The following is a 57,671-nucleotide window of genomic DNA, read 5'->3' as shown; positions in this document are numbered from 1 at the left end:
CCGGGAAAGCACCCAGAAGCATGGATAATGATAAGGCAATGGATAAGTTTCGTTTGAATTTCATGTTCAGATAGCTTCCTCTCTACATAGAATATTGTCGTCAGATTGATTGTGCTTTCAGGCAGTTAGACCCTGCTGCTTTCATTAATATGTATGCAGATGCTGCGGTATCTGCGGTTACGCGCTATGGGCAGGAATGCCGGCAGCATTCCGGATGTGCTTCTTTCTCAGCTCCCTTGCTCCATTTTGTATCATCGTATCATAGTCTAACACGCACACCGGAACGCCTCAATAGAACAGGAGCTGCAGCTTACAAAAATCGTACTTTCTGCGTAGTCATTTGTCGTTGCTTGCTGGCTAACTGGTACCAAACGACTAGTGCTAACAACCGGAAAGGGAACATTGAATTCGCTTTAATTGGTAACGGGCGCGAATCAGGTTATAATAGACAGTGGAAGAGCCGGAATATAAATGTGCAAAAAGGACGAATATTTTTCAATTCTCCTGCCAATTATTCTATGGTATGATAAGTTCTATAAGTTCTATTTAGGTTAATTTATTAATTGTTTTGAAAACTATTACATGAATACGATGGAGGAACATGCATGAGTTTTGATGTGAAAGATGCCATCCAGAGCGGTAAGACGGTACTTGGTATTGAACTTGGTTCTACCCGGATCAAAGCGGTTCTTATTGGTGAAGACCACACGGCAATCGCATCTGGCAGCCATGATTGGGAAAACAGCTATGTGAACAATATCTGGACCTACAGCCTTGAAGACATTTGGAAGGGTATTCAGGACAGCTATCAGAAGATGGCAAGCGACGTCAAACAGCAGTATGGCGTAACGCTTCAGTCCATCGGAGCGATCGGCTTCAGCGGCATGATGCATGGCTATATGGCCTTTGACAAGGCCGGTGAACTGCTGGTTCCTTTCCGTACATGGAGAAACAACATCACCGAGCAAGCTTCTGAAGCATTGACAGAGCTGTTCAACTACCATATCCCTCAGCGCTGGAGCATTGCGCATCTCTACCAGGCGATCCTGAACGGGGAAGAGCATGTAGCGAATATCAGCTTCCAGACGACGCTGGCAGGATACATACACTGGAAGCTGACCGGCCAGAAGGTGCTGGGCGTTGGCGAAGCATCCGGCGTATTCCCGATCGACATTAATACCAGAACCTATAATGCTGCAATGATTAATCAGTTCAACGAGCTGACTGCTTCGAAGAATCTCCCGTGGAAGCTGGAGGATATTCTTCCTGCCGTTCTGTCCGCGGGTGAAAACGCTGGCAGCCTGACGGAAGAGGGAGCCAAGCTGCTGGACGTAACCGGAGAGCTGAAGGCCGGCATCCCGCTTTGCCCGCCGGAAGGCGATGCCGGAACAGGCATGGTTGCTACGAACAGTGTTGCGAAGCGTACCGGTAACGTTTCGGCCGGCACCTCCGTATTTGCAATGGTTGTTCTCGAGAAGGAATTGTCCAAGGCCTATGGCGAGATCGACCTCGTGACAACGCCTACTGGCAACCTGGTAGCCATGGCACATTCCAATAACTGCTCCTCTGATCTGAACGCATGGGTTGGCCTGTTCGAGGAATTTGGCAAGGCGATGGGCCTGAATGTGGATATGAACACGCTGTACGGCACGCTGTACAACCTGGCGCTGCAGGGCGATCCGGATTGCGGCGGCCTGCTGGCATACGGCTATCTCTCAGGCGAGCATATGACCCATTTCGAAGAAGGACGTCCGCTGTTTGTGCGTTCCTCCGACAGCAATTTCAACCTGCCGAATTTCATGCGTGTCCATCTGTCCACCGCACTTGGCGCCCTGAAGATCGGCATGGATATTCTGCTCAAGCAGGAGAATGTCAAGCTGGATGAGATTCTCGGCCACGGCGGCTTGTTCAAGACGAAGGGTGTAGGACAGCGCATCATGGCTGCTGCGCTTAATGTTCCGGTTTCCGTTATGGAAACGGCTGGAGAGGGCGGTGCATGGGGGATTGCTCTGCTGGCATCCTATATGATCAACAAGTCGGACAATCAGACGCTGGAAGAGTATTTGAACGAGAAGGTATTTGCGGGCCAGAGCGGTGAAACCATCTCTCCTGATCCAAAGGATGTAGAAGGCTTCGAGATGTTCATGGAGCGCTACAAGAGCGGACTTGCGATCGAGAGAGCAGCAGTCGATCATCTGAAATAAGAATAACATTCTCATAGGCTGGACAGTAAGAATGGCGCCATAGGGTCTTATCCCTGTGGCGCCATTTGTTGTATGGAATGTCTGCTTGTACCATTCGAATGCGTGTTATTTTGAATGAGCCCCAAAACCGCCTATTCAGGGAAAATCTCGACAATGCCGGCATCCATAAAGGAGGGGAGATGTTCCCCTTCGCTGGCACCGATTAGAGCCTCGATTAGATATTCACCCCACAGATCCTCATTCTGCGAAATCAAACTCGTGACATGGCCGTCCTGCATAGCTTCCTTCGTAATCGGAGTCAGACCAAGGTATACAGCGTCCCGGTTAAGTCCTTTGGCCTTCCAGATCAGCGTTCCAGCTGTCCCGGAGATGAAATCCAGGCCGACAATAGCATCGAAATGAGGGTGCTTGTCGATCATTTGCTCGATGTCGGACATGGCTTTTTCTTCAATTCCCTCATGGAACTGGACCTCCAGCACTTCAATTTCGGTTTTACGGGTGAGATAATCCATCAGGCCTTGGAGTCTCTGGTTTATGCCTAGTGTGCTCGACATGCCATTCTCGACAAGGATCATCCCCTTGTTATCAAGCAGCCGGCTGACCGATATTGCGATTTGCTGCCCGGCAGCATAATTGTCAGCACCTACGAAAGCGTGGCGGCGGCTGCCCGGCGCATCCGATTCGAAGCAGACGACCGGAATACCCGCCTCCACAGCCTTGTTAATGACAGGTGTGAGAGCATCGGAATCAACGGGGGAAATGGCAATTCCATCAACCTGATCCTTGATCATCGTGTCCACAATACGGATCTGCTGTTCAATGCTCGGCGTGTCCGGCGCCTTAATAACCAGCTTCACGTTGTGCCTGGCAGCGTACTCACCAGCGATGGTTGTCAGATTCTCATAAGCGGGATAAGCCATAGGATAGATAATGCCGAATGTCTTGGACGGTGCCCGAAGCACTGCCGGGGGTGACGTCTCCGGCTCTTGTCTTACGCTGTAATTGCCGAGCCCGGATGAACAGCCGGAGACGACCATGACCAGGAGTGCCAGCAGCAGACATGAAGGCCGCATGCTTATCATCATTCGGTCATCCCCTGACAATTCCGCTGTTTGCGGTATTCGGTCGGCGTCATGCCTGTATGCTTCTTGAACAGATTGGAGAAATAGTGGTGGTCGCTGTACCCGGATTCATAAGCAATCTCAAAGGTTTTACTGCTTGTGCCGGCCAGCAGCTCCTTCGCTTTCTTCATTCGGGTCTGGGTCAGGTATTCGGTCAGGGTCTGGCCCGTTTCCTGGCTGTATATCTTGCTCAGATGGCTTGGGCTGAGCCGGACATGCACAGCCATGTCCTTGAGTCCAAGCTGGTCATTATGATAATTCTTATGGATATAGTCTCTGACCCCTTCGATAATCTCGCTGTATCTGCCGGAGGATTCGGTGCGCCACCTCCATACATGATCGAGCAGCTCGGACAAATACGCCTTGCAGCTCTCCCATGACGTTACCTCGCCCAGGCGGATTTGAAGGCGGGTAATCATTGGGGCTGTATCTTGGGCAGGACGAAAGGTTTGCTTCGCTGTCCGAATCGCATCTAGTGTCAGATCGTTCAAGACGCAGCAGCCGTATGATGAAGATTCCCAATTCATCTTCGCAAGGTCCAAGCTGAATTGCTCCAGGAAGGTCTCCTTATTGGCGGGTGTTCCAAGCTTGACGAACGCAAGGAACTGTTCCCGGTCAAGCAGGACCTGCTCCGGAAGGAATCGGCTGCTCTGCAGCTTATCAGAATAGCGGCTTCTTAAGCGGTTATTCGTCTTGTCCTCATCGGCTTCCAGGTATGAGACGTGGATGCCCTGCAGCCGTTCCTGCACGCTGCCGATTCCGACATGCAGACAGCAGCAGGAGTCGTTCTCCGCGATGGCCCGCATGTCCTCAGCCGCTGCCTGTGCTGCGCGCGTGACGGCTTCTTCCGAGTTCCCCTTTAAGATGCACACCAGCTCTGTCCGGCTTCTCGTATAGAACAGAAATTGCGGGTTGTCCTGCAGATAGCTTCGAACGGCAGCTTGAAGCGGCTCCTCAAAGGCCGGCTGCGCATTCGGTTCGTCCTGGGTGATCCGGAGATCGGTAACGATCACGGCATAATAGCGGGCTGTTATCGGAACCGACAGCCTTGCGGCAATCTCTATTGCCTCAGGCGTACCGATTAAGCCGCCGCACAAGTCGGCAAGCAATTTATCCTCTGTATATTGGAACTGCTGCTTTTGTTCATACTCCTTATCGATCTTATCGCTTATTTTGTTAAGCATCGCAATGAGATCATCGGCGCTTACGGGCTTTAGGCAGTAGTCTTCCACGCCCAGCCGCAGTGCGTTCTGGGCAAATGCGAATTCATCATGTCCGCTCATAATGATAACCTTCATTTCGGGAAACTGGCTGCGGACCACCGAAGTGAGCTCCAGTCCGTCCATGAACGGCATTTTAATATCGGTAATCAGGATGTCGGGCATCCATTCTTCAATAAGCGGCAGGGCAACCTCTCCGTCTGAAGCGTCGCCGCAGTAGATGAATTGCTCTTTGTCCCAATCGACACATTTACGAATGTTCTCGCGGACTAGTACTTCGTCGTCGACGAGCATAACCTTCTTCATGATCTTAAGGCCTCCTTATCGCTTGGGCAATCGAATTGTGATTTGGGTGGATATACCTTCCTTGCTGGAGATCTCGATTCCATAGGATGGACCGAAATAAAGCCGGATGCGATGATGGACATTAAGCAGCCCGAAGCCGCCCTCCTTGTCATCTTCCGCATCATCTGTCCCGAGCGGCTGTTCTAGTGAAGCTCTAAGCTCCTCCAGCTTGCGTGCTGGAATCCCGGCTCCATTGTCTTCAACGATCAGAAGAAGGTCGCTGCCCTGCAGATGGCCCAGGATCGTCACCTTGCCCATGCCGCGCTTGTTCTTGACCCCATGATAGATGGCATTTTCAACGAGCGGCTGCAGCGTCATCTTCAGGATCGGATAGACCCGAAGCTCCGGGTCGACAAGAATCTCATATTCGAGGATATCCCGGTATCGCATTTGCTGGATAATGAGGTAGCTCTGAGCATGCTCCAGCTCCGTATGGATCGATACCCAGTCACGGCCTTTATTAAGGCTGAGCCTGAAGAATCGCGACAGGGCCTTCACAAGCTGAATGACGCTCTGCTTATTCTCCGCTTCCGCCATCCAGATGATGGAGTCCAGTGTATTGTATAGAAAATGCGGGTTGATCTGCGCCTGAAGTGTCCGCAGCTCCGCCTTCTTGATGTGCTCCTGTTCACGGATGCTCTTCTCCATCAGCGTCTTGATATTATCCAGCATGATATTGAAGCTCCTGCCGAGATCCGCTATCTCGTCTTTGCCGCTCAGGCTTACTTTGGTGTCCAGGTAGCCCTGCGTCGCTTTGCGCATCTTGTTCATCAGGATCTGAAGGGGGAGCGTGATTCGCTGTGTCAGGAAATAATAGAGCGTAATGGCAAAGACAGCACTTAATAAAACGCTTACAATTATAAGCCGTCTGATACTGTTGGCTTCTGCTACTATCTCCTCCAGGGGAGCGGCGCCAATAATCTTCCAGCCGGTCCGGACAGACGTAGAGTAGGCAACGAAAAGCGGCGTTCCGTTCACCGAATGGATATAACTGTCTCTCTGCTGCCGCATCTGACCAGCGAGCGTGGCGTAATCGACACTCCCGGTGCTGAAGATCGGCGTGCCATCCTGCGTCAGAATATCGAAGACTCCCGACTGCCCAATACTGGCCTGCTGCCTGAACGTCTCAATAGACGATACATCAATATCAATGACAGTAAAGCCGATTACTTCATGCGTAATTCTCTGTTTGACCGTTGAGATAATCGAGATAACATCCCGGTCCGGATAGGCGAATCCGTCAAGCCGGTCATAGGCTGTGCTGTTCCCCGGCGGTATCCGTAATATGACATCCGGGTACTGCGTCAAATATACGAAATGGAGATTGCGGAGCGGGTTGTAATCGAGCTGGAAGACCCCCTTGCGCTCGCTAATTCCTTTGCCATACCTGTTCACCATCGTGATGTTAAGAAGGTCAGAGCTGTTGTATGTATCACGGTATAGCTGTATGGTCTGCAGGATTGATTTTGCATCTTCATAGGTTTCTGATTGCGAATAGAGAAAGTTCAAGACCTGCGGACTCTTGCCAAGCTCCAGCAGACGCTCGGTATCTTCAATCATAACGTCGATATTGCGTGCCAGCTGGTCCGCTGCCAGCAAGGTCGCGGCTTTGCTGTGGTCGGAGACGGTGACATAGGATTTGTGATAGGAGACAAGTCCGACAATAAGCAGCGGCACAGCCGTCAGAATAACAAACAAGGCCAATAGCTTGAGACGCAGGCTCGAAGAAAGATAGGAGATTAGCTTCATCGCGGGATCCTTTCGTAAGCTTAACGGATGGGTAGCTATATTATACAGCAGACCATTCGGATAATTATATTGAAAACAAAAAAATGAAACGTTTTCATAAAAAAACACAACATCGCTCAGGATGGCGGGTAATTCCCGCAAAAAATGTTAAACAATGAATAAATGCGTCAATATTCATCACCCTTCAAGCCGCTGTATAGTTAAACCACGCCGATGAAATGGTGAAACCAGAAGGGGAGGATACAGACGCATGAAAAAAAGATTTTCAGCAGCCGCATTTGCCTTAACGCTTGCAGCCTTACTTGTAAGCGCTTGCGGAAATGGAGGGACAGCCGTAAATAACGGAGGCTCGGAGAAGCCTGCCGGTCAAGACTCGGCGAACACAGGAGCAGCCGGGGGCGGCACGATCACGATGGGCTTCTCCCAGGTGGGAGCGGAGAGCGGCTGGCGTTCAGCCAATACGAAATCCATTCAGGAATCCGCTAAGGATGCGGGTATTGATCTCAAGTTCTCGGATGCCCAGCAGAAGCAGGAAAATCAGATTAAAGCCATTCGTTCGTTCATCCAGCAGAAGGTAGATGTTATTGCATTCTCGCCGGTTGTTGAATCCGGCTGGGACACGGTGCTGAAGGAAGCCAAGGATGCGGGAATCCCGGTTATATTGACTGACCGTGCTGTCGATTCGGCTGACAAATCGCTGTACCGCACGTTTATCGGATCGGACTTCGTAGAAGAAGGACGTAAAGCGGGCCGCTGGCTTGTCGAGCAGTACAAGGATGCGGCAGAAGATATTAATATTGTAGAGCTCCAGGGCACCACTGGTTCCGCTCCGGCCAATGACCGCAAGGCCGGCTTCGAGGAAATCATCGCCGAGAATCCCAAGCTGAAGGTCATTGCTTCCCAGACTGGCGATTTCACCAGAGCAAAAGGCAAGGAAGTCATGCAGGCATTCCTCAAGGCTCATAAGGACATTGACGTTCTCTATGCGCATAACGATGATATGGCGCTAGGTGCGATTCAGGCCATCGAAGCGGCTGGACTGAAACCTGGCGAGGATATCGTCATCATATCCGTAGACGCGGTCAAGGATGGCATGCAGGCTGCCGCTGACGGCAAGATCAACTTTATCGTGGAATGCAATCCTCTGCTTGGGCCGCAGCTGATGGAAGCTGTTAAAGCTGTTGTGGAGGGCAAGGAGGTTGAGCCCCGCATTGTAACGAATGAAACGACTTTCACATCCGAGGAAGCAAAGGCGGCACTGCCGACGCGGGAATACTAATAAATTTACAGGATTGAGAGGGGGAAGTCACTCCACCGCGGTTCATAGGCCGCCGGGTGGCTTTTTCCTTTCTTTAAAGGAGAGGAAGGCTGTGTCTAATCGCAAGCCGGTTCTGGAAATGAAGGGGATTACCAAGAGTTTCCCCGGCGTCAAGGCTTTAACGGATGTCCGCTTCCGGCTGTTCCCTGGTGAAGTCCACGCGCTGATGGGGGAGAATGGAGCGGGGAAGTCAACCTTGATCAAAGTGTTGACAGGAGTTTATTCAATTGATAGCGGCACCATCTCGCTTGATGGCCGGGAGGTCGCCATCAGCGGACCGCTCGAAGCTCAGAAGGCGGGAATCAGTACGGTCTACCAAGAGGTCAATCTGTGCCCCAATCTGACGGTTGCCGAAAACATCTATATTGGACGGGAGCCCCGCAGGCTTGGGAGAATTATATGGAAGCAGATGAACAAGGACGCAGAAGCGCTGCTGAAGGAACGGCTGAACCTGCAGATCGATGTGACGCTGCCGCTGTCCCATTATCCGGTAGCGATTCAGCAGCTGGTTGCGATCGCCCGGGCACTGAGCATCTCCGCGAAGGTTCTCATTCTGGACGAACCAACCTCCAGCCTGGACAGGAACGAGGTCCAGCAGCTGTTCAGCATCATGCGGAAGCTGAAGAGCGAGGGGCTCGCGATCTTGTTCGTCACCCATTTTCTTGACCAGGTCTACGAAATGTCCGACCGCTTGACCGTACTGCGCAGCGGCGAGTACATCGGCGAATACATGGCAGCCGAGCTGCCAAGGTTCGAGCTCGTGCTCAAGATGATCGGCAAAGAGTTAAATCTGCTCGAAGAGCTTCCGGCGCTGTCTGAGGAGACAAAAGAGGCTTCGGGCAGTGTCATGATAAGCTCCGAAGGACTTGGAAGGAAGGGGGCAATCGAGCCTTTGGATTTGCAAATCCGCAAAGGAGAGGTGCTTGGACTTGCCGGGCTGCTTGGGTCAGGCCGTACGGAGACGGCCAGGCTATTCTTTGGCGCGGACCGTGCCGATAAGGGCAGGCTTGTCGTCGCAGATACCGGGCAGGGTGTGAGCTCCCCGCGAAGCGCGATCAGTCAAGGCATCGCATTCTGCTCCGAGAACCGCAAGTCTGAAGGCATCATCGATGACCTGACCATCCGCGAGAATATTATTCTGGCGCTGCAGGCATCGCGCGGCTGGTTCAGGCCGATATCAAGAAGACGGCAGGACGAGATTGCGGATGAGTACATGAGACTGCTGAACATTAACCCGAAGAACCCGGAGCATATTATCAAAAATTTAAGCGGCGGCAACCAGCAGAAGGTGCTGCTCGCGCGCTGGCTTCTTACTCAGCCTAAGCTGCTTATCCTGGATGAACCGACCCGCGGCATTGATATCGGCGCCAAGGCGGAAATTCAGAAGCTGGTGCTTTCCCTGTCGAGACAGGGAATGGCCGTGCTCTTCATTTCGTCCGAAATAGAAGAAGTGATAAGGGTCAGCGACCGGATCGCCGTGCTTCGCGACCGCGTGAAGGTGAAGGAGCTCGGCAGGGAGCAGATGAACCAGCATGATATTATGCAAGCGATGGCAGGAGGTTGACTATGGCAAACAAGCTGATCAAGCACCATCTGTTCTGGCCGCTGTCCGTGCTGGCGGCGCTCCTTCTCTTTAACCTGCTGTACTCTCCAGACTTCTTCAGGATTGTTGTCCGTGACGGCAATCTGTATGGCAGTCTGATCGATATCCTGAACTTCGGCGCCCCGCTGATCCTGGTCTCCATCGGCATGACGCTGGTTATAGCGACCAAAGGCATTGATCTGTCCGTGGGCTCGGTTGTTGCTATATCCGGGGCGGTCGCTTGTCTCATCGTAAGCCAAGCCTCTGACCAGAGCGCAATGGGCGTGATCTGGACGGCAATTGCAAGCAGCCTGCTGCTTGCGGTACTGCTGGGCGTCTGGAATGGAGTGCTTGTATCTGCCGCAAGGATACAGCCTATTATTGCTACCCTGATTCTAATGGTTGCAGGCCGCGGTATTGCGCAGCTTATCACGAGCGGGCAGATTATCACGGTATCCAGCGCACCGTATCAGTTCATCGGAGCGGGATCGTTCCTGTCACTGCCGTTCTCGATCTTTATTGTAGGAGCGGTGCTGCTCATCGCCGCGCTTCTGGCAAGGAAGACTGCACTGGGCTTGTTCATCGAGTCGGTTGGCAGCAATCCACGGGCCAGCCGGCTGGCTGGTCTGCGCTCGGGTACGGTTATCCTGTCGGTATACATGTTCTGCAGCCTGTGTGCGGGTATAGCCGGCATCATCCTATCCTCCAATGTTTCCAGTGCGGACGGGAATAATGCCGGACTGTGGTATGAGCTGGATGCGATACTCGCTGTCGTAATCGGCGGAACCTCGCTGAACGGAGGCCGGTTTTACTTAATGGGAACCGTTGTGGGCGCTCTGATAATCCAGACACTCACGACCACGATTTATATGATTGGCGTCCCGCCCGAAATCACGCTGGTCGTCAAGGCCTTCGTCGTGCTTGCCGTTTGCCTGATTCAGTCCGAGGCATTCCGCAAGTCCATTATGCACCGCTGGAAGAAGCGGAAATACCCGGCCGAACAGGAGGTTGCCACTCATGCTTCTTAACCGCAAATATATCCCGGTGCTCGTGACATTTGGCTTGTTCCTGGCCATGTTCGCGGCAGGGTCCTTCCGGTATACGGGATTTTTCTCGAGCCAGGTGCTGCTGAATTTGTTCATTGATAATGCGTTCCTGATTATAACGGCGGTAGGCATGACCTTCGTCATCGTCTCAGGAGGGATTGACCTGTCAGTAGGCTCGGTCATCGCCTTGACGACAATGGTCAGTGCGGCGCTGGTTCAGCAGCAGGGATGGCCGCCGTCCGTTGTTATTCCGCTGGTTCTTATTATGGGGGCCGTATTTGGCTCGATTATGGGGGCCATTATTCACTATTTCAACATCCAGCCGTTCATCGTTACACTGGCAGGCATGTTTCTGGCAAGAGGTCTATGTTATGTAATCAGCATTAATACCATCACAATTGATAATGCATTCTATACTTCGGCCGCTCAAACGAAGATCAGCCTGCCGGGCGGAAGCTATATCTCCGTCAGTGTCGTCATTGCGCTTGCCGTCGTCCTCTTCGCCATCTATATGGCGCACTATACACGCACCGGGCGCAATGTATATGCGATTGGGGGCAGTGAGCAGTCTGCTGTTCTTATGGGTCTGCCGGTCGCCCGGACGAAGATTCTAGTCTATACGTTCAGCGGATTCTGTTCCGCTCTGGCCGGCGTCGTCTTTACGTTCTATATGCTGTCAGGCTATGGGCTGCATGCGGTGGGCCTGGAGCTGGATACGATCGCCGCTGTCGTCATAGGGGGAACACTGCTGACCGGGGGAGTCGGCTATATTGCCGGTACGGTGATTGGCGTATTGATTCAAGGGGTTATCCAAACTATAATCAGTTTTGAAGGGACGCTCAGCTCCTGGTGGACGAAGATTGTCATCGGACTGCTGTTGTTCGTATTCATTTTACTGCAAAGGGTTCTGAGCGAGAGACGCTTGACATGATCGGCATGGCAGCCGGCTTAAGCAGTACTGCTTGCGTGTAATGGCTGCCCTTACACATCTATGGGGGGTAAGCCATGAAGAACGTGCTTGTCGGACTATTCGCAGTTATCGTGCTTCTCGCTCTGCCAAGCTGCTTAACATCCGATATGGAGCAGCAGCTGCCGCCGAACGAGGTGCTGGCACCATCCGCGCCCGGCTTCGATGAATGGGTATCCACGCACGCAAGGAGCAGTGAAGCGCCGATTACGCTGGGATTTTCGCAGCTCGGCAGTGAAAGTGCATGGAGGATGGCCAACACTGCTTCCATCGAGGAGGCTGCAGTTGAGTCCGGCATTACCTTGATGATGAAGAACGCGGAGCAATCCCAGGAAAAGCAGTTTGAAGTCATCCGTTCTTTCATCGAGATGAACGTTGATGTGATAGCGATTGCCCCTGTCGTCGAGACGGGCTGGGACGAGATCCTGGAGGAGGCTGCGCAGGCCGGAATTCCCGTCATCATTGTGGACCGCTCGGTTGATGTAAGGGATCCATCCCTATTCGTGACCACCATCGGCTCAGACTTCTATGAGGAAGGGGTCAAGGCCGGGAAATATCTGCTGGACAAAGTGTCCAATCGCCCGGGCCCGATCCGGGTCGTTGAGCTCCAGGGCACCGTCGGCTCAACCCCGTCCATCCAGCGGGGGCAGGGCTTTCTCGACACGATCAGCAGCAGAAGCGATATTACGGTGACGTACAGCGCTTTTGCTGATTTTACGGAGGCAAAAGGGAAAGCGATGATGCAGCAGATTCTGAAGCAATCGCCAGGCGAACCTCCACATGTCCTCTATGCTCATAATGACGACATGGCGCTTGGAGCTATTGAAGCGATTGAGGAGGCAGGCCTCGCGCCTGGAACCGATATTATCGTGATCTCTGTGGATGGAACGCGCAGAGCCTTAGAGAAATTAGCGGCAGGCAAGCTGAATGCCGTCGTCGAATGCAACCCGCTGCTTGGTCCGCAGGTCATGCAGGCCACGAAGGAAATCATGGCCGGACGCACGCTGCCCAAGCGCATGGTGCCCAAAGAGGATATATTCACCCAGGAACGGGCTAAGGAAGAGCTTCATAACCGGAAATTTTAAGATGAGATCACTGTCTGCGGACGGTGGTCTTATTTTTTTGTCAGCCGGGTTGCGGGCTTGTGCTTGTGCACGATGCTGCTCCTGTACATGAAAGTCAGAATTGTTCACTGCAGATAACACCGATTTGGTCAGGATTGACCTGCATGTTCACTATTCGCCTCGGCTGCGGTCTTCTATAGTTGGTTTCAAGAACCTGCAAGATAAAGGGGGACGTAACTATGAAGAAACAAGGGATTCTGCATGAGCTGTACACCAACAGAATCCTGTTCCTGATGCTTCTGCCTACACTTCTCTACTTCTTCATCAACAACTACCTGCCGATGATCGGGATTTACTACGGATTCGTCCAGTTCGATTTCAATACCAGCCTGTTCAATATGGAATTCGTGGGATTCAAGAATTTTGAGTTTCTATGGAAGTCCGGCAAGCTGATGGAGCTGACCTTGAATACGGTCGGGTATAATCTGGCTTTCATTGTACTGGGGAATGTGCTGTCCATTACGGTGGCGGTTCTGCTGAGTGAGGTGAAGGGCAGATGGTTCAAGAAGATCTCACAGTCCATCCTGTTCCTTCCCTACTTCGTATCCTTCGTCATTCTGAGCGTCATCGTGTTTAATCTCTTCAATTACGAGCAGGGCGTGCTGAACACCGTGCTGCAGCAGCTCGGCTTTGAACCGGTGGACGTGTACAGCAAGCCGAAGCTGTGGATTTTCTTCATCATCATCTTCTACCTGTGGAAGAACTTCGGCTACAGCATGGTCATTTATCTGGCGTCCATAACGGGCATTAGTGAAGATTATTACGAAGCGGCCAAAATCGACGGTGCCAACAGCTTCCAGAGGGCCTGGCATATCACCGTCCCGATGCTGAAGAATACCTTCGTGATCCTGCTGCTGTTCGCGCTCGGCAGCATTATGAAGGGGCAGTTTGACCTGTTCTACCAGATGGTGGGGAACAACGGGCTTCTGTACAGCACGACCGATATTCTTGATACGTATGTTTACCGCTCGCTGCGCGTAACGTTTGACATGGGCATGGCCACCGCGGCTGGCGTGTACCAGTCGCTGTTCGGCTTCACGCTTATTATCGTGGTGAATGCAGTCATCCGCAAAATCAATAAGGAGTATGCATTGTTCTAAAGGAGGGGGTTCCTGTGAAAATAAAGGAGGACAGCTCGACCATCTGGTTCCGCCTGATCGCCTATGCCGTTGTCATTACGGGCAGCATACTCTGCCTGCTGCCCTTCCTGCTGATTGTGTCGGCCTCGCTTACCAGCAATGAATCGATCCTGACCGAGGGCTACAGCATTATACCGGCTGACTTCTCCTGGGAGGGCTACCGAATCATCTTCCAGGTGCCGGGTGAAGTGCTGCAGGCTTACGGCGTCACGATATTCGTGACGGTCACGGGTACCGCGCTCGGACTGCTGCTGATGACGATGGCCGGGTATGTGCTGCAGCGCAAGGACTTCAAGTACCGCAACTATTTCTCCTTCTTCATCTACTTCACTACCCTGTTCGGGGGCGGGCTCGTTCCTTACTACATGCTGATTACCAACTACCTGAAGTTCACCGATACGATGTATGCCTTGATCTGGCCATCCCTCATGACACCGTTCCTGATTATTCTGATGCGCAGCTTTATTAACTCGGCGGTTCCCGATGAAGTCATCGAGTCTTCCAAGATCGACGGGGCGAACGACTTTGTCATCTACTACCGGATCGTGCTGCCGCTTGCTGTTCCGGGGCTGGCGACCATCGGCCTGTTCCTGGCGCTCCATTACTGGAATGACTGGTTCTCCTCGGCCCTGTTCATCAGCGACGTAACCAAATACCAGCTGCAGTTCTATCTGTACAACATCATCAATACCTCGGCGTTTCTGACCAATATTGGAGCGGGCGCAGGGGTGACCTTGTCCGAGGGAGTGCCTTCCGAATCGATGAAAATGGCCATGGCCATTGTCGTGACAGGGCCCATTCTGCTGCTGTATCCGTTTATCCAGCGGTATTTTGTCAAAGGCCTGACCGTAGGTGCTGTTAAAGGTTAGAACTGGACTGATTCTCCAGCTGACATACAGACTGATCGACAAGGGAGGATTCATATGACAGGCACAAAGAAGAAAGCTATAAGCCTTATGTTAACGGCCGTTATGTCACTCTCACTCTTCACGGCTTGCAGCGGCGGGGGGAATGGCGGCAGCGGAAACAGTGGCAATAACGGAGGCAGCGGCACACCCGCTAATACGCCGGCGGCAGCGGATGCAGCTAACGAGCAGGCGGGAATCGATACCTCGAAGAAGGTGGAGCTGCAGTTCTACATGCTGGGCAACGCGCCGAAGGATCTGCCCAAGATTCAGGAACAGATTAACAAGATGGCGCTGGAGGACCTGAATGCGACAGTCAAGTTCAACTATACAACCTGGACGGACTGGGATCAGAAGTATAAGCTGCTACTCTCGACAGGGCAGGCCGTGGACCTGATTTTTACGGCGGATTGGACACAGTACCAGCAGTACGCGAAGAAAGGCGCCTTTCTGGCGCTCGATGATCTGCTGCCCAAGGCAGCGCCGGAGCTGCAGGCATTCGTGCCGCAGGAGATGTGGGATGCGGTGCGCATTGACGGCAGCATCTACACCGTCCCTGCAACCTACAAGGAATATGTGACTGGCGGTTTTGTGTGGCGGGAGGATCTGCGGGAGAAATACGATCTGCCTGTACCCGTGGATATTCCGACGTTTGAAGCCTATCTGGAGGGCATTAAGCAGCATGAGCCGAAGCTCCAGCCTCTGGCGATCGGGGCAGCTGTGGATGCCGCCCTGCAGGATTCCTACCTGGATATCAAGCGCAGAGCAGTGGGCCCTATGCAGTACGGGGTGTTTGCTTCCTATGACGAGCCGGGTGAACCAGTGTCCTACTGGGGCTCGCCTGAGCATCTGGAGGATCTGAAGACGTACAAGAGCTGGGCGGACAAAGGCTATTTTTCCAAAAACGAGCTCAACGAAACCGAATCGAGCCAGGATAAACTGGTGAACGGCACGGCGGCGGCCATGCTGAACGACAATCCCGTGCGCTATAACCAAACCTCCAGCAGAATGAAATCGCTTCACCCGGATTGGGAGCTGGGGTACACGCCGTATGGCCTGACGAATGGCTACGCAACGCCTGTTCACCCGATTCATAACGGCTTTGCGATCCCGAAGAGCAGCAGGAATGCGGAGCGCGCGCTTGCATTTTATGAGAAGCTGGTGACGGATAAACGGTATAATCTGCTGACGCAGTATGGCGCCCTGGGCGTCAACTATACAGTGGAGGACGGCTACTACAAGATGCTGGGCGATGCGAACAGCAACGGCTTCCCGCGTGAAGGGATGAACGGCTGGGCGTGGCGCAACCCCGAGTTTATGCTGTTCGAACCGAGCTACGAGGGTGTACAAAAGATTTTCGACGAGCTGGATAAGATCCAGAAGCCGGATATATACACAGGGTTCGCCGAGGATTATACGGAGTATCAGGCGGAGAGAGCAGCTCTCGAGCAGGTGGAGAAGCAGTACCTGTTCCCGCTGATGGCCGGTCAGGTTGCCGATGTGGAAGCAGGGCTGAAGACGTTCATGGACAAAGCCAGACAGGCGGGGCTGGATAAAGTTCAGGAGGCGTACAAGAAGCAGTGGCTGGCCTATCTCACCGAGAAGGGCATTCAGTAAGCTGGGGGTGACGGAGGCTGAGTGCCTCCTCCCACACGATCAGCAGCGCCTATAGGACAGCGGGGTGTCCCACTAGTCATCAAGGATGACAGTGGGACACCCGTATTTAGTTTGGGTTATACACAGACAGCACGCACTTCGATTGTATAACGAAGAGATTCTAACGGCCGGCCTTACGGAATTCCGCGGGGGTGACGCCGTTGATTTTCTTGAATATGCGGTGAAAATAGGAGCTGTTCGAGTAGCCGGTCCGCTCGGCTATATCCGTAATCGGGAGCTCGCTGTCCGTCAGCAGCTCCTTGGCTTTCCCGATTCGGACGTAATTGATCCTGTCGACGATGGAGGTGAAGGCCTGCTGGCGGTAAACGCGGCTGACATGGCAGGTGGACAGCTTCAATTCATCCGCTATGCTGTTCAGACTGAGATTTGGATCGCTGTAACGAGTCATGATGATGTCATTAATTTTACGGACCAGCTCTCCCTGCTTACCGTTACGTCTGTCCGCAAGCTTCACCTTCAGGCGGTCAAAGAGGCCGTGGAAGGCTGTAATCATCTCAGCCAGGGTATCAAACTGCTCAATTCTCGGGATAATCAGATCGGTACCCAGACCAAGCTGCGGGGAGCCGTTTCGTTCAATCTCTGTGAGCATGTGCTCAAGCGTTACCGACAGATGCGCAGCCGCAGCACGTGCAGCTGGATAAGAGTAGGCCGCTGTCTCCTGCATGATGTCTTGGAGAAGCACCTTGGCGTCATCTGTTTTCCCCGTGGTCAAGGCTTCAATTAACCGCTTCTCCTTCCCCAGCGGGAACAAATACTTGTGGTCTGCGATAAGCGGGACAGCCTCCATTATCGCTCCCCTGCCCCTGAAGAATCGCTGGCTTGAAGCTTCCCTGGCAAGCTTGTACATGCGGTGAAGCTCATGCGGGTCAAGTGTTACTGGCGTTATGGTGATGGTCAGTTCAACACGGAGATATTCCATGCATGCCTTCTGAATATCCTGAAGCATTGACTGATGCCATTCGGCAGGGGCTTGCGCTTCTTCGCCGGTATTGATCAGCATTAGAATGCCGCCTTCATCAAGATCAACGGAGTCTACCGAATACTGCCTGGAGCAGATTTCTGTTGCGATATTCATGACAGCGAATTTGTAGGTTTGCAGGTCCTTGTTCACATCCTGTTTCATCGGGGATTCAATTAGCAGATAGGCCAGCCGGTAGGGCAGCGTGAGATCAAAGGCAATACCAAGCCGCTTCAGCTTGGCAGCCTGGACCGCTGGATCAAATCCTTGGATCTGAATCAGTTTGCGCATCGTGTTTTGCCGGACGGTATAGCTGCTGTTCCGCTTCTCTGTTTCGAGGTCTTTCATCTGTTTTTCGATTTTGTTAATGGGGGCGTAGAGAAATCTGGACACAAGCCACGCGAGCAGCAGCCCGACAGTCAAGACGACACCTACAGTAGTAAGCGTTTTCAAACGGAGGCTGCCCATTTTTTTCGTGATATCACTATAGGAAATGATACGTACATAATGCCAATCATACGGATCGGGCGCTGTGTAGGTAATCAATGATTTCTTATGGCCGAAATCTGCAATCCGGTAACCGGATTCCTTGCTCGCAGTGAGCTGTTGGATCATGCGGAGGTCCGCAGTATGCAGGGTCACCTGACTTAAATCATCCGCTGACAGAACCGTCTGGCGGTCATCAACGAACAGGGTGACACTGTTCTCGTCCTGCTGGCTGATGAGCTCCTGATTAATCCAGGAAGCCGCTATATTCACGATGACGGCCGAGTTAATCTCCCGGTTGAAGCCAATCGCTTCGTAGCAGAGATAGGTATAGACGCTGATATCTGCTTCCTGCTGAACAGGGGAAGGTATAATTCTCGGGATGGGGGTGAACGGCTTATATTGATCGTAGCTGCCCAAGATATCGGCGATGCTCTGGTCCTTGAGCTCATTTTCCTGAATTATTCCCTTCTGTCCGCTCTGGCCCGCTATATAATACCGCTGCGAGGCGGGATTGTACACATAGATCGAATGGATGAACGGCATGGTGGTCAGGTAATTATTCAAATCAATCATCGCAGCCTGAGTGTCGAATGGATGGGGATCGTTGTAATAGAGAAGCTTCGCTATGGCACTGTTCCGGTAAATCTGGAATGCCACCGCCTGGGCGCTTTCCGTTGTTTTGGCGACGGTTCTCCCGGTTTGCCTCAAGTTAGCGAGAGCTGATTCGTACGCTTCATGCTGTAGGATCTGTGTGAAGGTCATGTAATAAATCGAGGAGCTTGCGAGCACGGATAATACGATGCACAGCGTGATGCCAAGCAGCAGGTTTACATACAGCTTGCCGTTTCGTCTAATCCGGTTAAAACGCAATACGGGCCGCCTCCTTCTGTACGCCGGGTATCCGCCCGGCTGTTCGTGTGCATTACAGCTTGCAGGATATGATCTTGGCAGTGGTTTGTTTCGTATGGTATTCATTTGAGCCGGGATTTAGAAGCTGTGAGCATTCTCACGACAGCAGGTAGGTTCTGATTGTTAGTCCCTCAGACATGAACGATGTATGAACGATAGCGGGCGATAAAGGATTTTCTCGCAATTAATAGAAAATATTGGGATGTGACAAGGAAAGTATAAGGTGCTATGAGGTGAACCTATGCAGATTCAAATTGAACAGATCAGCAAGCAGTATAACAGGAAGAGCTATGCGCTGCAGAACATTACTCTGGACATAGGGCAGGGCGTATGCGGCCTGCTTGGCCGTAATGGAGCGGGCAAGACAACCCTGATGCGTATTCTGACGGGTATTCTGGAGGCATCCTCTGGCAGCGTGAGTGTAGATGGGATGCTGATGACCCCGAAGAACCGCACCCGGCTGCAGAGTCTCATCGGTTATCTTCCTCAGGAGGTGGGCTTTTACCCGAATTTGACAGTCAGGGAGACGATGGATTACATCGCTATACTTCACGGGGTGAACGGCAGAAGCAGGCGTGCTGGTATAAGGGCCGCGCTTGAGAATGTGAATCTCGACCGGCACGCGGAGAAGAAAGTAAGGGAGCTGTCGGGCGGCATGAGGCGCCGGCTCGGCATTGCCCAGGCGATTATTCACGAGCCGGAGCTGCTTATCGTCGATGAACCGACAACAGGGGTGGATCCGGAGGAGCGGATATCCATCCGGAATTTGCTGGCAGAATATGCGGGCCGCAGGACCGTTATTTTATCGACTCATATCATTGAAGATATTGCCCAGTCCTCCAGGCAGGTAGCTGTACTGGACCGGGGCTTGCTCAAATATCAGGGCGACCTCGGCAGCATGATCCGTGAAGCTGCGGGCGTCGTATGGGAATGCAGGCTTCCGCTGGGCGAGGATTATAGAAGTCTGCTGCCGGAATATATGCTGGTTGCGAGTCACTATATGGAGGACGGGATCAAGCTTCGGGTGCTTGGCAGCAAGCAGCCGCCGGTAGAGAGCACTCAGGTACCCCCGACCGCAGAGGATGCTTATATCTGGATGATTGGCGGGTTAGCCCAATGACGACAGCGTTCAAGGTAGCCTGGTTTGAATTTCTGTATCAGGTGAAGAGCAAGTTTTTTATTTTGGGCATGCTTGTTATGCTCGCCTTTCTGTGGAACGAGTTTGCTCCTTATATCATGCACCTTCCGATAGATGACGACGAAGACATCAGGCAGCTGCGGACAGCAGGTGTCCATAACGACATGCTGTTCGTAGAAGTATCTCCGGAACAAACCCTGGCCGCTGTCATAGAGCACATGGAGAGCTATTCGTTATCCGCAGAAAATGACCTGGCTGCCAGAGAGCTGGCCGCCGAAGAGAAGAACCAGGGCCTTTCCCTGCAGGAGGCGGACAGGCTGATCAGAGAGCGGTACCCGTCCTTTGTTCCCCAGTGGGAGATATTTGTGGAGGAGCAAGGGCACCGTCTGGGGACTGGGGAGGAGATCGTGCCGGTATTCCGGAGCTATTACGGTGAGCATTAGTTCAGCAATGAATTCGAGGCTCTATGGGTGGACCGGCTCCAGATCATGCTCTCGTTCCTGTCCATTCCTGCGTGCCTGATGCTCTTCTTCAAGGACCGGCGGTTTCATACGACCGAGTGGCTGCGGGCAAAGCCTGTCGCTGGCTTGAAATATGTGACCGGCAAGTACTGCGGTACGGTGCTTGCATGGATGCTGCCAGCCATTGTGCTAACTTCGGCAGTCAACGTGTGGCTTGGCACACAGTTCACAGCACAAGGATACGCCTATCGTTTTGGGGCTTTATTTTTGGGAATGGCTGTACTCGCATTGCCTGCTTTTATGCTTGCGGGAGCAGTTATTATTGTGCTGGGATTTCTACTGCATAATGAGATGGCTGCTCTGCCGGTCTTTCTCGTATACCTTCTGTTCAATATTACATCAGGTGCATTTGCGGCTGACCCTGTGCATCCGCTTAGGTCTATCAAGTTTCTCATTCGGCTGGACGGGGCTGCTTTTGCTGACTGGATGGCGTTCATTCCAAGGCAGGGCTTACAGCTGGCCGTTATAGCTATCGTGCTGTTAGCCGGGCGAATGTGGGGCAAGCAGGGCTTTGACGGGAAGGGGCGGTTATAACGATGAGGTTTATTATGTATCAAGTGAAAATCCTCTTTTCACCGGTAAAATGGCTGCTGACTGGCGCTTTTATCTCATGTATCCCTTTTATGTTTTATGCGCCTACTGCCAGGGACGTGCTCAAATTGTTCGAGATTTACCTGCCATTCGCCGGAATTATTCTGCTGCCGGATGTATATTGGGCGGATCACTACGCCCGTGCAGCGGAAGTGCTCGCCACCCGGAGACACCGCGGGCTTCTGCTGGTTGGATGCAGGTTTATGGTCCTGTTTATGTTCCTGCTCTCGATGCTGCTGTTAGGCTGGCTTCTGCTCCGATTGAATTTGTCGCCCCACGGCTACCGGTTCTCCGAAGAAGGCATACCCTTGGTCAAGCTGCTGTATGTTGCGGTGCCCGGTATGCTGTTCGTAGGATCGCTGGCTGTGCTGACGGGTGCCTTCTTACGATCGCCGGAGGCGGGTTATTTACTTGGGCTGGTGTATTGGATGTTCTGGAATGTGAATATGGAGCTGGACACGGTGCTTAACCTGTTTGTGTATGCTAATGGCTTCAACGCAGCTCAGTCCAAAACGGCATTATTTATGCTAAGTACCCTGTTTATAGCTGCCAGCAGCTATTTCATCCTTCGTCCGGCTGAGCCGTTCAAGCTGCTTGGCTCCTTGAGGAACCTCCTGTCGAAGGCGCTGGACCGTATGGTCTGAATGTCGGTAGCGCTGGACCGTATGGTCTGATGTCGAAGACGCTGGGCCGTATGGCCCGAGGCAATCAGCTTTTGCAATTCATGAGACGTTGTAGAGGGGATGGCGGATTCAGGCGGGATGATGATACTTGGTGCCCGGCAGGCGTGCGGTTTGAGGCTACTGCACAGCATCCTGATTCTCTAACGAAAGTGAGCAGCGCTATTGGAGCAATATTGCGTATTTCTCAAGTCTAACGAAAGTGAGCAGCCTTATTAGCCCTGAGATGAGCTCAAGACGGTTCTTTTCACCAAATAGCGCTTCTAGGATTCGTTAGAATATCGAAATGAGGTCATACAGCTGAAATAAGGTTGCCAGGATTCGTTAGAGATTAATGCGGGGCGGCGATAGTGGAAAAGATGAATGCTGCCCCGCCGACCCCAGCATCCTTCCGGCCGCCAGCCTCCCGTTCAGCCCCACTGCACCAGCATATTAATATGCGGGATGCCGTCTTCGAGGTAAGGCTGGGAGGTTGTCTTGAAGCCGAAGGACTGATAGAAGCCCTCCAGATGTGCCTGCGCCGATATGCGAACTGCCGGCTCATTCAGCTCATGCCGCACATAATGCAGCGCCTTCCCGACCAGCTCCGATGCAATCCCCTTCCTCCTGTAATCCTCTGCGACCAGTACTCTTCCGAGTGACGCTTCCGCATACGAAACGCCAGCCGGCAGGATGCGAAGATAGGCGATGATGCGCCCGGCTTCGTCTGACTGGTACAGATGATAGGACGCGAGATCCTTTCCATCTACCTCTTGATAAGGGCAGTTCTGTTCCACCACGAATACTTGGGTTCTCTCCTGCAGAATGCGGTACAGCTCCGATTTGGTCAGCTCGTCATAATGCTTGATGCTCCAGTCCAACGTTAATCACTTCATCCTTCCCCTTTAGCTTCCACCTTCCGATGATACCCGAAAACCGGACGAACCAAAAGGCCGCCGGCCTGACTTTTTCAGTCGCATGCTGCTACCCTTTCCATTCTCCTGCTAAACGAGTAAAATTTTTGGTAGATAGAGGGCAGATGATGCTATACTAAATCTGCGTCTTACAAAAACATTCACAGGGAGTTAAATGATGAAGAAAAGCAAAACCTTCTACAACATGTTCATTCCCATTCTCCTGCTCAGTATGGTGCTTGTGTTCAGCTTCGGCAGCTACATCTACTATGCCACGATCGGTTCGGTGGTTGAACGCATCAGCGCCAGCCAGCAGGGCCTGATTACGCAGATCCGCAATACGATGGAGCAGAAGATCCAGTCAATTGAATACGCTTTCAACACTTACAGCACCACCAAATCCTTCAGCGACGTGATCGGGAGCCCGATGACGGCGGAGGATTTCGAAGCTTACAGGGAGCTTAATACCCAGTTGAACTATATTGCCAGCATGAGTCTGGAGGGTATTCAGTATTCCCTGATCAGCCTTGAGGAGAACTGGAGCATCCGCAACGGTTCGCTGTCCCGGCTGACCGAAGAGGCCCGCAAAGAGATATACCGCAGCTACATAGAGGATGACAAGGAGGGGCTGTTCTGGGTGAAAACGGATCACGGCATCCGTTTTGTGCAAGCGCTTCCTATGTACTCCAAAGTGAAAAAAGCGCTGGCTCTGTCGGATATATCACGCCAGACACTGGATCGGACGCTGCACACAAAGCCGGACACTTCCGTCTTCATCCTGAACAAGCGGGGGGAGCTGCTGTATGCCGCTGACAGTGGCGAAGACGTGCTCTCCCAGGGCCAGATCCGCCAGATCAGAGAGCGGGTTGCAGAAGCCGGCATGCCTCAAACCGGCGAATTGGAGCTGCAGGGGGAGGAAGCTGGGCCGGTAACCGCTATCTATGCAAAATCAGCCTATAACAACTGGACCTATGTGACGCTGCTGGATGAGCAGGAGGTGAGCGGGGCATTAGCCGCGACTCGTATCGGTCTGGTCGTTATGGGGATTGTCATAATGCTGCTTATTGTCGTAGCGGCCTATTTCCTGTCCATGCACCTCGCCAAGCCGTTCCGCCGAATTCAGAGCAGGCTGGCCGGAAGCGACGAGCCGATGCAGAAGGATGAAGTGGACTGGATTATCCGGTCGATTGATTCCATTGTAACGGAGAAGGAAAGTCTGGAGAACCTGATGGAGCTGGAAAAGCCGAAGCTGGAGACCCAGTTCATGCTCAATCTGCTTCATAACCGGCTGGCCCGGGAAGAAGCGGAGCGGAGCATGGAGAGGTTCGGCTATGCCGCAGGAGCAGATACGCTGTTCGCAGTTATGCTGTTCCAGCTGGACAGCTACGGAGACAGTCAGCCCTCGGATAAGGATGTGCTGCTGCTTACCGTTAACAAGCTGGTGCAGGAGGTTGTGCCGCCAGAGGGCAGAATGCTTCCGGTCGTGCTGAATGAGCGGACGCAGGCGACCGTTCTGATCTTCAGCAGGGACAGCGCAGACCAAGCGCAGAAGCAGATCCTGCAGTATGCCAAGACGGTAATCAAGGCCACCCGTGAGAACTGGGGGTTCTCTGTCAGCGCAGGCATCAGCAGCTTGTACGGCGATGTTCTCAGCAGCAAGGACGCCTGCGAAATGAGCCTGCAAGCCCTGCACCAGAGGCTGAAGCTTGGCAAGGAATCGGTCATATTCTTCGATGATATATCGACCGACATGCAGGGCCCGATGCTGCTGCATTATCCGGCTGAGCTGGAGGCGAAGCTGTTCGATGCGATCAGGCTGGGAGACGAGCAGGAGATATCGCGCTATCTGTACCCGCTGCTCGCCAACATGATGAAGCACAGCAGGCACCCGATGAACCTGGAGGTAAATCTGATCCGCTTCGTCAACAACCTGATCCAGCTGGAGCAGCTGATGGGAGCGGAGGTGCTGCTGACGCCGAACAACGCTGACCTGTACCACCGGCTGCTGAATACCCGGAATCCCGAGGAGATCGAGCGGATGCTGGTGGAAGAGGTTATTCAGCCGATGGTCCGGACGATGAGAGAGCGCACCAGCCAGCAGTTCCGGTCCATAGCGGATAAAATCGCAGCCATCGTCCGTACCGAATATGATCAGGATCTGTCACTGGATTCAATCAGTGACCGCCTGCATTACAGTCCCAACTACCTGAGCAGCATCTTTAAGAAGGAATACGGCGTCACATTCAGCGATTACGTGCTGAACTACCGGGTTGAGATGGCCAAGAAATGGCTGATCGAGACCGATATGACGATCAAGGATATCGCAGAGCGGCTGCGCTACCAGAATTCCCAGAACTTCATCCGGTCCTTCCGGAGGAAGGAATATGTGACGCCGGGTGAATACCGCAAGAAGATGAAGGCCGTGTGAACGACGCCGGGATGATCAGCCCTTGACCGCACCCAGCAGAGCACCCTTCGTAAAATGCTTCTGGACGAACGGATAGGCGATCAGCATCGGCACCGTAGCGACAACGATGACCGCCATCTTGATCGTCTGCGCCGGCGGCACGACATCAACGGAGTTGTTCTCAGCGGCCATGCCGCTTGCGACGATGACAATTTGGCGGAGCAGCACCTGCAGCGGCCATTTGGCCGAATCGGTCAGGTACAGGATGGCTGTCATATACGTGTTCCAGTAGGTGACGGCATAGAACAGCGACAGCGTGGCGATGGACGGCAGCGCGAGCGGGAGCATGATTTTCCACAGAATCCCCAGATCGTTAGCGCCGTCTATCTTCGCTGATTCCTCCAGACTGTCCGGCAGGGCCTGGAAGAAGTTCCGCATGATGATCAGGTTAAAGGCATTGATGGCAACCGGAACAATCAGCGACCAGTAGGAATCGATCAGCCCGACAGCCTTAACGACAAGGAAGGTCGGGATCATGCCGCCGCTGAACAGCATGGAGAACAGGACGAGGAAGTTGATGAAGCTTCTTCCATACAGATATCTGCGGGATAAGCCGTAAGCCATCAGTGCCGTCAGCACCATACTGACAAGTGTGCCGACCAGCGTCGTGCCAATCGAGACCCCAAGCCCCTTGAAGATGGTTGGCGTTGAGAAGATATAGCGGTAAGCGTCGAGGGAGAAGGTTGTCGGGAACAGGATGAACTTCTTCTCGACGATCTCCTGCGTGGAAGCGAAGGAGCTGGCGATCACGTTCACGAAGGGCAGGAGGCAGGCGAGTGAGATGAGGAGCAGCAGCGTATAGTTGATGATGTCAAAGATCCGGCTTCCAAGTGTTGGTTTCTTCATTACGGATGTTGTCATGGCATATATCCTCCTAAAGTAATCGTTTACATTATCACCTTAGCAAGCGGATGGCATTCCGTATATAATCATGTCCTATGGCCTGCTGCAGCAGGCAAACAGGCGGGCGGGAGCGCAGCTGGAGAAGAATAATCCTGATCCCGGATAATAAGCAGCAGCTACATGGAGCCGCTTGTCCCGCCGCGTTATCAGAGCTGGCGATAGCAAATGATTATATACGTAATAGCGGATCAGCGGGTAACCTTGCCTTGTACCCACGATGCCAAGCAAGGAGGTCGACAGCCCGTGAAGACTGCGGAAGCACCACTCATTCCGTTGCAAGTCAAACAAAAGAAGAAGAGAGAGCCGCTTCAACTGTTCAAGAGCCTGAGGAAACATAAGCTGCTGTATTTAATGATTCTTCCGGGGTTTATTTACTTTGTAATCTTCAAGTACTTTCCGATGGGCGGACTGATTATTTCATTCCAGGATTATCAGCCGTTTCTGGGGATCTCGGAGAGCCCTTGGGTAGGGTTCAAGCATTTTGAGCGCTTGTTCACCGAACCGACATTCGTCATGCTGCTGCGCAATACACTGGTGCTGTTCGCGATGGAGATTGTCTTCTTTTTCCCGCTGCCCATTCTCCTCGCCGTCATGCTCAATGAAGTCAGGCACAAGCTGTTCAAGAATTCGATTCAAACGATGATCTACATTCCGCATTTCATGTCCTGGGTCATTATCGTTTCCATCTCGTATGTGTTCCTTAATGTGGACGGCGGCGTGGTGAATCAGATTCTGGAGGCCATGGGCTTGCAGAAGATCAGCTTCCTCACTTCACCGGAATGGCTTCGCCCAATGTACATCGCACAGATCATATGGAAAGAGGTTGGCTGGTCAACGATCATCTATCTGGCGGCCATAACGGTTGTCGATACGCAGCTCTATGAAGCGGCGGAGATGGATGGGGCCACCCGTCTGCGGAAAATGTGGCATGTCACCCTGCCGGCTATCCGGCCCGTCATTATCACGCTGCTGATCCTGAAGATCGGCAACACGCTGGAGCTTGGCTTCGAGCATATGTACCTGCTGCTTAACTCGCTGAACCGTGAAGTCGGGGAAATCTTCGATACGTACATCTATACAGCCGGTTTGAAGAACGGACAGCTGAGCTTCAGTACAACAGTCGGCTTGTTCAAGGGGCTGGTAGGATTAATACTCGTTATGGCAGCCAACAGGCTGGCCAAGAAATTTGGCGAGGACGGGGTCTATTAATCTATGGCAGCGCAGATCAGTGCAGATGCCAATACATTATTTTAGCGGAAAAGGGGACACGGATATGAAACGAAAATCGATTCGTATGATGGCGTTAACACTAGGCTTCGGTCTGCTGCTCAGTGCATGCAGCGGCACGCAAACAGGAGGCAGCGCAGGAGAGGCTCCTGCCGCAGACGGCAAAGACGGCAAAGCGACAATCACCTGGCTGAACATTTTGCATACGCCTGCGCCTCCTACCGATACCATTCTGAACAAAATTGAAGAGGCGACAAATACGAATATTGAATTCTCCTGGATACCGGATGCCTCCAAGGAGGAGCGCTTGAATACATCTCTTGCATCCGATTCGCTGGCTGATATTGTAACGCTGACCATTCTGGACAATTCCTCGGTCCGCAATGCCTTGAAGGCAGGGATGTTCTGGGAAGTAGGTCCTTATCTGGATGAATTCCCGAACCTTGCGGCAATCTCGCCGGAGATGCGCACATCAGCATCGATTGACGGCAAGCTGTACGGCGTACCCATGCAGAAGCAGGTGGCCCGCAATGGGGTCGTGATCCGCAAGGATTGGCTCGACAAGCTGGGGCTTGAGGTTCCGAAGACAACGGATGAACTGATGCAGGTTGCGAAAGCATTCACCGAGCAGGACCCTGACGGCAATGGCGTTAAGGATACGACCGGATTTGTGGACCGCAGTGATCTTGTATACGGAGCATTCAAGACGCTCAGCTCTTATTTTGGCACGCCGAGCGTATGGAGTGTCAGTGAGGATGGCAAGGTTACCCCGGAGTTTGAGTCGGAAGGCTATATCAAGACAATGGATTATATGAAACAGCTTTATGAAGGCGGTTACATTAACCAGGACTTTGCTGTTACCGCAAAGACCGACCAGCAGCAGAATTTCTCGCAGGGCAAGGCCGGCATCTATGTTGGTGCGCTCTTTGACAGCAAGAACCTGCTGAACGATGCCAAGGGCATTCAGGACAATATGGAGCTCGTTCTGGTGAATGATATTACATCCACAGGCAATGAGAGCGACCGGGCGATCTGGTCGACAACCAACGGCGTCGGCGGCCTGCTCGCCTTCCCGAGATCCGAGGTGAAGGACGAGGAAGAGCTGAAGAGAGTGCTGAAGTTCGTGAATGACCTGATGTCGGAGGAAGTCTACGCGCTTATGACATACGGAATTGAAGGCGTCCATTACACAGCTGACGAGCAGAAGGCAGCGACGATTACCGATACCAGCCTGTGGGAGCAGGAAGTACAGCCGTTTGCCGGATCGCGCCCGAAGGAGCCGGGTTATGAGATTCACGATGCAAACCCGCTGAAGGCCGAAGCGGACCGTCTGATACAGGAGAATACTGAGTATGCGGTGCTTAATCCCATGTTCTCCCTGGAATCGCCGACATTCTCCTCGCAGGGCTCCGAGCTGCAGAAGATAATTACGGATGCTACCTACAAGTATATTCTCGGGAAAATCACGCTGGATGATTTCAAAGCAGCCGTCAGCAGCTGGAGGAAGGCTGGCGGCGACCAGATTATTGCTGAGTATGAAGCAGCTTACAAAGCGGTAAACGGCTAAGAAGGCAATATGGCCGGGGGCTGTTTTGCCGGCAATCTTACAGCCATTCCGTGCTGCCAGGCGGCAGGCGGAATGGTTGTTCTTACAGGAGGAACGGCTATGGAACAAGTGAAATGGGCGGTTAGAACGGCGGAATCGATTATGGAGCGTACGCCGAAGCTTTATGAGGATAAGGGCTACAACGGCAAATGGTCTTATGATTACGGCGTTATCCTGAAGGGCTTTGAACGGCTGGCGGGACTGACTGGCGACCAGCGGTATTTGCAGTACATACAGGAGAATATGGATTATTTCATCGGGGAAGACGGATCGGTGCGGGGCTACAGCCCGCTTGAATACAATATCGATCATCTGAACAACGGCAAGCTGCTGTTCGGGCTTCACCGGGAAACCGGCGGAGCGAAATACAAGCAGGCGGCTGCTTTGCTGCGGAGCCAGCTGGATCATCATCCCCGCACATCGGAGGGAGCATTCTGGCATAAGCAGATTTATCCCTATCAGATCTGGCTGGACGGTCTCTATATGGGAGCTCCGTTCTATCTGGAATATACGCTGGCCTTCGAGGATGGCAGCCGCGTAGATGATGTGACAAGGCAGTTCATTCTGTGTGAGAAGCATACGAAGGACAAGGAAACCGGACTGCTCTATCATGCGTGGGATGAGAAGCGTGTGCAGCCATGGTGTGATCCGGAGACCGGCCTGTCGCCAAACTTCTGGGGCAGGTCGCTGGGCTGGTACGTGATGGCCCTTGCCGATGTGCTTGAGCTTCTGCCCGCGGAACATAAGGACTACGCTGAGCTGACACGAATCCTAAGCGAAACGCTCACTGCGCTCCGCGTTTTCCAGGACAGGGACAGCGGTGTGTGGTATCAGGTTGTCGACAAGGGAGGGCGCAAAGGCAATTATCTGGAAGCCTCCGCTACCAGCATGATTACCTATGCGATAGCCAAGGGCATGCGGCTCGGCCTGCTTGGCGGGGAGTGGCAGAGCACGCTTGATTGGGCTTATGCAGGTCTAATTGCAGAGTTTGTACTGGAAACGAAGCAGGGCTGGGTTAACCTGAACAAAACCTGCCAGGTAGCCGGTTTAGGCGGAAAGGATCAGCGTGACGGCACGTATGCGTATTACATCAGCGAGCCGATCATTACGAACGACCAGAAGGGGCTTGGCGCCTTCCTGCTCGCCTGCACGGAATATGAATATGCGCAGCGGCGCTGATACAAGGTTTGCGCAGCTGCCAAGGGAGAGGTGAAGGGATCATGTTTTTTAATATCATGGAGTATGGAGCAAGGAAGAATGCGCCAGGTCTATCGACGGGGGCGATTGCGGCTGCAATAGATGCCGCAGCGGCAGCCGGAGGCGGTACTGTGTATGTTCCTGCTGGCGTCTACCGCACAGGGGCGGTTGTTCTGAAGAGCAATATTGAGCTGCACTTAAGTTCCGGCGCAGTGCTTTCGTTCAGCGACCAGCCGGAGGATTATCCTGTTGTGCGCTCAAGCTGGGAAGGTGTCAGGCGTGAGGTGCATGTCTCCTGCATCTATGGAAAGGATCTGGAGAATGTGTCCATTACAGGCTCAGGCAGGCTTGAGGGAAATGGGCAGGCGTGGTGGGATAAGCAGCGGAACCGCCCGGAAGAGCTGCACTATCCGCGCCCTAAGCTGATTAGTCTGGAGAGCTGCCGAAGAGTGACGCTGCGCGATATTACGCTGACCAATTCGCCAAGCTGGACGGTTCATCCGCTGCTGTGCCAGGATGTTACCATTGACAATCTGTCGATTCTGAATCCGGCGGTTTCGCCGAATACGGACGGGATTAATCCCGAATCCTGCACGAATGTACGCATCAGCAGCTGTCATATTGACGTAGGGGATGACTGCATTGCCATCAAATCCGGTACCGAGGATACGAAGGAACGGATGCCTTGTGAGAACATTACCATAACAGGCTGTACGATGGTTCATGGTCACGGCGGGGTCGTGATCGGCAGTGAGATGAGCGGCAGCGTCCGCAATGTCGTCATTACGAACTGCGTGTTCAAGCAGACGGACCGGGGCATTCGCCTCAAGTCCAGACGCGGCCGGGGAGGCATCGTCGAGGACATCCGGGTGAGCAATATCGTCATGGAGGATGTCATCTGTCCGTTCATCATGAATCTCTATTATTTCTGCGGACCGCGCGGCAAGGACAAATATGTCTGGGACAAAAATCCTTATCCGGTAACGGAGGAGACGCCGCAGTTCCGCCGTATTCATTTTGCCAATATTACGGCCCGGGGCGTTCATGCGGCAGCAGGGTTCATCTATGGCTTGGCTGAACAGTATGTATCCGAGGTTACGTTCGATAACATTGACATCTCCATGGCTGAGCAGGCGGTTCCAGGACATCCCGCTATGATGGCGGGCCTTGCAGAAATGAATAACCGCGGCTTCTTCCTTGGCAATGTGAGAGATATCCGGTTCCGCGGCGTGACGATTGAGAACCACGAGGGGCCGGCCTTTTATGTGGAGAATGGCGAAGGGATTGAGCTTGAGCAGTGCAGCTCGAGAAATACGAAGCAGACCGAGCAGCTGCTGGAGCAGGTCACGGTTTTGCCGTCACAGGAGGATATGACCACGCCGCAGCATTAACCGCTGCGGTCAAATGAAGGCTAAAGGAGGCGAGCGCAGATGGTGGCTGGCAGCAAAGCAGTAAGCGTGATCCGTAACCCGGTTCTGCCCGGCTTCAATCCTGATCCCTGTATGATAAGGGTGGGGGACACTTACTATATTGCCGTATCATCGTTTGAGTGGCTGCCCGGCATCCGGGTGTACCAGTCGGATAACCTGGCGGAATGGGAGTACTGTACGGATATTTTGACAGATCAGGTGGACTTAAGGGGCAATCCGAGAAACTGCAGCATCTGGGCGCCGCAGCTCAGCTGGCATGACGGGCTGTTCTATCTCCTGTATACCGATGTGAAGAGCACGAAGCGGCCGTTCAAGGACTGCCACAACTATTTAATAACCACGCCGTCCATTCATGGTCCGTGGTCGGAGCCCGTGTACCTGAACAGCAGCGGCTTCGATCCGTCCCTGTTCCATGACGATGACGGGCGGAAGTGGCTGCTTAACGCCCTGTGGGATTACCGGATTACAGAAGGCAACAAATCAAGCGGAATTGTCATTCAGGAGTATGATCCGGCAGCGCGCCGGCTGACGGGAAAGCCCCGCAAGCTGTTCGACTGTACGCCGCTTAAGAAGACAGAAGCTCCGCATATCTATAAGCGGGGAGGCTATTACTACCTCATCACGGCAGAGGGAGGAACGGGCAGCGGCCATGCTGTCACGGTGGCGCGGTCAAGAGAGCTGCTTGGTGAGTACGAGGTTGACCCTTTTAATCCGATGCTCACCTCGCGCGACAATCCGGAGCTGGCACTGCAGTGCGCCGGCCATGGCAGCTTGGTTGAGACACCAGCGGGAGAATGGTATATGGCACACCTGTGCACCCGTCCGGTTGAAGGCCAATACGCCATTCTTGGCAGAGAGACAGCACTGCAGCAGGTCTATTGGAACGAAGAGGGCTGGCTTCGGCTTACCGCTGGCGGAAGCTCTCCGCAGACGGAGGTGCCGATGCCTGCTGGTGCAGTGCTGAAGGGAACAGGCAGCCTGGACTTCAGCGATGAATTCGACGGACCGGGGCTGAAGCCGCAGTGGAACACACTCCGCATCCTGCCTGATGAGAGCTGGTGCTCGCTAACGCAGCGGCCTGGTTACTTGAGGATCACGGCAGGGGAGTCGGTTCAGAGCTTGTTCCGCCACCATATTGCGGCGCTCCGGCAGACGAGCAGGTCGTTCCGGGCAGAGACCGCTCTCGAATATGAACCGTCGATATATTTGCAGATGGCCGGACTTATGCTCTACTTAAATGAGGAGAATTACTGGTACGCCTATATCAGCCATGAAGAGGGACGGGGCAGAGTACTGAGGCTGATGCGGTGCGAGCGGGACGAGTTTACGGCCAGCCCTTGCCTTGTTGATCTACCGGAAGGAGTTCCGGTAGTTCTGGCAGTAGATGTCAACGGGGTGAACGGGCAGTTCTGTTACCGTACACAGGCGGAGGGCGAGTGGCTGGCCCTCGGCGGGCCACAGCATGTCGGCTTCCTGTCCGGCGGATTTACCGGCAATTTCATCGGTATTGCAGCCCATGATATGAATCAGTTTGGCGGGAGCTATGCCGACTTTGCATATTTTCGGTATCAGGCGAGAGATGAATAAATAAGCTAGGGCTATAACCTATAAAGGAACTTTCCTTGGTAAACGGAGAAACGACCAGGAGTTCATTCGTTTGGATGAATCCTGCATTTGAGAACATTCTTAGATGCCGAAGAAGGCCTGCCAACGTCAATAACCGGCAGGCCTTCTTCGTTATGCAAAATTTCGGGCGCTTCCGTCATCCCCGCTTATCTGGCCGGAGCAAAGTCCTTAACCCGTTCCAGAACAGCTTCAATCGCATCCAGGCTGTCCTGCGTAAGGGTGAATTCAACAGCCTTGACATTCTCCTCAATCTGGTCCGGCCGGCTGGCCCCGATCAAGGCCGAGCTGACGCCAGGCTGGCGGAGCACCCAGGCGAGCGAGAGCTGTGACAAGCTCATGCCAAGCTTTTTGGCAATAGAGTCAAGTTCCTGAACGCACTCCAGCACGTCATTGCGCAGATAGCTTCGGATGACCTGGTTTACACTGTCATTAGCCGCGCGGCTTCCGGAGGGGAGCTCTTGCCCGGGCTTATATTTGCCGGTCAGGATACCCTGCGCCAGCGGCGAGAAGACGATCTGACCGATTCCTTCCCGTTCACTGACTGGCAGCACTTCCTGCTCGATATAGCGTTCGAACATGTTGTAGATAGGCTGGTTGGAGATGAGCGGGCGCAGGTTCAGTCGTTTGCTGATGCCAGCTGCATCCGCAATCTGGGCAGCGCTCCATTCACTGACGGCGGAGTATAGAATTTTACCCTGCGCTGTCAGATCGTCAAGTGCCCGGAGGGTCTCCTCCAGTGGCGTCTCATGATCATAGCGGTGGCAGTAATAAATGTCGATATAGTCTGTGCCAAGCCTTCTTAGGCTTGCTTCACACTGCTCCATGATATGCTTGCGTGAGAGGCCGCGGTCATTCGGTCCGCTGCCCATGGGGAAGAATACCTTGGTTGAGAGCACATAGCTGGACCTGTCATAAGACCGCAGCGCAGCGCCCATCGCTTCCTCGCCTGCTCCGGTATTGTAGGCGTTGGCTGTATCGAAGAAGTTAATGCCGTGCTCAAAGGCCGAGCGGATGCACGCATCCGCAGCTTCCTGCTCGGCAGCTGTTCCATAGGTCAGCCAGCTTCCGAGACCAATTTCGCTCACCTTAATGCCGCTAGATCCTACGCGTCTGTATTTCATAGCAATCCCATCCTTCATCGTAGTATGTAAGACAGCTGCAACCACATGGTCACCCTCTATCATGTTACACCAATTCACTGTCCGGTTTAAAGTACAGCCGGGGTGTATTGGACAAGGCGGCACCGGGGTATAAAGATAAGACGGATCCAATAGAACTGCGATATGGGAAGCTGCTGGAGAACCCGGCAAGGAGAGAATGGAGGGATTATATGACTGAAACTGCAGCCCGCAGCAAATATGGTAGACGTAATATAGTCTCCGGCTTGTTGTTCGGGATAGGCCTAGTAGCGTTTCTCGATGAAACTGTCTTTCATCAGCTGCTGCATTGGCATCACTTCTACGACCGTTCGACAACAGGGGTAGGACTTGTCTCCGATGGCTTCTTTCATGCGTTCAGCTGGTTTGCTACGATTGGAGGCTTGTTCCTGTTCGCTGATTTGCGCCGTCGGGAGGCCTTGCAGCCGCAGGCCTGGTGGGGAGCCGTACTGCTCGGCAGCGGCTTCTTTCAGCTGTACGATGGCATTATTCAGCACAAGCTGATGCGCATCCACCAAATCCGTTACGTGGATAATGTGCATATCTATGACTGGGTATGGAACATTGCGGCCGTTCTGCTGATTGCAGCGGGATGTATCCTCCTGCTCCGATCCAGGCGGACTAGGCAGTCATAAGCGGGAGGAGGGCTAATGATGATGAATCATTCCAATCACTATAGCTCAGAACGTATGGCAGCCCATGAATATTTACCTTCTGCGCTCCCCTTTGTGCTGCTTATCCTGCTCTATGCCGCCGCAGCGATACTATCATCCCGCCGGTACGGACGTACCTGGCCGCTGTCCCGCTTCACGCTGTGGCTGCTGGGTATCCTGGCTGCCGCTGCAGCCGTTATCGGGCCGCTTGCTGAACAGGCACACCGGAATTTCGAGGCACATATGGCCGCCCATCTGCTTCTCGGTATGCTCGCGCCGCTCCTGCTTGTTCTGAGTGCGCCGCTAACCCTTGCCTTAAGAGTGTTCAATACGGGAACTTCAAGACGCATATCAAGGATCCTGAAGGGTTCTTATTTCAGATTTCTGTCCCACCCTGTCACTGCGTCAATCCTGAATATTGGGGGACTCTGGCTTCTATACTGTACATCCATATATTCCCTTATGCAGGATTACCTGCTTGTGCATCTAATCGTACATGTACATATCTTCTTGTCAGGCTATGTCTTTACAGCCTCGATGATTTATATTGACCCGACTCCTCATCGGACGGGATATATTCTGCGGACGGTTGTCATGGTTACGGCCCTGGCCGGACATGGTATTCTGGCAAAATATTTGTACGCGAATCCACCTGCAGGCGTACCCGCCGCACAAGCCGAGGCCGGGAGTCTGCTGATGTATTACGGGGGAGATGGCATTCACATCATCCTGATCCTGCTGCTGTGCTTACAGTGGTACAGGTCGGCCAGGCCGCGGGTCGTGTGCGGCAAAAAAACCTCCCGAATCGCCCTAGGCGATCAGGAGGTTGTGTGAACGGATAAATACAGCTAATTTTAGTACACTTCCAGCTCGTTAATGCGCACGTAATTCGTCTGGTGGCTTGGTCCTCTGCGGCATACGACCCGGATTTGGGACGTGCTGACCGCATTAAAGGAATGGGAGCGGTAGGTTGATGTGTTGCCGGTAACCGTAGCGACAGTTACCCAGCTGGAGCCGTTCCAGTATTGGATATCATAGTTGGCCATGACATAGCCTTGTGATGTGTACAGATCAACTTTGCTGATGGTCTTGTTTGCTCCGAAATTCATGTACACATGCTGCGGGAGCGGAGCCCCTTGATTATTGGCCCAGCTGTAGCTTTGGCCAAGCGCTGTGTTGCGGTCGCCATCATTAATGCGGGCTACCGAGTAACCCGGGAAGGTTGAATCTGCTGATACGGCAGCGCCGATTGCATGGTTGGCATTAGGCGCAGGTCCCTTCTCAACGCGTACCAGCGGCCAGGAGATGTAGAAGAGCTGGTAATCTTTTTTGAGTACAGCGGCATTTGCCTTCACGACGGCATCAATGCTGAGTGTTATCTTGGTCGGCACATTGGTTCCGCTCGTCCACTGGCCTTCGCCGACAATGCCTGCAAATACAGTAACCTCCAGAATTTTCTTCCTGGCAATTGTCAGGCCAGCTTCTGCCTGCGCACCAGCCGAGGCCTTGATTTGGCCCTCGATATTATACGTGGTCGTGAGGTAGCGGTCGACATTGCTGTAAGGGGTGACGGAGGTTGGAACATACAGGAAGTTCTTGCCGCGTACCCCGGCCTCCACGGTATAGCCTTGATTCACCTGGAATTCGAAGGTAACACTGCCGTCAACTCCGATAACCAGGAAAACGCCCACGCTTGCCTTGCCTAGTCCCCCTGCATCGGCTTCAAACCCGAAGAGAGGGATCTTGATATCCTTCTTGAATTTAGCCTCGCCTTTAATGTACACATTCGCTTTTTCCCCGGCTGTAAACTTCAGATCATATTTCTTCCGGTTATACACGCCTGTAATTTTGGGTGTCAGCAGGGTGATAGAGCCGCCTGCTTCCACATATACCTTGCCGTTCGTGCCCTGCTGATTGATAAGAACCTTCTTGAATTCACACTTGAAGTCTTTTCCTGTCTTCTGGCAGCTGGTAAAATCGCCGGCTGCGGCAGCAGAAGCATCTGCTGTACGTTGGTCGGCTTCCATTTCGGGAGCCACGGCCTGCGGCTCAGCGGCCTGCGGCTGGGCAACCTGTGGCTCAGCAACCTGTGGCTCAGCAACCTGTGGCTCAGCAGCCTGCGGTTCAGCAGCCTGCGGCTCAACAGCCTGTGGCTCAGCAGCCTGCGGTTCAGCAGCCTGCGGCTCAACAGCTTGCGGCTGAGCAGCCTCAGAGACGGCTTCCACTTGCTCTGGTTCGTCCTCCACTACAGCTTCCGGCTCAGCGGCTGCTTCTTGGTTCGCGGCATCAGGTGCTGCCGGAAGATCGGTTTCCTCCTGCTGCTGATTAGCTTTCAGCCTGGCTTCCGCTTCGTTAATGGCATCCGCTTCGGGAGCGGTTTCCCGAGGGGCGGCTGGCAGAGCTTCTTCATGTTCTTGCGTGAGGCCTGTCCCTTTCAAGTCCAGAGCTTCCTTCACACTTTCGCGGGTTGCGATTGCTACTGCATCTGTTGGAATGATCAGATTCTGTTCTTCGAAGGATACCGCCTGTGCGGGGATATCGTAATATTCGAATAGCTCCTCAACTGCCGGAGCTGCCCAATGCACAAGATAGGAGGTCGCATCCATTTGCACGAGGGATGTAATTTTAATCGCTTTGCCGGTAGCAGAATCCAGATAGATTTGTCCTGCCTTAAGTCCCGGAACAAGCTGATTGTATTCATTGGAGAGAAGACGGAAGCTGCCGCTCTCAGCTTCGGCTTCGAGGGTATTTGCCGCAATGCTGAGCTTGGACTTAATTAGAGCGGGCATAGGCGTATTGCTCTTCAGCTGGTACTCAACATTGTCGAATTGTCCGGTTGTCTCAACAGGGTCGAGGACGCTGACTCCGTCAGCCCCCACAGTAAATTCGAGGCGGAAGTATGATTCGGGGTAAGGGGTCTGGTAGGATTTGCTGCTCCAAATCCAGCGTGCCGTCGTGTCGGCAGGCATGCCGCTGACCTGGGTGTTCCATGGCGTCACACCGTAGCGGCCGTTATCCTGGGCTTTGCTCCATGCATCATCGTTGAAGGTGGTCTTTTCCCAGCCCGCGGCATAGGTTCCGCTTGCCTTCCAGTTGAAATCGGTTACAAGATTCTCGTCCTGATACGTGATATCGGCCAGCAGACCGGCATAAGAGCCGACATCCTTGGCTCTTACGGCAATGACATTCTTTCCTTCAGTAATGGTCAGGTTGAACGAATAGGCTTTGTACCAATTATTTCCTGATCCGATGAGGTTGCCGTTATGATAAAGTGTGAACTCGTTGTCTGCAGTCAGTGTAATGGTTCCCGGGATGGGTGCAGCGCTGGTCGTACCCATGCCAACGAACAGTGACGACAGGAAGGAAAGAACCAATAAAGCAGACAATGCTTTTCTGAATTTTCTGTTAATTACGCTCATATTATTATCTCCTTCTCATTTAATAGCGTGATAGTCAGACGTGAGTGCTTGCTAACTGAAATAAAGCAGCTGGTTATTATTCACCTCCTCTACTAATTAATCCAATAAAATATCACTATAGTAATATCTGGGCAACCTCCTTTCATAATCTATCATAAGGTCTAGGTGAGTATTGTCAATATAAATAATAATATGTTATTGCGAATCGACAGTATTTCTATTTTATAGACAAAAAAATCAGGAATATCAGCTATATAACCGATGTTCCTGATGATAGGATTTCCTTTGTTTGCGTTCTAAGTTTGCCTTGCTTGGTTCGTAACCGTTACATCTCCGCACGGTTTTCTTCTTCCTCCAGCTGGCTGAGTACAGCGGCTGTTGAATTGTCGCGCAGATTTTGTTGTTCTGAAATTAGACTCTGCCTTTCTATGAAAAACCTCATAGAGTCATTAACTTCCACTTTATTTTCACAGCTTCTTGAAAAAAATGTGAACACAAAAAAGGTAATCTTGTATTAAAACGGGATGAGCAATATTGTGGATTTAATTCCTTGATGTTGTTATCGATCCGTTTATTTACAATATTATTGAGTGAATTCAAGTCTAAACAAAGGAGTGCCTCGCATGAAAATTTCTGATTCTAGTCGAACCCTCTTTCACGGCGACCGTGTAATTCTTATGAACCGGAAAACCGGAGCATGGTTAAAGATTTCGAAGGAATGCTTCGATATTCTGGAAGTGGCTTTGGAACAACATTTGACTCGAGATGAACTTCTTAATCGTTTTCAAGAAGCGCAGGATCGCCAATATTTTAATGGTCTATTAGCTAAATTGGACGAGCTTGGGTACTGGGAAATCCCCCACTCCCCACATTTGCGGGAAGTGAGTTTTTCACTTACCCAAAGATGCAACCTTCAATGTACCCACTGCATTGTCGATGCACTGAATACTTCCACATCAGATTGTTTAAGCACAGCGGATATTATCAATATATGTGTATACACCTAAGACAACGAGCTGGTGGTAATCATTCCTGATTGACTTATTGATACTAAACCATTAAAGGATGGTGTGAAATACACCATCCTTTACCTATGAGGAGGTTACACGGAAGATGTGTGATGTCATGATTCTGGATTCCGGAATTGACCGTCGCTTCTTTAACGAATTAACCCACTCTTACGAGTATGACCCTGACACTCACGAAGTAAGGGAGACGAAGCATCCACAGGATCTCACTGGGCATGGCAGCGCCTGCGCTCATATGATTCGCCGTTTAGCAACTAATGTACGTCTTGGAAGTATAAAAATATTGGATCCAAATCTTACAGGAGATTCCAAAAGCCTAGAGGCTGCACTAGAATTATGCTTAAGTTTGGATGTTTCGATTCTGCATATGAGCTTCAGCTTCCGATCCTTTCATATCACGAGCCGTTTGAAAGAGTTATTTCAAAGAATTTCTAACCAAGGAAAATGGGTGGTAGCTTCTGTTGAAAACGGGTCAGAGATGAGTTATCCCGCAGCTCTACCGACTGTTATCGGTGTAAACGGTACATTGATGCCGGAGTCTGAGACGATCTGGGTGGATCAAGGCAAGCCGATCCAAGTGGCTGCAGATATGACGCCTGTATGGACGCATCAAGACTTTTCCGTATACAGCTTGTTTGGGGGGAACAGTAAAGCTGCTGCTGTCGTCACAGGACATCTGGCCCGCCTTCTACTGGAACAAAATCAAAATCAGCAGATCGATCCTTGTTGCTTGTTAGCTCAAACCGCTCAAAGATTCAGCTGGCTTGATGAAGAATTACAGAGAAGCCCGAACCTTGAAATTACACAGCCCGTTTACGGTCATACCTTACCTATAAATGTATTGAACAGGATCAAGGACATCGTGTCCTGCTATTGTAATACTCGGACCGGAGACCATCACCTTTTATTGTCCAAAAACGGGTTGTCACAAAATCAATTCCCCAACTTTATTCGGGATATTGCATCCGTTGTCGGGATCCCAGCAAACGATATGCAATGGACATTTCGTCATTTTTCAAGCTTTAGTCACTTTATCTGTCATATTGAAAGGATTTATCATCATGAATCGAAAACATATGCTTAAAGCGATCATCCGTAACTTTGCAAATCACAAAGGATCTTTTGCAGCGGCATCATTTCTACTTCTGATGAGCAGTCTTTTTAGTGTTTCGACCCCTTACTTCATAATGAAATTGTTAGACACCTCCATTCCCTCCGGGAATGGATCCAGTCTTTTTATTTATATTGCCTTGGCTTTAAGTGCAGCTATTCTCTACAACCTGACAAAACTTCTATCCGATTATGTCTTTTCTAAGCTCGCCCGTTCATTTGTCGTAGAAATCCGCTCACGCTGCATGCAGCAGTTACAGAAAATGCACGGGGAGTACTATACCAACTTGTCTTCAGGCGATGTTTTAAAAACGCTTTTCGAAGATATCGAGAATATACAACAAACGGCAACCTACTCCTTTGTAAACTTTGCTTCCGATATTCTCGTATCGATTGGTATGCTCATCTTTCTAGGATGGCTTCAACCCGAGCTATTAATGTGGTTGATTGTATTACAACTCATTATTTTCTTTGTTCAACAAAAATTTAACCGTTGGATTGAAGCTCAAACTCGTGATTTAAGAACCGCCAGCGGTGAACTTTATTCCCTGATTCAAGAAGCTGCAAGCAACTTAATGAACTTCGTCGTCATCGGTGCAAAAAGCTTGTTTAATAATAAATATGCAAGCCTTGAAAAACAGAATGCGTATCAGCAGATCAAAACACAGCTCATTTATTCGTATAGCGGCAGCTTTCTCCAACTTTCCGGCATGTTTATCACCCTATTTATCCTTGGTTATGGGGGATATAAAGTCATCGGAGGTACGTTAACGATTGGTGGATTAATCACATTCAATGTATATTCCCAACGGTTAATTTCCCCTATCATGCGAGCATCCCAGTTTCAAACGAGATTGTCGGGAGCTTTAATTTCTTGGAAAAAAATTAATGAAATACTAGAATCACCTTCCCACTGGGGAGAAAAAGATGCCAACTTACAATCTATTGATAGCATCCATGAAATACATATTCAAGATGTTTCTTTTCAATATGAAGATAAGACCGTACTATCCGATGTCTCCTTGCAATTGGAATCTCCAAGAGTCTATGCCTTCGTTGGCGAAAGCGGCTCTGGGAAGTCAACTTTGACTTATTTGCTCCTCAAGCTCTGGACGAACATGAATGGAGAAATCCGCATCAATGGAACTGCCCTCAACCAGATTTCAACCGATGCGCTGCGGGATCAAATGGCCGTAGTAAGTCAAAATACATTTCTATTAAATGATACGATTTATAATAATTTAGCCTTAGGCAACACGTCGGTCACGGACAACGACGTAGCGGAGGTATTGAGGATAGTGGAGCTTTACGATGATGTGATGGCTCTCCCAAAGCAGCTTGAAACCTTTATTGGAGAGCAAGGCATCCGATTGTCCGGAGGTCAACGCCAACGATTGTCCATAGCTAGGGCCTTGCTTAGACAGACTTCTGTATTGATTTTAGATGAAGCCACTTCAATGCTGGACCCTGTAACCGAGGAGAAACTCATTCAAAATTTAAGAAACTTGATTCAAGATAAAATCGTCATTCTTATTGCCCACCGTTTACGTACGGTGATAAATGCGCATGAGATCTTCTTATTGCACAACGGGAGTCTAGTTGAGAGAGGTGATCATCACTCTCTTATCGCTGTACAGAGTAAATACCGAGCCATGTTTGAAAGAACAGCCTAATATTGAGGTGATAAATCATGCATATCCGAGTGGAGCAAATTAGTAAACAATATTCGAAAAAAAGCTATGGGTTGAAAGAGGTGTCGCTTGAGATTCAGCCCGGTGTTTGCGGACTCATTGGTAGAAACGGCGCGGGAAAAACCACCTTGATGCGCATCATTTCGGGCATTCTGGAGGCTAGCTCCGGCAAAGTCTATATGGATGGACGGTTAATGGATTCCAAAACGCGGAAACAGCTGCAGCAGTCGATCGGCTATCTTCCACAAGAATTTGGATTTTATCCCCAACTGTCGGTGTTGGAAGCCATTGATTACGCAGCGACGCTGCACGGCATGAAGGGGGAGACCAAGAAGGCAAAAACTAGGGAAGCTCTTGAAAAAGTCCATCTGGACGTTCAATCCCGAAAGAAGATTCGGGAATTATCCGGTGGGATGAAGCGTCGATTAGGCATTGCGCAGGCTATTGTACATGAGCCTGACATTCTTATTGTGGACGAGCCTACAACAGGAGTGGACCCTGAGGAAAGGATTTCAATCCGTAATATGCTTACTGAATATGCGGGTCACAAAACCGTCATCTTATCCACCCATATCATCGAAGATATCGCTCAATCCTGCAAGCAAGTAGCCGTCCTGGACCAAGGCATGCTGAAGTATCAAGGCACAATTGCCGGCATGATCAAGGCCGTGTCCGGCGTAGTTTGGGAGTGCTCCTTGCCCTTATCGATGGATTACAAAAGGATTCTGTCGGAATATATTACGGTGTCAAGCCATTATATGGAAGATGCGATGAAGCTGCGCGTACTAGGAGAAGAGGCGCCGCCGCACAGTGTTCCAGTAGCTCCTACCGCTGAAGATGCTTATATGTGGATGATTGGCGGGTTGACGAAATGAAGACAATGCTCAAAGTAACCCAGTTTGAATTTCGTTATCAGATCAAAAGCAAGTTTTTCATCGTGGGGATGATCCTTCTCTTTTTATTTATGTGGTCGGAATTTTCGCCCTATCTCCGGCATTACCCGATCCAGGACAATAACGATATTCAGCAATTGTTTTCTAAAGGAATCCACCAGGAATTGCTCCGTGTAGAAGTTTCACCTGCTGAGACGTTGTCCGCTGCCGTGCTGCATATGGAACAATTGAAGGAAGGAGATTTTTCTGCGGAAAACGTTCAAGCAGCCAAAGCCCTTGCCAGCCAGATCAAAGCTCAAAACTTGTCCTTGGAACAAGCCCATGCGCTGGTGGAACAACAATATCCTTCCTTTGTTGATCAGTGGAACGTTTTTATTGAAGAGAGAGGGGTGCGGTTAGGTAATATTGAAGAGGTAGCGCCCCTCTTTCGTTATTATTATGAACGACAATCTTTCAGTAGAGAGTTTGCCCTCCTGTGGTCGGATCGGCTGCAAATCATCATGTCGGCGCTTTCCATTCCCGCTTTTTTACTTTTATTTTTCAAGGATCGAAGATACCATGCCATCGAGTGGCTTCGAGCAAAGCCGGTCACTGGTTTTCAGTACATCACGGGAAAATATATCGGAACGGTACTGGCCTGGTGCTTGCCAGCCCTGATCGTAAGTACAGCGGCCAATATATGGCTTGGACTCAAGTTTACAATGGATGAATATGCGTATCATTTTATGGACGTGTTTCTGGGACTGCTTATCTATGTACTCCCTGCCTTTGTGTTTTCCGGTGCTCTCATCATCCTGCTTGGCTTTCTCTTTCACAATGAAATCGCGGCCTTGCCGATCTTTATCGTGTATCTTCTCTTCAATGTTGCTGCTTCGGCATTTGGAAGGGATGAAAGCCATCCGTTAGGATATGCACGATATATGATTCGTCTGGACGAGCATTCATCTACCGATTGGCTGGCGTATATCCCGCATCAAAGCCTGGTTCTTGGTGCCACACTTCTGATGATGTTGTGGGCCGGACAGCTCTGGTTAAGACAAGGCTTAAAGGGAAAAGGCAGGTGATCTTCTTGAAGCTGATGCTGTATCAATTTAAAATTGTTTATTCGCCGATCAAATGGCTGTTATGCGCTGCTTTTATCGTCATGATCCCCTTCTTGTTCTATGCTCCCACTGGCAGGGATGTTTTAAATCTCTACGAAATTTATGCCTGCTTCGTAGGCATTATTCTGCTGCCGGACGTATTCTGGGTGGATCATTACGCCCATGCGACAGAAATGCTGGCCACCCGAAGAACTCGAGGGAGCTGGATGCTTTGGTACAGATGGTTATGGTTTATGCTTTTTTCGATCACCATGTTGTTCGTGGGGTGGCTGCTTCTCCGTCTGGATTTATCTCCACATGGTTATCTTTTCTCGGATTCATCTCTTTCATATTTTACATTATTGTATGTCACGATGCCTGGCCTCTTATTCTCGGGAGCCTTATCCTTGCTTGGCGGAGCGGTGTTTCGATCTCCGGAAGTGGGGTATGTTGCGGGCATAGCCCATTGGATGTATTGGAATGTCAATATGGAAATCGATTCGTGGTTCAATTTATTTTCATATGCGAACCAATTGAGTCATGTGCCATCAAAATGGACTCTGCTGATGTCAAGTATAATTCTTGTGGCGATGGTCCAACGCTTCATGCTGCGGCCTGTTGAGTCCCTTATGTTATTTGCCCGATTGAAAAAGAGGCTGGTTAAGGGGCTCGATTAGTGGTATAGGTTGCTGTGGGCAAAACAAGTGAATTCTGAATGGGTGCTTTACCACAATGTGCCGATGCGTGTGCTTTTGGATAAAAGCGCATAGAACGAAGGGGCTGTCCAGAAAGTCAGTTTTCACTGACTTCCGGGGGCCCCTCATTTTTATATCATAAAGCACAAAAACACCGTCTTTTTCACTCGGATCTGTCGTGAATCGGGAGGCGTACGGTGAACGTGCTGCCAGCGCCCGGACTGCTGGCTGCTTCGATGCCGCCGCCATGCGCTTCTGTGATGGATTTGCTAATAGCCAGCCCAAGCCCTGCGCCCCCGTACTTCCGTGTTCTGGAGCTGTCGCTCCTGTAGAACCTCTCAAACAAATGCGGAAGATGGACCGGATCGATTCCGCTGCCATTGTCCGCAACTTCCAGAACAGCCATCCCTTGCTCGCGGCTAAGCTTAACGGATATTCTGCCTGTCTCTGCATCGGTATGCTGCACCGCATTATGGTACAGGTTCAGCAGGACCTGCTTGATCTTGTCGGCATCCAGAAGAGCGGATACCGGGTCTTCTTCTGGCAGATTCAGTTCCAGGGAGCGGGCAGCTGCGAGCACCTTCAGCTGCGGCTCCATATCAAGCAGCATTCCGGCCAGTGAAGTTGGCTTGAGCTGCAGCTCGGGTGCGCGATCCAGCTTCGCCAGCAGGAGCAAATCCTCAACGAGCTTCTTCATCCGCCGGGATTCACCCTGCATGCTGCTTAGCGCCGGATATAGCTGCTCCTTGCGCTCAGCGGCGCCTCGCAGCAGCACCTCCAGGAAGCCGTGGATGGAAGTGAGCGGCGTGCGCAGCTCGTGGGAAGCATCGGCTATGAAGCGCCGCATCTGCTCCTTCGCTTCCACCTCAGCGGCGAAGGAAGCCTGCAGCCGCTCCAGCATGCCGTTGAACGAATTGGCCAGAAGGTCGATCTCTTCCTGTCCCTGGGTAGCGGGGAAGCGCTCAGTTAAGTTGCCGGCATCCGTACGCTCTACCGTCTGGACCATATTGGACAGCGGAACCAGTGTGCGGCGCAGGACGGAAACATAGAGCATGAGTCCCCCCACAAGCGCCAGGGCGGACAGGCCGCCAAAGATGAGCAGCTGCTGCATCAGAACAGAACGCAGGGAGCTTGTCGGAGTGCCCATCTGCAGCAGCTCGCTGCCGCCGCCGGGTCCGCCCCCATTGCGGAATACGAGCAGCTGTTCGGTGCCCTCCGTATCCTCAGCTACGAGATAGCGGACACGGCCGCCTGGGCCATCCACCTCCGCGCGTATATCGGCAAGCTGTTTGACATCGAGCTCAGGTGACGGGAGGGCAGCAGTCTCCAGCAGCTCCGTGTAGCTGCCTGACGCATCGACCGAAGCCAGCGACATATCGGGAATGACCAGCAGCCGTCCTCCGCCCCGCTCAGGCGGTAATGCCTCTCCGTCTGGCGGCTTGCCTGAGATCCGGTCCTTAGCTCCCTTGCCATTGTCCCCGTCGTACCGGCCTGCTGAACCAGGCTTAGCTGTCAGATCCTTGGGAAGCGAGCGCAGCTGCGCATCCATCGTTTCAGCTTTACTGCGGTACAGGGACTGCTGCATAATGACGTACTGGAAGGAGCCGATCAGCAGCAGAAGAATGCCCAGAATGAACAAGGACCGTATCAGCAGCTGCGAGCGCAGTGACCGGGGAGACAGCCGCCGCGGCCATCTCTTCAGCATAGCGGGAGGCAGCTTCATGGCAGATCCACCCTGTAGCCTGCCCCTCGGAGGGTGCGGATGAGCCGGTGCTCACGGTCTTTAAGCTTTTCCCGAAGCGAACGGATGTACACTTCGACGATATTTTCCTCCCCTCCAAACTGATACCCCCATACTTTATCCAGAATTCTTGATTTACTAAGCACAATGCCGTGGTTGGTGACCAAATATTTGAGCAGCTCGTATTCCGTAGGGGATAACTCCAGTATGCTGTCCCTGTAGCGGATTTCCTTGCGGCTGTCATCGATCCGGAACGGCCCTGCCGCCACCTCGCCGAATTGGGCGGGAAACTGGTTCCGCAGGCGTGCATAGATTCGGGCCAGCAGCTCCTCAAAGCTGAATGGCTTGATGACGTAATCGTCAGCCCCCTGGTGAAGGCCTTTGACCCTGTCATCCACCTCATCCTTCGCTGTCAGCATGATGATGGCTGCTTCTATGCCGTTCTGCTTGAACAGCCGGCACACCTCAAATCCGTCCATGCCCGGCATCATGACATCAAGCACAATGACATGCGGGGCAAAATCATCCGCCGCCGATACAGCGGTCAGCCCGTCGGGAGCCGTTTGCACCGTAAATCCTTCGTTGAGAAGTCCAATCTCCAGAAACTGCAGGATATGCGGTTCGTCGTCCACCAGTAAAATCTTCATCCCTTTGCCATTCAACATCGATGTCATCCTGCCCTTCATGCTTCTCTAGTGTCTTATATTATAATCGGCGAAGCTGAGAACGGGCTGAATACTTGCTGAATGGCAGCTGAATGCGAAAATGACACGGACATGGGCAGCGATGCAAGCATATGCTAACAGAGAAGCCGGAAGGGAGTTATTGCCCATGCTGATCCGCGAGAGGAGCGAGCGGCCGGGTGCCGGGGTGCTGACAGTGCTGGTGCTCTTTGTGCTGCTTGTCCTGATCCTGCTGCTTGCTGCATAGTGAACCAAGGCGGCCTTCCAGAGACGGAAGGCCGCTTTTTGTGGAGGATGGCATAACATGCAGTGCCGCAACAAATAATGTTAGTCGTAAGGATGTTTGAAAAGAGGGAGGTGCTGCGGCTTGGCCGGGAAAGCAGCGGACAAAGGCAAATACAAGAATATGACGATGTCCTCCAAGGAGTACAAGGCGTTTGCCAAATCACGCGAGCCGGGCCGTTCGGTTTTGAAGAACTGCCTGCGTGCGTTTGTGGTGGGAGGACTCATCTGTGTCCTCGGACAAGCAGTTCAGAACGGATATATGGCATGGCTGCATCTGACATCGACACAAGCCAGCGGTCCGACGGTAGCAACGATGATATTCATCTCGGTTGTGCTGACCAGCCTGGGCGTCTACGACAAAATGGCCCAGTGGGCCGGCGCGGGGACGGCGGTGCCGGTAACGGGCTTTGCGAACTCCATGTGCTCCGCTGCGCTGGAGCATCGCAGTGAGGGACTTGTGCTGGGCGTAGGAGGCAACATGTTCAAGCTGGCGGGTTCTGTCATTGTGTATGGAGCGGTGGCCGCATTCTTTGTGGGCATTGCCCATGTCATTCTCGGAACGGGAGGGCAATAGAATGCTAAGAGGCAAGCAGACCTGGTGGTTTGACAAGCGTCCTGTCATCATCGGTTCAGGTGCCGTAGTCGGACCTGATGAGGGGGAAGGGCCGCTCGCCGAGGATTTCGATCTGATCCATCCTGAGCTTGATCTGCAGCAGAAGAGCTGGGAGAAGGCGGAGCGTATGCTGATGGAGCAGGCCGCTGATATTGCCGTCAAGCAGTCGCGTATTGAGAAGCAGGACCTGCAGTTTTTTGTCGGCGGGGATCTGCTTAACCAGATTATAAGCAACAGCTTCACTGCCAGGGAGCTTGGAGTTCCGTACCTGGGCGTGTTCGGCGCCTGCTCCACCTCCATGGAGTCGCTTGCCCTGGCTTCCATGATCGTTAATTCGGGAGGGGCGCAGCGTGTCTTGGCGGGCACCTGCAGCCACAACTGTACGGCGGAGAAGCAGTTCCGCTACCCGACCGAATACGGTTCCCAGAAGCCGCCTACCGCCCAATATACCGTCACAGGCGCGGGTGCAGTGGTGCTTGCAGCCGAAGGCGACGGTCCTGTCGTTACCTGTGCGACAGTCGGCAAGATCGTCGATCTGGGCATTGCCGATCCGTTTAACATGGGGGCGGCAATGGCACCGGCTGCCGTTGATACGATTCAGACACATTTCAATGACACCGGGCGCGTTCCCGGTGATTACGACCTGATTGTCACCGGGGACCTGGCCCGGGTCGGGCACCAGATTGCGAAGGATCTGCTGCAGCGCAACGAGGTTCCGATGGACGATACAGTCTTTAACGACTGCGGGCTGATGATCTACGACCTGGAGAAGCAGGGGGTGCAAGCGGGAGGAAGCGGCTGCGGCTGCTCGGCTGTCGTCACATACGGCCATCTGCTCAAGCGGATCCAGAATGGTGAACTTAACCGCGTGCTGGTTGTGGCTACCGGCGCCCTGCTGTCGCCCTTGTCCTTTCAACAGGGGGAGACCATTCCGTGCATCGCTCACGCTGTCGCCATTGAGAAGGGGGAATAAGAATGCAGTTTCTCTGGGCGTTTCTTGTCGGGGGAGGAATCTGCGTAATCGGTCAGCTGATGTTTGATGTGGTGAAGCTTACACCGGCGCATACGATGTCAACGCTTGTTGTGATCGGGGCAATACTGGATGGCTTTAATCTGTATGAGCCGCTGATCAAATTCGCCGGTGCTGGAGCAACCATTCCGATCACAAGCTTCGGCAACGCACTCGTACACGGGGCATTGACCGAGCTGCATGCGATCGGGCCGGTAGGCGTTATTACGGGCATGTTCAAGCTGACAAGCGCGGGTATTTCATCCGCCATCATATTTTCATTCCTGGCGGCACTCGTTGTGCGGCCGAAGGGGTAACTGGAGGATCCTGTGTGATCCTCCAGTTTTTTTTAGAGGATGTTTAATTGTACAGTGCTCCTCGATTCCTGTAAAATATAATAGAATGGCAGTTTGTCCCTGCTTCGGTTAAGAGATTCGGACAGAGGCTGACTATATTCTCGCCATGAACGATCTATATATTACCGGGAGGTTGAGCGATGGACGTACGCACCAGTGACATGCAGATCTGTAAACAAATTCAAGACAGTCTTGAACAGTGTATCCTCGGAAAATCCGAAGAAATAGAACGCCTGCTGACCGCCTTGCTGGCCGGCGGGCATATTTTGCTGGAGGATGTGCCCGGAACGGGCAAGACCCAGCTGGTTAAAGCGCTTGCCAATGCCGTGGGGGGCCAGTTCCGGCGTATTCAGTGCAATCCCGATCTGCTCCCTACCGATATTACGGGTGTATCGATTTATCATCCGAAGGAAGAGACCTTCGTGTTCCGGCCAGGTCCGGTTATGGCGAACATTCTGCTCGCTGACGAAATCAACCGGGCAACGACTAAGACGCAGTCCGCTTTGCTTGAGGCAATGGAAGAACGTCATGTTACCGTAGATGGCGCGTCTCATCCGCTGCCGCAGCCGTTCGTCCTGATTGCCACTCAGAACCCGATTGAGTTTGAGGGCACCTACATGCTGCCCGAGGCCCAGATGGACAGATTCATGATGAAGCTGACGCTTGGTTATCCGGATGAGCAGACCGAGCACCGCATGATTATGAACAGCTATGCGGATCAGGCTTCCGCCAAAGCCTCGCAGGTCGCTTCTATGGCAGATATTGTTCACATCCAGGAACAGGTAAGGCGTGTTCATGTGGATGAGGCGGTTGGAGACTACCTGGTGCGTGTGGTTCGCGGTACGAGAGAACACCCGGGTGTACATCTTGGCGCCAGCCCGCGTGCCGCAATCTCGCTGATGGCGGCTGTGAGGGCGCATGCATTTATCAAGCAGCGCGACTATGTAATTCCCGATGACGTGAAGGAGCTTGCTGGGCATGTGCTGGGTCACCGGATCATTCTTCATACGGAGGCCCGGATGAACGGGGTTACCCAGGAGGATGTCATTAGACAAGTAATTGAACAGACCACCGTACCGGTCCGGCTGGAGCGTTAAGGATGGACACCGCCAGAACCATGGTGATGAGGTGGCGCCTGACGGCCCTTATCTACGTATGCTGTTCGCTGTATCTATTGTTTCAGGGCGGCAAGTCATCGTTCATGATTTTTTGCATGGTTAATGTTCTCATTCTATATTTGGTGCTTGGCAGATACAGCGGCATAGCCCATGTGAAGGGAAGCCGCTCGATCAGCGGGGTTGGCGGCTCAAACGACAATGTGCTCACCTCGGGCACCAGGCTGGACGTGAAGCTTGCTGTCCGGATTCCGGGCTTCTGGCCGATCCCTTATGTGCTTGTGCATGACAGACTGCAGCGCCAGAACGGCCAGAGCATGCAGTTTGAATCTTCCTTTGTCCCGGATATGAAGCGGATGGGGACTGTCCGTTACTCCACACCGCCGCTGCAGCGGGGACGGTATACCTTTACCAGCTCCGAATGTGTGACGCGCGATATATTCGGCTTGTTCGAGCATAAAGGGACTTTCCAATCGGAGCTGTCGTTTACCGTGCTGCCCCAGACCGTCCCTATCCGGAACTGGTCCTTGCTGCGCTATGGTCTTAGAGGACCATACGCCAACGCTGCTGTCAGCCGGTCGGCGAAGGAAACGACGCAGCTGAACGGAGTGAGGGACTATCACTACGGAGACCGGTTATCCCGTGTTCACTGGAATGCTACAGCAAAGACAGGCGAATGGAAGTCGAAGGAGTTTGAGCGGGAATCGGTACCGCGCACCGTCGTGGTGCTCGATCGCTGTGCAGCTGCTTACAACAGCGCGGAGCAGTTTGAATTAGCGGTATCGGCTGCGGCTTCGCTGTTTGAGTACGGTATGCGGCGCGAGACCGCGATGGGGCTGGTATCACTTGGCGCGACGGCTGATGGTTATCAGCCGCGTTCGAATACCGATCAGCGCAAGGCGATCATGAATCATCTCGTTATCGTACAGGCTGACGGTCAGGCGGGGTTGTACCGCTCGCTCCGTGAAGCTTCGGCCATGCTGCCGTCCGGCTCATCCGTTATACTCGTGACCCCGCAAGAGGGCGAGGAAGCCATTCGCTCCATGCAGTGGCTTGACCGAACGGGCATGACACCCGTGATGCTTCATGTCCGGGGCTCTGACCCGGTTAGCCGCAGGGGACAGCAGGAGTGGCAGCAGATGCTTCGTCTCAGGGGCTGGCCGGTCTATCAGATCCGTCAGCTGCAGGAGCTCCCGGCTGTTCTGGAAGGAGGTGCGGTATGATGCGTGCTTTACGATTGTCGGCATTGTTCCGGGACGGATACGGCAAGCTAGCGCACTTGTTTGCTGCTATTCTGCTTTGGCAGTGGTTCGACAGCCTTGAGCAGTACTGGTGGGATGAAACCTATGCAATTGTTCACGGCATCCTGATCGCGGGTGTTATCATCGAGTGGCTTATTCCGGGGCCTAGATGGTTGAGGCTGCCTCTTCATATTGCCGTTATGCTTTATTTAAATATCCGGTACAGTGACTTCCACTGGCAGCCTATGCCTGCCGCAGGTGACGGCATGGAGGCATGGCGCTACTGGTTCACCTATGTATTCGGACAGCTGGATCCGTTCATCTGGATATCGGTCCCTGTCCTGGCATTGTTCTTGTTCGCCGGCGCGTTTACGCGTACCCGGCTGCAGGTGACGATCTTTGTGGGCGCCTGCATGCTGTCGCTGGCTGTCCTAGACTCCTTTACACCAATTTATCTGTGGGACGAGATTGCATGGTCGATCTTCGTGGGGCTGGCCTGGTTTGTGGCCGAGCATTACAGCCGTTTTCAGCAGAAGCATCCCGAATCCTGGCGGCATATGCTTGAGTATCCGCTGACCTTTATCGTTTCGGTCGTATTTGTGCTGGGTCTCGTAATGGCTTCTGGCTTATTTGTGCCGAATATCCAGCCGATTCTGAAGGACCCTTATACTGTTTGGATGGAGTCGAGGGGGAAAGCGGTGCCTTCGTTCGTCGGTGAGAAGCTGGACGCCAGGATGCCAGTGCAGCGGAACCAGGATACCAGATCAGGCTACAGCCGGGAGGACGGCGAGCTTGGCGGGGGATTTGAATTTGATTATTCGGAAGTCATGACGGTAACGACGACGAAGCGAAGCTACTGGCGCGGGGAATCGAAGAACTATTATACAGGCTCCGGGTGGGAAGAAAGCAGTGCGGAAAACAATGAGCATGCCGTTTCGGGACTGGAAATAGAGGAAGTGCTGCCTTCGCAGCTGGATAACCTGAAGGTGGAGACCGAGGAGATTACCCAGACGGTAACCATGATTCGAGAGGATTGGTTCCCGGTCTTGTTCGGAGCGGCAACCGTCCGTTCGATTCGTTCCATAGACGGGGAGGACGGCAGTGTTCCATACTCGCTTGCCTGGTTCAGCCAGTCTGGCGAGCTCAGATGGCCGCGTTCGGACAGGACGCCATACCCGGATACCTACAGCCTGGTCTCCGAGGTGCCGGTGCTGGATGAGGAGAAGCTCCAAAAAGCTGGGCAGGTCCGAAATCTTAACCTGCTGTCAGAGTATACCCAGCTGCCGCGCATCCCTGGCAGGGTTGAAGAGCTGGCGCTTGAGATTACGGCCGAAGCGGATAATGATTATGACCGGGTCAAGCTGCTTGAAAGCTATCTAAAGGGCAATTTCCCGTACACGAACACACCGGATACCAGTCTCAGAACAAGTGAAGATTTTGTGGACGCATTCCTCTTCGAGGTGAAAGAAGGATACTGTGACTATTATTCTACGGCACTTGCTGTCATGACCCGCTCGCTCGGGATACCGGCAAGGTGGGTCAAGGGTTACTCGCCAGGGTCAATGCCGGTAGAATTTTACTCAGGCATCCCCGAATACGCACAGGAGTACAATCCGAGCGGCAGCGGGACGTATACGGTCAGGAATGCGGATGCGCATTCCTGGGTTGAAGTCTACTTTGAAGGTTACGGCTGGGTCCCGTTTGAACCGACCGCAGGCTTTACTTATCCATACAGTCTGCCCGCTGATGCGCCGGACACCGAAGAAATTACGCAGCCTGAGGAGACAGAACCAGTCGCTCCTGCGGAGACAGAGACAGAAGGCGGCGGAATTCCGCTCGTCTGGGGTCTGATTGGAGCGGCGCTTGTATTAGGCTGTGCGGCTTTCTTCGGCAGACACAAGGCTGCCGCCATGCTGTACCAGTTCCGGGTACGCTCGTTGTCCGGGAACCAGCTGATTGTTTACGAGATGGAGAGGTTCCTCCGCTACTGCCGCAAGCATGGTCTTGACCGCAGTGATAACGAGACGCTGCGCGAGTCCTTCGCCAGATGGTCGCGGGAGAGAAGCTCGCTCGCCGGTGAGCTCGGTGAAATACTGGCCTTGTTCGAGAGGGCCAAATATAGTGCCGCTGAGTCATCCCGTGAAGAGGCTGAACGTGCTGCAACCCGGATGAGGGCAGCCAGGGAGCTTGTTGGATGAACAGAGCAGCAGGTAATGAGCATCGTCAGTAACAGCTGTTGAAAGGAAGGGCTGATTATGCCGTCTAGGCGGCATAACCAGCTCTTCTTCTGCGTAATGACAGCATATTTGCCGGCCCGTAAGGTTAAGCTTCAAACATACCGGCAGCTGTCATGATTTTTGGCTGAGCGTTTTGCAACGGCTTCCCAATATGATATAGTTTTTCGTATAATGGCAGCATATTGGCTGTTTCTTCCTGCCAAGCTTACATGACAGCGGCAGGTAACAACAGCGCAAAATGAAGGAGTCGACAGAATGTTCGAATGGCTTTTACCGCATATGCTGGTAAATACGATATATGATATCGATCTTGATGTGCTGAAGAAGAATGGCGTCAAGGGTATTATTACGGATTTGGACAATACGCTGGTAGGAGCAAGGGACCCGATTGCGACTCCGGAGCTTGTTGCGTGGCTTGACCGGGTAAGGGCCGCGGGCTTCAAGGTCGTCATTGTTTCCAATAATAATCAGACCCGGGTATCGAAGTTTGCACAGCCGATCGGCATTCCGTTCATTCATGCGGCCAGAAAGCCGGCAAACAGAGCCTTTCACAAGGCACTTACCGTCCTGGGGCTGAACGCTGAGCAGACGGTGGTTATCGGCGACCAGATGCTGACGGATGTGCTGGGGGGCAAGCGAATGGGCCTCTATACGATTCTGGTCACACCGATCGCACCCAAGGACGAAGGGTTTATGACCCGTATTAACAGAAGGATTGAGAAGTATGCCTTGTCCAAGCTGCGTAAGAAAGGACTATGGCCCAAGGAGGACAAGAAGTGACGGACATTCATTCGTCTGCTAACCAGGAGAAGGATTCATGCGCAGGCTGCGGAATTGCGCTGCAGACCGAAACGGCGGACAAGCCGGGTTATATTCCGCAAGCGGCACTTGAGAGGGAGCCCGTTATTTGCCAGCGCTGCTTCCGGATCAAAAATTACAACGACGCTTCGTCAGTTACCGTGGATCAGGACGAATTTTTGCGTCTGCTCGGCAGTATCGCTGCGACTAAGAGCCTGGTTGTACACATCGTGGATTTATTTGATTTTGAAGGCAGCCTGATTTCGGGACTGCAGCGGTTTGTCGGCAATAATCCTGTGCTGCTCGTCGTGAACAAGACGGACCTGCTGCCGAAGTCGGTTAATCTGAACCGCATCCGCAACTGGGTTCAGCAGAAGGCGAAGGAAGCGGGATTGCGGACCGTAGATGTCGTTCTCTGCAGCGCTATGCGCGGCAGCGGATTTGATCATGTGCTTGAGGCCTTGGATGAATTCAGGAATGGGCGCGATATCTATGTTGTCGGTGCGACGAATGTCGGCAAGTCGACGCTTATCAACCGTCTGATCCGGGATTACAGCGATCTGGAGCGGGAGCTTACGACCTCAAGGTATCCAGGCACAACGCTGGATGCCGTTCATATCCCGCTCGAGGACGGCAAGTCCATCATCGATACACCGGGTATCGTCTACCCGTCGAGGCTGACGGAGCTGGTGCCAAGAAGGGTGCTGCAGTCACTGCTTCCCGAGAAACCGCTGAAGCCGCTTGTCTATCAGCTGAATGAGCGGCAGTCTCTGTTTTTTGGCGCCATCGCCCGGTTCGATTTTGTAGCGGGAGCACCTCAATCGTTCACCGTGTACAGCTCGCCAGCCATGAAGGTGCACCGGACGAAGCTCGAGCGGGCGGATGAGCTTTATGCCGAGCATAAGGGAGAGCTGCTTGCTCCTCCTTCATTAGCTGAGCTGGATGAAATTCCGGCCTGGACCAGGCATTCACTGCGCATTCCGCGCGGAAGCGACACCGATATCTTCATCTCCGGTCTCGGCTGGATTCATGCCAACAGCAGCCAGGGGGCCGAGGTCGATGTTTATGCGCCCAAAGGCGTCAAGGTACTGCTGCGCGATGCGCTCGTATAGCTAGGGTTGGACCGGACAGGAACATTATCTTAGCTTAATGCCAAGGGGGAGAGGCTGATGGCGGAGCAGACATTAACGGGGAATAAGGTGGACAGCCATACCACGGTATATGGTGTGATTGGCGATCCGATCAGGCATTCCAAATCGCCGATTATGATGAACCGTGCCTTCCGGGAGGCCGGGGTAAACGGCATTTATGCCGCCTTTCATGTTAAGACCGAGCAGCTTGCGGGCTTCATCCAGGGCGTGCGGGCAATGGGAATCCGGGGAATCAACGTAACGATTCCGCACAAGGTGGAGATCATGAAGCATCTCGATGCGATCGACGACAGCGCGAAGGCAGCCGGAGCCGTCAATACGATCGTGAACGATAACGGCCGGCTTACCGGATATAATACAGATGGGATCGGCTACGTCCGGTCGCTGAAGGAAGAGGCTGAACCCGAGCTTGCCGGCAGGCGGATTGTTCTGCTTGGAGCAGGGGGCGCTGCGCGCGGCATCTTGCATGCTCTGCTTAAGGAACAGCCGGCTTCGATAACGATCGTCAACCGCACCGTTGAGCGGGCCATGGAGCTGGCCGGTTCAGCAGCCGCAGAGGCGGATATCCGTGCCGTCGGCCAGCACGGGGCTGAAGCGGTATGCCGCAAGGCGGATATCATTATCAACACCACCTCCGTTGGAATGGCGCCTCTAACAGAAGGCGTGCCGATGGACGTCCAGCCGGGATGGATCAGGCCGGATGCCGTAGCTAGCGAAATTATTTACAATCCAATGAAAACCAGGTTTCTGCAAGAGGCCGAGCAGGCAGGCTGCCGCATTCATGGCGGTCTTGGCATGTTTATCAATCAGGGCGCTTATGCGTTCGAATATTGGACGGGCAAGGCGGCGCCGATCGCAGCGATGCGGGAAGCCGTTCTGGAAGCGCTCGAATCCACAACTTAGATGAAAGAAGGATGCACACATCCATGCTGACAGGTAAACAAAAACGTTATTTGCGTTCCATGGCTCATCACTTGACACCGATCTTCCAGGTCGGTAAAGGCGGCACGAATGAAAATCTGATCCGCCATATCGAGGAAGCGCTGGAGGTTCGCGAGCTAATTAAAGTATCGGTGCTTAACAACAATTTCGACGATCCCAAGGCAGTCGGGGCTGAGCTGGCGGAAGGAGCCAGAGCAGAGCTTGTCCAGGTAATTGGCAAGACAATCGTGCTGTACAAGGAATCCAGAGAAAATAAAACCATTGAGCTGCCTTAACACTCCAGGGTATAAGGGAGGGCGAATAAGCTGATGCTTCGAGCCGGAATAATGGGCGGCACGTTCGACCCGATCCACAATGGACACCTGCTTGCCGCCGAGACGGCGTTAGATGTATTCGGACTGGATGAAATATGGTTTGTCCCGGCTGCAACTCCGCCGCTCAAAAGCGGTGCTCCAGATGCCTCAGACCGCATGCGCCTCGACATGGTGCGGCTCGCGGCGGAAGGCCACCCGAATTTCCGGGTGCTGGACATTGAGCTTGAACGCGGAGGGGTTTCGTATTCGGTGGACACGGTAGCCGCTCTGCAGGAGCGGTGCCCGGACACGTTATTGTCCTATATTATAGGCGGAGACAGGATTGGCGATCTTGCACAATGGCACAGGGTAGCGGAGCTAGCGGAACGGCTGGAATACTTCATCGGCTTCAGCCGGCCGGGCTATCCGGCAGATCTGTCAGCGCTC

At 52.6% G+C, this 57,671-nt stretch carries 49 protein-coding genes (2 of these 49 only partly in view); 38 read left to right on the top strand and 11 right to left on the bottom strand.

Annotation, left to right across the window (positions count from 1 at the left end; genetic code table 11):
• Window positions 1-64 carry the 5' end (the start) of an S-layer homology domain-containing protein gene (locus DNH61_RS21300; RefSeq protein WP_111148829.1) on the bottom strand. 2,963 nt of this gene lie to the left of the window's left edge, so only the first 64 of its 3,027 coding nucleotides appear in the window; its start codon is at window positions 62-64; its stop codon lies beyond the left edge, outside the window.
• A gap of 541 nt (window positions 65-605) precedes the next feature.
• Here DNH61_RS21300 and DNH61_RS21295 point away from each other — a divergent pair.
• Window positions 606-2,204, top strand: coding sequence for a xylulokinase (locus DNH61_RS21295; RefSeq protein WP_111148828.1), 1,599 nt, complete (start codon window positions 606-608; stop codon window positions 2,202-2,204).
• A 131-nt stretch (window positions 2,205-2,335) separates the two neighbouring features.
• Here the strand turns inward: DNH61_RS21295 and DNH61_RS21290 are convergent, their stop codons facing one another.
• From DNH61_RS21290 to DNH61_RS21280, 3 genes are read right to left on the bottom strand one after another with little or no spacing between them, the layout of a single operon-like run.
• Entirely contained in the window at window positions 2,336-3,289 is a 954-nt protein-coding gene (locus tag DNH61_RS21290) for a sugar ABC transporter substrate-binding protein (protein WP_111148827.1), read from the bottom strand.
• Complete coding sequence (locus tag DNH61_RS21285) at window positions 3,286-4,851, bottom strand: response regulator (protein ID WP_111148826.1); 1,566 nt, start codon at window positions 4,849-4,851, stop codon at window positions 3,286-3,288. The genes DNH61_RS21290 and DNH61_RS21285 overlap by 4 nt, the downstream gene beginning before the upstream one ends.
• 15 nt (window positions 4,852-4,866) lie before the next feature.
• The gene (locus tag DNH61_RS21280; RefSeq protein ID WP_111148825.1) at window positions 4,867-6,639 is read right to left on the bottom strand and encodes a sensor histidine kinase; all 1,773 of its coding nucleotides are present in this window, start codon (window positions 6,637-6,639) and stop codon (window positions 4,867-4,869) included.
• A gap of 250 nt (window positions 6,640-6,889) precedes the next feature.
• Between DNH61_RS21280 and DNH61_RS21275 the strand changes: the two genes are divergently transcribed.
• The 8 genes from DNH61_RS21275 (at window position 6,890) to DNH61_RS21240 (ending at window position 16,337) form a co-directional block, all read left to right on the top strand.
• Window positions 6,890-7,918, top strand: coding sequence for an ABC transporter substrate-binding protein (locus DNH61_RS21275; protein ID WP_111148824.1), 1,029 nt, complete (start codon window positions 6,890-6,892; stop codon window positions 7,916-7,918).
• Between the two features lie 91 nt (window positions 7,919-8,009).
• Entirely contained in the window at window positions 8,010-9,521 is a 1,512-nt protein-coding gene (locus DNH61_RS21270; protein WP_111148823.1) for a sugar ABC transporter ATP-binding protein, read from the top strand.
• A gap of 2 nt (window positions 9,522-9,523) precedes the next feature.
• Window positions 9,524-10,567 carry an ABC transporter permease gene (locus DNH61_RS21265; protein WP_111148822.1) on the top strand — a complete coding sequence of 348 codons (1,044 nt, stop codon included), beginning with the start codon at window positions 9,524-9,526 and terminating at the stop codon, window positions 10,565-10,567.
• A complete protein-coding gene (yjfF, locus tag DNH61_RS21260; RefSeq protein WP_111148821.1) occupies window positions 10,557-11,516 on the top strand; it encodes a galactofuranose ABC transporter, permease protein YjfF in 960 nt (319 codons plus the stop codon). Before DNH61_RS21265 ends, yjfF begins: the two co-directional genes overlap by 11 nt.
• Window positions 11,517-11,590: 74 nt before the next feature.
• On the top strand, window positions 11,591-12,637 hold the full coding sequence (locus DNH61_RS21255) for an ABC transporter substrate-binding protein (protein WP_111148820.1): 1,047 nt from the start codon (window positions 11,591-11,593) through the stop codon (window positions 12,635-12,637).
• Window positions 12,638-12,855: 218 nt separating this feature from the next.
• Complete coding sequence (locus DNH61_RS21250) at window positions 12,856-13,776, top strand: ABC transporter permease (protein ID WP_111148819.1); 921 nt, start codon at window positions 12,856-12,858, stop codon at window positions 13,774-13,776.
• Between the two features lie 14 nt (window positions 13,777-13,790).
• Window positions 13,791-14,684 (top strand): carbohydrate ABC transporter permease, encoded by an 894-nt coding sequence (locus DNH61_RS21245; RefSeq protein WP_111148818.1) that lies wholly within the window; start codon window positions 13,791-13,793, stop codon window positions 14,682-14,684.
• Window positions 14,685-14,738: 54 nt separating this feature from the next.
• Window positions 14,739-16,337, top strand: coding sequence for an extracellular solute-binding protein (locus DNH61_RS21240; RefSeq protein ID WP_111148817.1), 1,599 nt, complete (start codon window positions 14,739-14,741; stop codon window positions 16,335-16,337).
• 160 nt (window positions 16,338-16,497) lie between these two features.
• On the opposite strand, the gene DNH61_RS21235 is transcribed toward DNH61_RS21240, so the two are convergent.
• On the bottom strand, window positions 16,498-18,714 hold the full coding sequence (locus DNH61_RS21235; protein WP_181438812.1) for a helix-turn-helix domain-containing protein: 2,217 nt from the start codon (window positions 18,712-18,714) through the stop codon (window positions 16,498-16,500).
• Between the two features lie 280 nt (window positions 18,715-18,994).
• On the opposite strand from DNH61_RS21235, the gene DNH61_RS21230 reads away from it, so the two are divergent.
• Genes DNH61_RS21230 through DNH61_RS21215 form a run of 4 tightly spaced genes read left to right on the top strand, consistent with a single transcriptional unit; the run spans window position 18,995 to window position 21,647 of the window.
• On the top strand, window positions 18,995-19,873 hold the full coding sequence (locus DNH61_RS21230) for an ATP-binding cassette domain-containing protein (RefSeq protein ID WP_111148815.1): 879 nt from the start codon (window positions 18,995-18,997) through the stop codon (window positions 19,871-19,873).
• Window positions 19,870-20,334: a hypothetical protein gene (locus DNH61_RS21225; protein WP_111148814.1), complete on the top strand. Its 465-nt coding sequence runs from the start codon at window positions 19,870-19,872 to the stop codon at window positions 20,332-20,334. The genes DNH61_RS21230 and DNH61_RS21225 overlap by 4 nt, the downstream gene beginning before the upstream one ends.
• A 27-nt stretch (window positions 20,335-20,361) precedes the next feature.
• A complete protein-coding gene (locus DNH61_RS21220; RefSeq protein ID WP_111148813.1) occupies window positions 20,362-20,946 on the top strand; it encodes a hypothetical protein in 585 nt (194 codons plus the stop codon).
• A gap of 14 nt (window positions 20,947-20,960) precedes the next feature.
• On the top strand, window positions 20,961-21,647 hold the full coding sequence (locus DNH61_RS21215; RefSeq protein ID WP_146241110.1) for a hypothetical protein: 687 nt from the start codon (window positions 20,961-20,963) through the stop codon (window positions 21,645-21,647).
• 446 nt (window positions 21,648-22,093) lie between these two features.
• Here DNH61_RS21215 and DNH61_RS21210 read toward each other — a convergent pair whose 3' ends face one another.
• Window positions 22,094-22,543 (bottom strand): GNAT family N-acetyltransferase, encoded by a 450-nt coding sequence (locus tag DNH61_RS21210; RefSeq protein ID WP_111148811.1) that lies wholly within the window; start codon window positions 22,541-22,543, stop codon window positions 22,094-22,096.
• 211 nt (window positions 22,544-22,754) lie between these two features.
• Here DNH61_RS21210 and DNH61_RS21205 point away from each other — a divergent pair, with 211 nt between their 5' ends.
• Window positions 22,755-25,004 carry a helix-turn-helix domain-containing protein gene (locus DNH61_RS21205; protein ID WP_111148810.1) on the top strand — a complete coding sequence of 750 codons (2,250 nt, stop codon included), beginning with the start codon at window positions 22,755-22,757 and terminating at the stop codon, window positions 25,002-25,004.
• A gap of 15 nt (window positions 25,005-25,019) precedes the next feature.
• On the opposite strand, the gene DNH61_RS21200 is transcribed toward DNH61_RS21205, so the two are convergent.
• Window positions 25,020-25,904 (bottom strand): carbohydrate ABC transporter permease, encoded by an 885-nt coding sequence (locus DNH61_RS21200; RefSeq protein WP_111148809.1) that lies wholly within the window; start codon window positions 25,902-25,904, stop codon window positions 25,020-25,022.
• 393 nt (window positions 25,905-26,297) lie between these two features.
• Between DNH61_RS21200 and DNH61_RS21195 the strand changes: the two genes are divergently transcribed.
• The 5 genes from DNH61_RS21195 to DNH61_RS21175 all read left to right on the top strand — a co-directional run bounded on the left by DNH61_RS21195 (window position 26,298) and on the right by DNH61_RS21175 (window position 32,993).
• The gene (locus DNH61_RS21195; protein ID WP_281272428.1) at window positions 26,298-27,155 is read left to right on the top strand and encodes an ABC transporter permease; all 858 of its coding nucleotides are present in this window, start codon (window positions 26,298-26,300) and stop codon (window positions 27,153-27,155) included.
• A 64-nt stretch (window positions 27,156-27,219) separates the two neighbouring features.
• Complete coding sequence (locus DNH61_RS21190) at window positions 27,220-28,740, top strand: extracellular solute-binding protein (RefSeq protein WP_111148807.1); 1,521 nt, start codon at window positions 27,220-27,222, stop codon at window positions 28,738-28,740.
• A gap of 99 nt (window positions 28,741-28,839) precedes the next feature.
• The gene (locus DNH61_RS21185) at window positions 28,840-29,958 is read left to right on the top strand and encodes a glycoside hydrolase family 88/105 protein (RefSeq protein WP_111148864.1); all 1,119 of its coding nucleotides are present in this window, start codon (window positions 28,840-28,842) and stop codon (window positions 29,956-29,958) included.
• A 41-nt stretch (window positions 29,959-29,999) separates the two neighbouring features.
• Complete coding sequence (locus tag DNH61_RS21180) at window positions 30,000-31,367, top strand: glycoside hydrolase family 28 protein (RefSeq protein WP_425452295.1); 1,368 nt, start codon at window positions 30,000-30,002, stop codon at window positions 31,365-31,367.
• A 39-nt stretch (window positions 31,368-31,406) separates the two neighbouring features.
• Window positions 31,407-32,993 carry a glycoside hydrolase family 43 protein gene (locus DNH61_RS21175; RefSeq protein ID WP_111148806.1) on the top strand — a complete coding sequence of 529 codons (1,587 nt, stop codon included), beginning with the start codon at window positions 31,407-31,409 and terminating at the stop codon, window positions 32,991-32,993.
• A gap of 185 nt (window positions 32,994-33,178) precedes the next feature.
• Here DNH61_RS21175 and DNH61_RS21170 read toward each other — a convergent pair whose 3' ends face one another.
• Window positions 33,179-34,153, bottom strand: a complete 975-nt coding sequence (locus DNH61_RS21170; RefSeq protein WP_111148862.1) for an aldo/keto reductase family protein — start codon at window positions 34,151-34,153, stop codon at window positions 33,179-33,181.
• Between the two features lie 209 nt (window positions 34,154-34,362).
• Here DNH61_RS21170 and DNH61_RS21165 point away from each other — a divergent pair, with 209 nt between their 5' ends.
• Together DNH61_RS21165 and DNH61_RS21160 are read left to right on the top strand one after the other, a co-directional pair.
• Entirely contained in the window at window positions 34,363-34,824 is a 462-nt protein-coding gene (locus DNH61_RS21165) for a DUF2243 domain-containing protein (protein WP_111148861.1), read from the top strand.
• A gap of 15 nt (window positions 34,825-34,839) precedes the next feature.
• Window positions 34,840-35,676, top strand: coding sequence for a cytochrome c oxidase assembly protein (locus tag DNH61_RS21160; RefSeq protein ID WP_342771470.1), 837 nt, complete (start codon window positions 34,840-34,842; stop codon window positions 35,674-35,676).
• 20 nt (window positions 35,677-35,696) lie between these two features.
• On the opposite strand, the gene DNH61_RS26500 is transcribed toward DNH61_RS21160, so the two are convergent.
• Window positions 35,697-38,261 carry a hypothetical protein gene (locus DNH61_RS26500; RefSeq protein ID WP_181438811.1) on the bottom strand — a complete coding sequence of 855 codons (2,565 nt, stop codon included), beginning with the start codon at window positions 38,259-38,261 and terminating at the stop codon, window positions 35,697-35,699.
• A 623-nt stretch (window positions 38,262-38,884) separates the two neighbouring features.
• Between DNH61_RS26500 and DNH61_RS21150 the strand changes: the two genes are divergently transcribed.
• The 6 genes from DNH61_RS21150 (at window position 38,885) to DNH61_RS21125 (ending at window position 44,742) form a co-directional block, all read left to right on the top strand.
• The gene (locus DNH61_RS21150; RefSeq protein ID WP_111148805.1) at window positions 38,885-39,268 is read left to right on the top strand and encodes a hypothetical protein; all 384 of its coding nucleotides are present in this window, start codon (window positions 38,885-38,887) and stop codon (window positions 39,266-39,268) included.
• 106 nt (window positions 39,269-39,374) lie between these two features.
• Window positions 39,375-40,373 carry a S8 family serine peptidase gene (locus DNH61_RS21145; RefSeq protein WP_111148804.1) on the top strand — a complete coding sequence of 333 codons (999 nt, stop codon included), beginning with the start codon at window positions 39,375-39,377 and terminating at the stop codon, window positions 40,371-40,373.
• Window positions 40,351-42,072 (top strand): ABC transporter ATP-binding protein, encoded by a 1,722-nt coding sequence (locus DNH61_RS21140; RefSeq protein ID WP_111148803.1) that lies wholly within the window; start codon window positions 40,351-40,353, stop codon window positions 42,070-42,072. The genes DNH61_RS21145 and DNH61_RS21140 overlap by 23 nt, the downstream gene beginning before the upstream one ends.
• 17 nt (window positions 42,073-42,089) lie before the next feature.
• On the top strand, window positions 42,090-42,965 hold the full coding sequence (locus DNH61_RS21135) for an ATP-binding cassette domain-containing protein (RefSeq protein WP_111148802.1): 876 nt from the start codon (window positions 42,090-42,092) through the stop codon (window positions 42,963-42,965).
• Window positions 42,962-44,047 (top strand): ABC transporter permease, encoded by a 1,086-nt coding sequence (locus tag DNH61_RS21130; protein ID WP_111148801.1) that lies wholly within the window; start codon window positions 42,962-42,964, stop codon window positions 44,045-44,047. The genes DNH61_RS21135 and DNH61_RS21130 overlap by 4 nt, the downstream gene beginning before the upstream one ends.
• Window positions 44,048-44,052: 5 nt before the next feature.
• A complete protein-coding gene (locus tag DNH61_RS21125; RefSeq protein WP_146241108.1) occupies window positions 44,053-44,742 on the top strand; it encodes a hypothetical protein in 690 nt (229 codons plus the stop codon).
• A gap of 181 nt (window positions 44,743-44,923) precedes the next feature.
• On the opposite strand, the gene DNH61_RS21120 is transcribed toward DNH61_RS21125, so the two are convergent.
• Both DNH61_RS21120 and DNH61_RS21115 read right to left on the bottom strand, forming a co-directional pair.
• Window positions 44,924-46,483 carry a sensor histidine kinase gene (locus DNH61_RS21120; RefSeq protein ID WP_111148799.1) on the bottom strand — a complete coding sequence of 520 codons (1,560 nt, stop codon included), beginning with the start codon at window positions 46,481-46,483 and terminating at the stop codon, window positions 44,924-44,926.
• Window positions 46,480-47,166 (bottom strand): response regulator transcription factor, encoded by a 687-nt coding sequence (locus DNH61_RS21115; RefSeq protein ID WP_111148798.1) that lies wholly within the window; start codon window positions 47,164-47,166, stop codon window positions 46,480-46,482. The genes DNH61_RS21120 and DNH61_RS21115 overlap by 4 nt, the downstream gene beginning before the upstream one ends.
• 424 nt (window positions 47,167-47,590) lie before the next feature.
• Between DNH61_RS21115 and spoVAC the strand changes: the two genes are divergently transcribed.
• From spoVAC to nadD, 11 genes are all read left to right on the top strand, one after another.
• The gene (gene spoVAC / locus DNH61_RS21110) at window positions 47,591-48,043 is read left to right on the top strand and encodes a stage V sporulation protein AC (RefSeq protein WP_111148859.1); all 453 of its coding nucleotides are present in this window, start codon (window positions 47,591-47,593) and stop codon (window positions 48,041-48,043) included.
• A 1-nt stretch (window position 48,044) separates the two neighbouring features.
• Window positions 48,045-49,055 carry a stage V sporulation protein AD gene (gene spoVAD / locus DNH61_RS21105; RefSeq protein ID WP_111148797.1) on the top strand — a complete coding sequence of 337 codons (1,011 nt, stop codon included), beginning with the start codon at window positions 48,045-48,047 and terminating at the stop codon, window positions 49,053-49,055.
• Window positions 49,056-49,057: 2 nt separating this feature from the next.
• A complete protein-coding gene (spoVAE, locus tag DNH61_RS21100; RefSeq protein WP_111148796.1) occupies window positions 49,058-49,408 on the top strand; it encodes a stage V sporulation protein AE in 351 nt (116 codons plus the stop codon).
• Window positions 49,409-49,587: 179 nt separating this feature from the next.
• A complete protein-coding gene (locus tag DNH61_RS21095; protein ID WP_111148795.1) occupies window positions 49,588-50,544 on the top strand; it encodes an AAA family ATPase in 957 nt (318 codons plus the stop codon).
• A 2-nt stretch (window positions 50,545-50,546) separates the two neighbouring features.
• Window positions 50,547-51,785 carry a DUF58 domain-containing protein gene (locus DNH61_RS21090; RefSeq protein ID WP_111148794.1) on the top strand — a complete coding sequence of 413 codons (1,239 nt, stop codon included), beginning with the start codon at window positions 50,547-50,549 and terminating at the stop codon, window positions 51,783-51,785.
• Entirely contained in the window at window positions 51,782-54,001 is a 2,220-nt protein-coding gene (locus tag DNH61_RS21085; protein WP_111148793.1) for a DUF4129 domain-containing transglutaminase family protein, read from the top strand. Before DNH61_RS21090 ends, DNH61_RS21085 begins: the two co-directional genes overlap by 4 nt.
• 294 nt (window positions 54,002-54,295) lie before the next feature.
• Window positions 54,296-54,820 (top strand): YqeG family HAD IIIA-type phosphatase, encoded by a 525-nt coding sequence (locus tag DNH61_RS21080; protein WP_111148792.1) that lies wholly within the window; start codon window positions 54,296-54,298, stop codon window positions 54,818-54,820.
• 5 nt (window positions 54,821-54,825) lie between these two features.
• A complete protein-coding gene (yqeH, locus tag DNH61_RS21075; protein WP_245948286.1) occupies window positions 54,826-55,950 on the top strand; it encodes a ribosome biogenesis GTPase YqeH in 1,125 nt (374 codons plus the stop codon).
• Between the two features lie 57 nt (window positions 55,951-56,007).
• Window positions 56,008-56,892 (top strand): shikimate dehydrogenase, encoded by an 885-nt coding sequence (gene aroE / locus DNH61_RS21070; RefSeq protein WP_111148790.1) that lies wholly within the window; start codon window positions 56,008-56,010, stop codon window positions 56,890-56,892.
• A 23-nt stretch (window positions 56,893-56,915) separates the two neighbouring features.
• Window positions 56,916-57,206 (top strand): ribosome assembly RNA-binding protein YhbY, encoded by a 291-nt coding sequence (yhbY, locus tag DNH61_RS21065; protein ID WP_111148789.1) that lies wholly within the window; start codon window positions 56,916-56,918, stop codon window positions 57,204-57,206.
• Window positions 57,207-57,239: 33 nt separating this feature from the next.
• Window positions 57,240-57,671: the 5' portion of a nicotinate-nucleotide adenylyltransferase gene (gene nadD / locus DNH61_RS21060; RefSeq protein WP_111148788.1), read on the top strand. 162 nt of this gene lie beyond the right edge of the window; the window shows 432 of its 594 coding nt (coding positions 1-432); its start codon is at window positions 57,240-57,242; its stop codon lies off the right edge, out of view.

It is taken from the genome of Paenibacillus sambharensis (assembly GCF_003233845.1).
GTDB lineage: Bacteria > Bacillota > Bacilli > Paenibacillales > Paenibacillaceae > Paenibacillus_I > Paenibacillus_I sambharensis.
This window is presented reverse-complemented; position numbering and strand designations above follow the sequence as displayed.

Coding starts and splice junctions, on each gene's coding strand:
- DNH61_RS21225 (WP_111148814.1), top strand. CDS start 19,870: ATGACGACAGCGTTCAAGGTAGCCTGGTTTGAATTTCTGTATCAGGTG.
- DNH61_RS21265 (WP_111148822.1), top strand. CDS start 9,524: ATGGCAAACAAGCTGATCAAGCACCATCTGTTCTGGCCGCTGTCCGTG.
- DNH61_RS21180 (WP_425452295.1), top strand. CDS start 30,000: ATGTTTTTTAATATCATGGAGTATGGAGCAAGGAAGAATGCGCCAGGT.
- DNH61_RS21160 (WP_342771470.1), top strand. CDS start 34,840: ATGATGATGAATCATTCCAATCACTATAGCTCAGAACGTATGGCAGCC.
- DNH61_RS21285 (WP_111148826.1), bottom strand. CDS start 4,851: ATGAAGAAGGTTATGCTCGTCGACGACGAAGTACTAGTCCGCGAGAAC.
- DNH61_RS21230 (WP_111148815.1), top strand. CDS start 18,995: ATGCAGATTCAAATTGAACAGATCAGCAAGCAGTATAACAGGAAGAGC.
- DNH61_RS21140 (WP_111148803.1), top strand. CDS start 40,351: ATGAATCGAAAACATATGCTTAAAGCGATCATCCGTAACTTTGCAAAT.
- DNH61_RS21275 (WP_111148824.1), top strand. CDS start 6,890: ATGAAAAAAAGATTTTCAGCAGCCGCATTTGCCTTAACGCTTGCAGCC.
- spoVAC (WP_111148859.1), top strand. CDS start 47,591: ATGACGATGTCCTCCAAGGAGTACAAGGCGTTTGCCAAATCACGCGAG.
- DNH61_RS21135 (WP_111148802.1), top strand. CDS start 42,090: ATGCATATCCGAGTGGAGCAAATTAGTAAACAATATTCGAAAAAAAGC.
- spoVAD (WP_111148797.1), top strand. CDS start 48,045: ATGCTAAGAGGCAAGCAGACCTGGTGGTTTGACAAGCGTCCTGTCATC.
- spoVAE (WP_111148796.1), top strand. CDS start 49,058: ATGCAGTTTCTCTGGGCGTTTCTTGTCGGGGGAGGAATCTGCGTAATC.
- DNH61_RS21090 (WP_111148794.1), top strand. CDS start 50,547: ATGGACACCGCCAGAACCATGGTGATGAGGTGGCGCCTGACGGCCCTT.
- DNH61_RS21215 (WP_146241110.1), top strand. CDS start 20,961: ATGTATCAAGTGAAAATCCTCTTTTCACCGGTAAAATGGCTGCTGACT.
- DNH61_RS21185 (WP_111148864.1), top strand. CDS start 28,840: ATGGAACAAGTGAAATGGGCGGTTAGAACGGCGGAATCGATTATGGAG.
- DNH61_RS21095 (WP_111148795.1), top strand. CDS start 49,588: ATGGACGTACGCACCAGTGACATGCAGATCTGTAAACAAATTCAAGAC.
- DNH61_RS21130 (WP_111148801.1), top strand. CDS start 42,962: ATGAAGACAATGCTCAAAGTAACCCAGTTTGAATTTCGTTATCAGATC.
- DNH61_RS21250 (WP_111148819.1), top strand. CDS start 12,856: ATGAAGAAACAAGGGATTCTGCATGAGCTGTACACCAACAGAATCCTG.
- DNH61_RS21150 (WP_111148805.1), top strand. CDS start 38,885: ATGAAAATTTCTGATTCTAGTCGAACCCTCTTTCACGGCGACCGTGTA.
- DNH61_RS21165 (WP_111148861.1), top strand. CDS start 34,363: ATGACTGAAACTGCAGCCCGCAGCAAATATGGTAGACGTAATATAGTC.
- DNH61_RS21170 (WP_111148862.1), bottom strand. CDS start 34,153: ATGAAATACAGACGCGTAGGATCTAGCGGCATTAAGGTGAGCGAAATT.
- yjfF (WP_111148821.1), top strand. CDS start 10,557: ATGCTTCTTAACCGCAAATATATCCCGGTGCTCGTGACATTTGGCTTG.
- DNH61_RS21195 (WP_281272428.1), top strand. CDS start 26,298: ATGATTCTTCCGGGGTTTATTTACTTTGTAATCTTCAAGTACTTTCCG.
- DNH61_RS26500 (WP_181438811.1), bottom strand. CDS start 38,261: ATGAGCGTAATTAACAGAAAATTCAGAAAAGCATTGTCTGCTTTATTG.
- DNH61_RS21085 (WP_111148793.1), top strand. CDS start 51,782: ATGATGCGTGCTTTACGATTGTCGGCATTGTTCCGGGACGGATACGGC.
- DNH61_RS21115 (WP_111148798.1), bottom strand. CDS start 47,166: ATGTTGAATGGCAAAGGGATGAAGATTTTACTGGTGGACGACGAACCG.
- DNH61_RS21120 (WP_111148799.1), bottom strand. CDS start 46,483: ATGAAGCTGCCTCCCGCTATGCTGAAGAGATGGCCGCGGCGGCTGTCT.
- DNH61_RS21200 (WP_111148809.1), bottom strand. CDS start 25,904: ATGACAACATCCGTAATGAAGAAACCAACACTTGGAAGCCGGATCTTT.
- DNH61_RS21255 (WP_111148820.1), top strand. CDS start 11,591: ATGAAGAACGTGCTTGTCGGACTATTCGCAGTTATCGTGCTTCTCGCT.
- DNH61_RS21080 (WP_111148792.1), top strand. CDS start 54,296: ATGTTCGAATGGCTTTTACCGCATATGCTGGTAAATACGATATATGAT.
- DNH61_RS21240 (WP_111148817.1), top strand. CDS start 14,739: ATGACAGGCACAAAGAAGAAAGCTATAAGCCTTATGTTAACGGCCGTT.
- DNH61_RS21175 (WP_111148806.1), top strand. CDS start 31,407: ATGGTGGCTGGCAGCAAAGCAGTAAGCGTGATCCGTAACCCGGTTCTG.
- DNH61_RS21205 (WP_111148810.1), top strand. CDS start 22,755: ATGAAGAAAAGCAAAACCTTCTACAACATGTTCATTCCCATTCTCCTG.
- aroE (WP_111148790.1), top strand. CDS start 56,008: ATGGCGGAGCAGACATTAACGGGGAATAAGGTGGACAGCCATACCACG.
- DNH61_RS21295 (WP_111148828.1), top strand. CDS start 606: ATGAGTTTTGATGTGAAAGATGCCATCCAGAGCGGTAAGACGGTACTT.
- DNH61_RS21145 (WP_111148804.1), top strand. CDS start 39,375: ATGTGTGATGTCATGATTCTGGATTCCGGAATTGACCGTCGCTTCTTT.
- DNH61_RS21190 (WP_111148807.1), top strand. CDS start 27,220: ATGAAACGAAAATCGATTCGTATGATGGCGTTAACACTAGGCTTCGGT.
- yhbY (WP_111148789.1), top strand. CDS start 56,916: ATGCTGACAGGTAAACAAAAACGTTATTTGCGTTCCATGGCTCATCAC.
- DNH61_RS21290 (WP_111148827.1), bottom strand. CDS start 3,289: ATGATGATAAGCATGCGGCCTTCATGTCTGCTGCTGGCACTCCTGGTC.
- DNH61_RS21280 (WP_111148825.1), bottom strand. CDS start 6,639: ATGAAGCTAATCTCCTATCTTTCTTCGAGCCTGCGTCTCAAGCTATTG.